Source organism: Burkholderia sp. BCC0419 (genome assembly GCF_902830285.1).
GTDB lineage: Bacteria > Pseudomonadota > Gammaproteobacteria > Burkholderiales > Burkholderiaceae > Burkholderia.
Genome location: NZ_CADESR010000005.1, coordinates 168,697 through 226,367, shown reverse-complemented (window position 1 = coordinate 226,367; position 57,671 = coordinate 168,697). Strand labels below are relative to the sequence as shown.

The following is a 57,671-nucleotide window of genomic DNA, read 5'->3' as shown; positions in this document are numbered from 1 at the left end:
CGCGCGCTGGCCCGACGTGTTCGAGCTGACCGGCGAGCGGGTCGTGCTGTCGGCGCGCTACGATTCGGTCGACGCGCGCAGCATGGCGCTGGCCAGCGCGATCGGCGCGCTCGCGGCCGAAGGCGCGATTCCCGGCTGGCGCGACGAGATCTACGCGATCCGCAACCGCTTCGACGATCCGCCGCTCGCCTACATCGAGCGCGCCGCGTCGCGCTTCTTCGGCACGCAGACCTATGCGGTGCACGTGAACGGCATCGTAGAATACGCGGTTACGCCGGGCGAGCCGCCCGCCGCGGCCGCGCCGAAGATGTGGCTCGGCCGCCGCAGCGCGACCAAGGCCACCGACCCCGGCATGCTCGACAACGTCGTCGCCGGCGGGATCGGCTGGGGGCTGGGCGTTCACGAGACGCTCGCGAAGGAATGCTGGGAAGAAGCCGGCATTCCGGCCGATCTGGCGGCGCGCGCGATCGCGGGCCGCACGGTACAGGTGCTGAACGCGTTGCCGGAAGGCACGCAGTCGGAACTGATCTTCGTGTACGACCTGCCGCTGCCGCACGACTTCGCGCCGCGCAACCAGGACGGCGAAGTGGCCGAGCACCTGCTGGCCAGCGTGCCCGAGGTGATCGGCTGGCTGCGCGAAGGCCGCGCGACGATGGATGCGAGCCTCGCGACGCTCGACACGCTGCTGCGCCACCGCTGGATTCCGGCGGCCGACGCGGCCGGTATCGACGCGCTGTTCGTGCCGGCCGCGTGACGCGCGCCGCGCGGCGCGAACGGGCAATTTGACGAATACGGAAACAATGGGAGTCGCGGTCATGCCGACCGATCACAGCTTTATCTTGAAACTGTCGTGCCCCGACCGGCACGGCATCGTCCATGCGGTCTCGGGCTTCCTGTTCGAGCGCAGCAACAACATCCTCGATTCCGCGCAGTTCGGCGACAGCCGCACCAGCGAGTTCTTCATGCGCGTGCACTTCGAGCAGGACGGCGGCGGCGTGGATGCCGCGTCGGCGCTCGACACGCTTCGCAACGAATTCGCGCCGCTCGCCGAGCAGTTCTCGATGCGCTGGGAGCTGCACGATGCGGCTGTGAAGCCGCGCGTCGTGATCATGGTGTCGAAGATCGGCCACTGCCTGAACGACCTGCTGTTCCGCTATCGCACCGGCCAGTTGCCGATCGAGATTCCGGCGATCGTGTCGAACCACAAGGAGTTCTACCAGCTTGCCGCGAGCTACAACATTCCGTTCCATCACTTCCCGCTGATCGGCGGTTCGTCCGATGCCGCGAAGGCCGCGCAGGAAGCGCGCGTGCTGGAAGTGATCGACGAGCACCAGGCCGATCTCGTCGTGCTCGCGCGCTACATGCAGATCCTGTCGCCGAACATGTGCGAGCAGCTCGCCGGGCGCGCGATCAACATCCACCATTCGTTCCTGCCGAGCTTCAAGGGTGCGAAGCCTTACTACCAGGCGTTCGACCGCGGCGTGAAGCTGATCGGCGCGACCGCGCACTACGTGACGACCGATCTCGACGAAGGCCCGATCATCGAGCAGGAAGTCGAGCGCGTCGATCACAGCATGACGCCCGACCAGCTGACCGCGATCGGCCGCGACGTCGAGTGCGTGACGCTCGCGCGCGCGGTGAAGTGGCACGTCGAGCACCGGATCGTGCTGAACGGGACGAAGACGGTCGTGTTCCGCTGATCCGTCGGCCGCGGAAGGCCGGCTCCACGAGCAAAAACGCCGCGCCCTTCACGGGGCGCGGCGTTTTTTATCGCCGTTGACGAGCGGGCGGCTTCAGATCAGCCGCAGCAGGTACAGCTCGCGTTTCAGGTACGCATAGAAGATCGGCGCGGCGATCACGCCCGGCAGCCCGAACGCGGCTTCCATGATCAGCATCGCGAGCAGCAGCTCCCACGCGCGCGACTCGATCTGGCCGCCGATGATCTTCGCGTTCAGGAAGTATTCGAGCTTGTGGATGACCACGAGGAACGCGAGCGACGCGATCGCGGTGCCCATGCTGACCGACAGCGACACCGCGACGATCAGCGTGTTCGAGATCAGGTTGCCGATCACGGGCAGCAGGCCGACGATGAACGTGACGAGCACGAGCGTTTTCGACAGCGGCAGCCGCTGGTGGAAGATCGGCAGCGCGACGAGCAGGTAGATGCCGGTGAAGGCCGCGTTGATCGCCGAGATCTTGATCTGCGCGAACACGATGCGGCGGAACGCGTCGGCGAAGCGCGACACGCGCGTGACGAGCGCGGTCGACAGCGGCCGGCGCACCTTGCCCTGCTCGACGCCGATCGCGATCATCGCGCCGATGATCATCCCGAACAGCACGTGGCCGAAGCCGCGCGCGACGCTCTTGCCGCTTTGCTGGAGCTGGTCCATGTGCGAGTGCATCAGCACGGCCGCCTTCGTCTTCATCTGTTCGACGTCGACGGGCAGCAGGTTCGCGATCCAGGCCGGCGTGCGTGCGCGGGTCTGCTCGACGATCTGCATCAACTGGTCGAGCAGGCTCTGCAGGTTCGGCACCGTGTGCTCGAAATGCTCGATGATGCCGAGCGTCAGGCCGGTGAGCCCGCCGACGATCGCGATCGACAGCAGCACGACGGCGACCCAGCGCGCGCGCATGCTGGTGGTATGGCGTTCGATCACGGGCGCGATCGTGTGGATCAGCTGATAGACGAGCAGGCCGGCCAGCATCCCGCCGAGCAGCCGGAGCTCGAGGACGAGCCACATCATGACGAGCGCGAAGAGATAGCTGCCGACCTCGAGTGCCGACAGCTTCGGCAGGCTCAAGTCGCTCGTCAGCCGCACGCTGCGCAGGTGCGGCTCGCGGTTCTGCGTGTCGCGCGACTCTTGTTGCTTCTCCATCGTGGATTCCTGTCGTCCGTGTGTCGTGCCGCGCAGCGCGCGGCAGAGCGCCGGTCGCCCGGCGCCGCACCGGATTGGTGCGGATGGCGAACCTTACGACCGTAAAGTATAGCTGCCATTATGGTCCGCAAACGGGCCGTTTGGCGCGTGGTGTAAACGCAGAAGGGAAAACGAGGGGACGCGGCCCGCCCTCGACGCGCGCACGGCCGGGCGGCCGCGCGCGGGGAAGGGCGGAACCGGCGGACGGGCGTCAACCGGCCGCGACTTTGCGGGTCGGACGCTTGAGCAGCGGCGCGAGGTACTTGCCGGTGAAGCTCGCCTTCGTCTTCGCGACCTGCTCGGGCGTGCCCTGCGCGATGATCTGGCCGCCGCCGGCGCCGCCTTCGGGGCCGAGGTCGATCACCCAGTCGGCCGTCTTGATCACGTCGAGGTTGTGCTCGATGATCACGACCGTGTTGCCCTGGTCGCGCAGCCGGTGGATCACTTCCAGCAGCAGCGCGATGTCGTGGAAGTGCAGGCCGGTGGTCGGCTCGTCGAGGATGTACAGCGTGCGGCCGGTGTCGCGCTTCGACAGCTCCAGCGACAGCTTCACGCGCTGCGCCTCGCCGCCCGACAGCGTCGTGGCCGACTGGCCGAGGCGGATGTAGCCGAGGCCGACGTCGAGCAGCGTCTTCAGCTTGCGCGCGATGACCGGCACCGCGCTGAAGAACTCGTACGCGTGCTCGACCGTCATGTCGAGCACTTCGCTGATGTTCTTGCCCTTGTACTGCACTTCGAGCGTTTCGCGGTTGTAGCGCTTGCCGTGGCACACGTCGCACGGCACGTAGACGTCCGGCAGGAAGTGCATCTCGACCTTCAGCACGCCGTCGCCCTGGCACGATTCGCAGCGGCCGCCCTTCACGTTGAACGAGAAGCGGCCCGGATCGTAGCCGCGCTCCTTCGACGCCGGGACGCCCGAGAACAGCTCGCGGATCGGCGTGAACAGGCCCGTGTACGTGGCCGGGTTCGAGCGCGGCGTGCGGCCGATCGGCGACTGGTCGACGTTGATCACCTTGTCGAAATGCTCGAGGCCCTCGATCGCCTCGTGCGGCGCCGGCTCGGCCGATGAGCCGTACAGGTGCCGCGCGACCGCGTGATACAGCGTGTCGTTGATCAGCGTCGACTTGCCGGAGCCCGACACGCCGGTGATGCAGGTCAGGAGGCCGACCGGCAGCTCCAGATCGACGTGCTTCAGGTTGTTGCCGTGCGCGTCGACGATGCGCAGCATCCGCTCGGGATCGGGCGCGAGCCGCTCGTCCGGATACTCGATGACGCGCTTGCCGAGCAGGTACTGGCCGGTCAGCGACTGCGGGTTCGACTGCACCTGCTTCGGCGTGCCTTCGGCGACCACGACGCCGCCGTGCTCGCCCGCGCCCGGCCCCATGTCGACGACGTAGTCGGCCGTGCGGATCATGTCCTCGTCGTGCTCGACGACGATCACCGAATTGCCGAGGTCGCGCAGGTGCTTGAGCGTGCCGATCAGGCGGTCGTTGTCGCGCTGGTGCAGGCCGATCGACGGCTCGTCGAGCACGTACATCACGCCCGTGAGGCCCGAGCCGATCTGCGACGCGAGCCGGATGCGCTGCGCCTCGCCGCCCGACAAGGTCTCGGCGCTGCGCTCGAGCGACAGGTAGTCGAGGCCGACGTTGTTCAGGAACGTGAGGCGCGCGACGATTTCCTTGATCACCTTGTCGGCGATCTCGCGCTTCGCGCCTTCGAGCGTCAGCCCGTCGAAATAGCCGAGCGCGTCGCGCAGCGGCCAGCCGCTGATTTCATAGATGCCGCGCGCATGGTCGCCGGTGCCGATCCGCACGTGGCGCGCCTCGCGGCGCAAGCGCGTGCCGTCGCACGACGGGCACGGCTGGTTGTTCTGGTACTTCGACAGCTCTTCGCGCACCGCGACCGAATCGGTCTCGCGGTAGCGGCGTTCGAGGTTCGGGATGATCCCTTCGAACACGTGCTCGCGGATCGTCGTGCGGCCGCGCTCGTTGATGTACGAGAACGGGATCGTCTGCTTGCCCGAGCCGAACAGCAGCACCTTGCGGATCTTTTCGGGCAGATCCTCGAAGGCGGCGTCGATGTCGAATTCGTAGAATGCCGCGAGGCTCTGCAGCATCTGGAAATAGAACTGGTTGCGCCGGTCCCAGCCCTTCACCGCGCCGGCGGCAAGCGACAGCGACGGGTGCGCGACGACCCGCTTCGGGTCGAAGAACGTGATCTGGCCGAGGCCGTCGCATTCCGGGCACGCGCCCATCGGGTTGTTGAACGAGAACAGGCGCGGCTCGAGCTCCTGCAGCGAGTACGAGCAGATCGGGCACGCGAACTTCGAGCTGAACAGGTGCTCGCGGTCGGTATCCATCTCGAGCGCGATCGCGCGGCCGTCGGCGAGGCGCAGCGCGGTTTCGAACGATTCGGCGAGCCGCTGCTTCATGTCCGGGCGCACCTTCAGGCGATCGACGACGACGTCGATCGTGTGCTTGTCGTTCTTCTTCAGCTTCGGCAGCGACTCGACCTCGTAGATCTTCGCGACGCCTTCGTTCGCGGTGCCGCCGCCCGAGCGCACGCGAAAGCGCACGAAGCCCTGCGCCTGCATCTCCTCGAACAGCTCGGCGTGCTCGCCCTTGCGGTTCGCGACGACGGGCGCGAGGATCATCAGCTTGGTTTCCTCGGGCAGCGCGAGCGCCGCGTCGACCATCTGCGACACGCTCTGCGCCTCGAGCGGGATGTCGTGGTCGGGGCAGTACGGCGTGCCGACACGTGCGTACAAAAGTCGCAGGTAGTCGTGGATTTCCGTGACCGTGCCGACGGTCGAACGCGGGTTGTGGGACGTTGCCTTCTGCTCGATCGAGATCGCTGGCGACAGCCCCTCGATCAGGTCGACGTCGGGCTTCTCCATCAGCTGCAGGAACTGGCGGGCGTACGCGGACAGGCTTTCCACGTAGCGGCGCTGGCCTTCGGCATAAAGGGTGTCGAACGCGAGCGACGACTTGCCCGACCCGGACAACCCGGTAATCACGACCAGTTTGTGGCGCGGCAGGTCGAGATTGACGTTTTTCAGGTTGTGGGTGCGTGCCCCACGGATACGGATCTGTTCCATGAACCTGGCGAAAATGGAGGGAACCAAACCTGCTACTATAACGGCTTTTCGAGACCGTCGTTTACGGCCCCCAGCCTTTACAGCAGGTGGCAGCAAGGCGACACCTGCGCCGGGGAAAGCGGTCGCGCCGCGCGTTCCGGGCGGCCCGCAGGCCGCCTGCATCCGGCCCCGACGTGTCGCCCGAAAGGCCGCCAGGCCGCCGGTCCTGATCTTCCGCCGCCCGCTGCCGGGCGGACATTCCGATCATTCGAAATTCATTCCCGATGTCCAATCCGTCTGCCACGTCTTCCCGCATGACTGCGCCCGAACTGCGCGCGACCACGTCGCTCGCGGCGATCTTCGCGCTGCGCATGCTCGGCCTGTTCATGATCATGCCGGTGTTCTCGGTCTACGCGAAAACCATTCCGGGCGGCGACAACGTGCTGCTCGTCGGGGTCGCGCTCGGGGCCTACGGCGTCACGCAGTCGCTGTTCTATATCTTCTACGGCTGGGCGTCCGACAAGTTCGGCCGCAAGCCGGTGATCGCCACGGGCCTCGTGATCTTCGCGCTCGGCAGCTTCGTCGCCGCGTTCGCGCACGACATCACGTGGATCATCGTCGGCCGCGTGATCCAGGGGATGGGCGCCGTGTCGTCGGCGGTGCTCGCGTTCATCGCCGACCTGACCTCCGAGCAGAACCGCACGAAGGCGATGGCGATGGTCGGCGGCTCGATCGGCGTGTCGTTCGCGGTCGCGATCGTCGGCGCGCCGATCGTGTTCCACTGGGTCGGGATGAACGGGCTGTTCGCGATCGTCGGGGTGCTGTCGATCCTCGCGATCGGCGTCGTCCTGTGGATCGTGCCCGACGCGGCGAAGCCCGTGCACGTGCCCGCGCCGTTCGCCGAGGTGCTGCACAACGTCGAGCTGCTGCGCCTGAACTTCGGCGTGCTGGTGCTGCATGCGACGCAGACGGCGCTGTTCCTCGTCGTGCCGCGCCTCTTGGTCGACGGCGGGCTGCCGGTCGCCGCGCACTGGAAGGTCTACTTGCCGGTGATGGGGCTCGCGTTCGTGATGATGGTGCCGGCGATCATCGTCGCGGAAAAACGGGGCAAGATGAAGCCGGTGCTGCTCGGCGGCATTCTGGCTATCCTGATCGGCCAATTGTTGCTCGGCAGCGCACCGCATACCATTCTGATTGTGGCGGCGATCCTGTTCGTGTACTTCCTCGGGTTCAACATCCTGGAAGCGTCGCAGCCGTCGCTCGTGTCGAAGCTCGCGCCGGGTTCGCGCAAGGGCGCGGCCACGGGCGTCTACAACACCACGCAGTCGATCGGGCTTGCGCTCGGCGGCATCGTGGGCGGCTGGCTGCTGAAGCACGGCGGCGCGAACACGGTGTTCTACACGTGTTCTGGGCTCGTTGCCGCGTGGCTTATAATCGCGGCCAGCATGAAAGCGCCGCCGCGCAAGGCCTGAACCTGATTGCCGGGCAGGCACCGGCGGCGTTCGCCGGCTCGCCCGGCGGGCCGCGCCGACGCTTTCGCGGGCGGCCCCGCATCGAATTTACTGGAGAAACACATGGCATCCGTCAACAAGGTCATCCTCGTCGGCAACCTCGGCGCCGATCCTGAAGTCCGTTACCTGCCGAGCGGCGACGCGGTTGCGAACATCCGTCTCGCGACGACCGACCGCTACAAGGACAAGGCAAGCGGCGATTTCAAGGAAATGACCGAGTGGCATCGCGTCGCGTTCTTCGGCCGTCTGGCGGAAATCGTCAGCGAATACCTGAAGAAGGGTTCGTCGGTCTATATCGAAGGCCGCATCCGCACGCGCAAGTGGCAGGGCCAGGACGGCCAGGACCGTTACTCGACCGAAATCGTCGCCGAACAGATGCAGATGCTCGGCGGCCGCGGCGGTGCGGGCGGCGGCGGTGGCGGCGGTGACGAAGGCGGTTATGGCGGCGGCTACGGTGGTGGCGGCGGCGGTCGCGGCGAGCAGGCGGAGCGCGGCGGTGGCGGCGGCGGTCGTGCCAGCGGCGCAGCGCGTGGCGGTGCGGGTGGCGGCGCGCAGAGCCGTCCGAGCGCGCCGGCAGGCGGTGGCTTCGACGAGATGGACGACGATATCCCGTTCTAGCCGGAACGTTGTCGCCTAGTGTAAGGATAGACCCGAATTTTCGAGCTAAATCAGTGATTTAGCTTGGATCTTCGGGTCTTTTTTTGTTTACACATTTTTCAGTCTAGGCGGAACGTGCCCGGACGGTAAAAAATGGGTTCCGTTCGTTGGATGGGGCCCATCGTGATCAGATATGCAGTTCGTGAAGTTCGCCTTGAGAACGGCGAGCGCTTCCCTCTCTTGGTGTCTGGAGACCCGGTTGGGCTGCCGGTGCCGGAGATTCTGGAATACACCCTCGCTAAACTACGGGCGCGTGGGCTTCGACGTGCGAGCATTCGTCACCGGACCGAAGCGCTCGGCCTAGCGCTGCAATTTCTCTCGGATCATCGTATCGACCTTGTCCTTCGAGCGAGTGATCAAATTTTCTTGTCCTTGAATGAGTTGGTCGCGCTGGCCGATCGGTGCCGAACACCCATGGGAAAGCTTGCTGCCAGCCTAGTGGTCGGTTCCGCATATGCCGCAGTTCGTTACGCAACAGCAATTGATTACATGCTTTGGGTGTTCGAACCGGTCATAGCTCGTATTTCTGATGCGCCAGCCAGACACGCAGCGAACGTAGCGTTGCAGAGATTCCTTGCTCGTTCTCGCTCAGTCTCCCCGCGTTCGCGCGGCCGTGGTTCTCATCTTGACGGAGAACGCCATGGTCTTCGAGAAGACCAGCGGAAGCTATTCCTCAAAGTCATTCGCCCAGAAGATCCGGGAAATCCATTTGGCTTAAAGGTTAGAACGAGAAATTATGCTCTATTGCTGACTGCGTTTAAGTTGGGCACTCGCTCTGGAGAGGTTCGCGGCCTGAAGAAAAGCGATCTCAATCTTGACTGTGTGCCGACCGAACTAACGATTCTGCCCCGCTATCACGACGTCGACGATAAGAGGAGCGATCCCGCTTCAGCGAAAACTCTGGGACGTTTGTTGTACGTCGACGCGGAATTGGCCGATGCCCTAGAGCGTTGGTTGGGTGATAGGAGCAACAGAGCACGTTGGCCGCGAGCTCATCGTAATCCCTACGTCTTCGTAAACAGATATGGCGATGCAATGGAGGGGCGAGGCTATCGAAAAATCATCGAAACGCTGAGGCGCCGATATCCCGAGTTAAGGGCGTTGTGCCATCACGTTCTGCGGCACGATTGGAACGACCGCTGGGTGGCGGCGACGGAGCAAGATGGCGTTGACTTCGAGAAAGCACAACAAGAGCAGAAATATGCGATGGGTTGGTCGCATCAGTCGGATATGCCTTTGCGATATGGTCGACAAGCAATTGCTTCTGCTGCAAACAGGAGAATTCTCAATCTTCAGCAACGCTCGGAGAACAGCAATGAGTAGGCGCGCAGTGGTCAAGCAAGAGCGTGGCGAACAAGCGAGCCCAACTGATGGCATTTTTGTGGTTGTCAGCTACAACAAAGTCCGTGTCGACGTTAGCAAAGACATTTGGCCACTCGCACTGGATATATCCCTGGACTGGCGCTCCTTTCCCGAAGTGGGAACGAGTCTATATTCATCGTTGCATTCATTCTTGGTGCAGTCGGTAAGGACTCTCGCGCCCAAGACTGTTATGAGCTATTTCGCGGGACTCCGCCATTGCATACTAGCGGCAATGGCGCTGGGAATCGATGTTTCGTCTCCCCAAAATTTTGATGTCGCCTTTGTTGATAGGCTCCGCTTTTATATCAATGACAACGTCGGTGAGGCAAGCGTGTTCTGGGTACTCCACGCGTATCGGAGATGGTATCAATGGTGCTCGGACGCAGGTCTCGAAGGGTTCAATGCAACGGTTTCCGATGGGTTGGATGCAATAGTTGTTGGTGGAAATCGAAAGGGTGAGGCGGTGCTGTCTCACGATCCCGCTCAGGGCCCACTGCATCCGACTGAATTTGATCGACTTTTCCTTGCTGTTCGCGACGCGACGATCAATCGGCTGTTGCCAGACGCGGATCTTGCCGTCGCGTGGCTCTTTATGTCGTTCGGATGTAATCCGAGAAATCTACAGCTCCTCAACGATGAGGACTTGCTACGAACACTGATGTCCGATGGAACAGTGAGGTACGAACTGAGGATTCCACGGATAAAGAAGCAAGGTGTTGGAGTGCGGGAGCAATTCAGGACTCGTCCTCTACGACAAGAGATCGGTGAACTACTCGAGCGTATTGTAAAGAAGAATGCAGGCGCTAAGTCTGTTGTCATGTTGGGTGGTGTATCGTTCGCACCCGCATTATTCCGCCTAGACGAACCACAGCGAATCAGTGCGAATGTTCCGGACCTCGTGGCTGATTCGATACGCTGGAGCGTCCAAGCATTTCGCGAGGCGCTACGTCGAGTCGCGAGTCAATTGGACCTGTGTTCCCGCGATGGCTCTCGTTTGAATCTGACGCCTCGCAGGCTCCGCTACACATTTGCGACACGCTTGGTTCAGGACGGTGCATCGCAAGTTCTCCTCGCCGACGCGCTCGACCATACGGATCTTCAGCAGGTCATGGTCTATTACAACGCCCGTGCTGACGTTGTCGTCAAGTTGGATCGTGCAATGGCGATCAAACTCGCTCCGTGGGCTCAAGCCTTTATGGGAACCCTCGTGAGAACGGAATCACGCGCAACCCGTGGCCACGATCCGGCGAGCCGAATTCGACATTTCGACTCGAGAACTGGCCGTCTCGATGGTGTCGGGACATGTGGAAGTTTTGGATTCTGCGGGCTCGCCGCACCCATCGCCTGCTATACCTGCACCAAATTTCAACCGTGGCTGGACGGGCCACACGAGCTTGTACTGGAGGCATTGCTCGCTGACCGTGATGCGCATTTGCGGCAAGGTGCCGATCCCAAGATGACGCAGGCGCGAGATTTGACGATAACGGCAGTCGCAGACGTGATCAGGCGATGCGAGGAGATGAAGCGTGGTGAGTAAGCGGAAAAACGAGAGGATCGCGCATGCTGCGGAGCGATCGGCGCTAGAAAACTTTGATACCTTCGTCACGAGGATGATGCAGTTAAATCCATTCGGCATTCCTAACTGGGGCGATATTTGTTGGAGGTCGAGGGCAGGTCTGCGTTCGTCGGCGGGTAAAGAAGAGCGAATTTGGTTTTCGAGCGACTTCGTAGCGAAGTCGATGCAAGCCAATGCAAGGCCATTTCGAAATGCATACGGCGATCTACTGCGCGCAATCGTCTGCATTCGAGAATTTGGACGGAAGAACCCGCGTGCCGTCTCGGATCACATGGTCACTGTTCGTGCGTTTCGATATCTGTACAACGTGGCCGAAAGTCGTGCGGAGCATCCCGTCGATTTGAAGCGCCTGGACTTCGATGCTGCGGCGGACGCTTGTCGTCGTGAAGCGGCAAGTTCGTCGTACCGAGTGGGTTGCCGGCTCCAAGAGATCGCACGCATCATGGATCGGGAATATCTCGCGACTACGCGCTTGAACTGGGTGAACCCTATTCCGCGAGACGCGCTATCTGGGGGGAGCAAGTCCAGTCGTATCAGTAGTGATTTTTTTGAGCGTCGTGCAAGTAAGTTGCCGAGCGAGGGGGCGTTGGACGCATTGGCGGAGATATCAAATCGCACGGACCTTTGTCCTCAAGATCTGTTGCGACAACGAGCCGTGGAACTCCTCATATGTGGCGGGTTTCGATGCAACGAACTGCTCATGTTGCCGCGAGACGTTTGGATTGAGGAGCCGGCGGTAGATCCGTTGGGGACACCACTGACGAACGATCAGGGAATGCCAATTCTTAGATGCGGCTTGCGGTATATGCCGGAAAAGGGGGGGCACACGGTAGCGCAAGTTAAGTGGTTGCCGTCCGCGCTCGTGGACGTCGCTCGTCGCGCTGTTGAAGACATTTTGCAAGTTACCGCTCCGTTTTCAATGGTCGCGGCCTACCTGAAGCAGAATCCAGAGGGGACTCTGCTACCAGATGCATGGCACGACGTGGAGGGTGACTCGCTATTGAGTATGAGTGATGTTTCCAAACTTGTCGGGCTATCTAGAGGTGACAGAACGTCTGGGCTTTCATTTGTCAGGGTTGCACGTATTCCTACAGTCACGGTTGAGCATCGGAAGCAGCAGGTTCTAAAAGTTCGTAAGCGAGACGTAGAGGCCCAACTGCGAAGACGTTCGCTACCCTCAACGATTTCGTATGGTGCCGGACGAACGTGCTATCTGCACGATCGACTTTTCCTGATCGGAGTCAATTTTGTTGGCACACAACGCTCGTTACTAAATGGAACAGTTGGGCTTCTAACACAAGGGCAACTAGCAGATTATTTGTGTGACCGCGGCGGTGAGCGATCCATCTTTTCTCGGCTCGGTTACAGAGATCAAGCGGGTGGCAAGCTACGCGTTGCGACTCATCAATTTCGCCATTGGTTGAACACGTTGGCTCAGGAAGGCGGTCTGTCGCAAATCGAGATTAGTCGATGGATGGGGCGCCGCCGCGTTGCGGAGAATGCGGCATACGATCACCAAACGGGATTTGAGTTGGCGGATCGCATCCGCGGTCGCTTGAGTAGCGGGGAGGTGCAGGGGCCCGTTGGAACGACGGTCCGTCGCATACGCGAACCCGTGAGGCGCGAGGAATTCGTTCGATCGATGATCGCTTCTGCTCATGTAACCGACGTCGGGATGTGTATCCGCGATTTGTCAGCGCTTCCGTGCGATCACCATCGGTCATGCATGACTTGTACAGACCATCTCATTGAAAAAGGAAACACGGCGCAGCGGACGCGAGCTGAGTCGTTGCTGAGAGAGTCGCAGCAGATTCTGGCGCTCGCCGAGGATGAGTGTGCAGATGAAAGCTATGGTGCGAGCAACTGGGTTGAATACCACAAACTGGTTGTCCGCCGCGCTGCTGCGGTCCTGGATTTGCATAGCGATGATGGAATTCCTGACGGGACGTTGATGCAACTTCCCGGCGCGGGCGCTCAATCAAAATGAGAAATCGAGACCTGAACGACGTGCGAAAGTACCGCCGGCTCACTGACGAACAAGCGAAGCTGGTGGCGCTACTGATCGACGAATGGCCTAAGGACCGACCATTCACGTGGAGCGAGATCGTCAAAGTTGCTTCGGCGCGTCTTGGCGTCCGCTGGACACGTCAGACTCTCGAGAAACGCGAATGCATAAAGCTTTCGTATCTACGTTTGTCTTCGGAGCGGAGGGGCGCTGGCCGACAGGATGGCGCTACGCCGAAGCGCAACAGGACGACGGAAGTGGAGCGTCGAATCGCGAACCTCAAGGATGAGAACGCGCGCTTACGTGAACGCCTAAATGAGTACGATCGTCGATTGATCCGGTACGTCGCCAATGCTCTTGCGCTCGGTATTAGTGAGACCCAGTTGAACGAGCCGTTGCGCCCGATTCTCGAGCCGCACGCGAGACGACGGAAGCTGAAGATCGTTCCGTGAGTTAGAGGGCTGGCTTGTCTCCGGCAGCACTCACAGCCCGGCCGCGACCAGCAAATCCGATGGGCGGCATGAAAGAGCGCGCGCGATCTTCACCAAGTTCAGAAGAGTTACGTTTCGCTCGCCACGTTCAATTTTTCCCATGTGGCTTCGGTCGATGTTGGCGATGTTCGCGAGCGCTTCCTGTGAGATGTCGAGTTCGATCCGACGAGCGCGGATAGACCTCCCCACTGCTCCGAGGTGTGCCTCCGTGTCGGTTCGACCAGATACCCTTTCCATCAAACTATGGTCGAGGTATCATGCCCGATTGGCCACGGCATTTACGACCCAATTTGGCGTAACTGGCTAGCTAGGCAAGGAGTTGGGCATTTGATGGCACAGGCAGCAGGTGATGAATTTTCGAGAGTACGGTCTGCTGTAGCGGATGTGCGAATCGAGCTGGTCCGCTTCGAGCAAATGCTCGATTCGTTCGAGTCAGGGGAGGGGGCGGTTTCGCCCGGCTACCTCGATCTGATTAGTACCCTCATGCTGAGGGGTACAGTTGATGTTTGGTACCACGGCGAATACATTGCTGTTCCGTTTCATCGGCTTCCTGAATGGTTTAGAGACCCAACGGCCATCGCGGCCGAGCATTACCGGATCAGCGAAGCTACGTTTCGGCGGTGGGCCGATCAGGAATCCGATGGCGGTGTCGGTGTAATATCGCTACCGTGCAATCATCGCAACTGTCGGCAGACACGGACATTGACCTTCTACGATCCGTGCGAGATGCAAGTTGCGGAATCCAAAGCAACCTCTGGAATTTGGTATTGTCATCACCATCGGGTGTCAGCGTGGCAGACAGAGGAAGCTCTTGGCGATGAGCACATGGGGATCCTTCGGCGCGTACACAACACACCTGGTTGTACCCGACAACGGCTCGGAGCAAAGAAGGGCGATACGGACTTCCTCATTTCGGTTGGGTTGCTGTCAGAAAAACTGCCTGGAACAGACGGGAATGGTCGCGCGCTCGCTTTTCACTTAACAGACGAGGGGCAAAGGGTCGCCGTCGAACGGTCTGTGCAATGAGGGATCGCCTGCGCCGTACTCTGCCCGATCCCCCGTGATATTTGGTGATGCTGGGTCGACCGGCCATACTCCGTGCGAGGATTCAGGCGCATACGTCGGAGGAACGACTTTTTGGAAGGGATTGACGCTGCGCAGTGTTCAGCTTTGGATCGGGCATAGGCGCACGACCTGAGTCAAAAACTAATGCGAGGTGTATATGTTCATCACTAGGAGCGGCGACAGCAGGGACTCGCAACCATTGGGTTCATATCCGTCAGGCATTTCCCATGCAGTCATAGAAATGCTTGCCACTCAGGTACAGAACATGGTCGAAGTATCCGGGAATCCGGACGGTTTCGACGTGCAGTCGTGGCTATTCGACTGGCTTCATTCACCAGTTCCAGCTCTCGGCGGCCAGCGCCCAGTAGACTGCCTTCACACTCCCGAGGGCATAGATCTGATCTCGAGACTGCTGGCGAGTGCCCAAACCGGGACTTACTGGTAGGCCTTTCAACGGCCTGTAGCGTTACGATTCCATCTCGGACTGGAAATTTGGACCCTTCCGCAGACGGCGTAATGCCCTATATCGAGTGAATGCAAGCGTGACGCCTATGAACCAAGGGGACCCATCCATCTGGACCGGATTCTCCCTCCTCTCTGATAGGCAGAGCCAGGGTAAGCGACCAGCCAACCCATCTTGACGAGCGAGTTTAGGCGGCGGTCGAGAGAGGCTGCCAGCGATGCGGCAGCAGCGCGTCGATGTCGTTGGCCTTGTGGGTCGGCAAGCGTGCGAGGACGTCCTTCAGATAGGCGAGTGGATCGAGCCCGTTCAGTTGCGCCGATCGAATCAAGCTCATGATGGCGGCCGCGCGCTGACCCGCACGCAGTGATCCGGCGAACAACCAATTGGACCGACCGACTGCCCACGGTCGGATCTGGTTTTCGACCCAGTTGTTGTCGATCGGCACATTCCCGTCATCGAGATAGCGCGTGAGTGCGTCCCATCGTTTCAGGCTGTAGTTCCAGCGCCTTCGCAATCGCCGAGCCCTTCGCAACGAGTTTGCGCTGCGCCATCAACCATTTATAGAGGGCGTCGCACACCGGCTTGGCCCGACGCTGTCGAAGCCGCTGCCGTTCGTCGACATCCAGTGCTGCGGCCTCGCGTTCGATGTCGTAGAGCGCGGTAAAGAACGACAGGGCCTGCCCCGCAACATGGCTGCTGTGGTTGGCATGCAATTCAAAGAACTTGCGTCGAGCATGGGCCGCGCATCCGATCTCGGTGATGCCGTGCTGGAACGAGGCCTTGTACCCGCTGTAGTCGTCGCATACCAGTTTGCCGTGCCAGCCCGTCAGGAACGTGCGAGCGTGCGCACCGGCGCGGCTCTCGGCGAAGTCGTAGACCACCGCGCGCAGTTCGCTGAACTGAGTCGACGTATACGCCCACAGGTATGCCCGGTGCGTTTTGCCCTTGCCGGGACTGAGCATTTGCACCGGCGTCTCGTCGTCGTGCAACACCGCCTGTTGCCGGATGGCCTGGCCGAGTGCGTCGACCAACAGCTGCAACTGCACGCCACACCGGCCCGCCCAGGCACCCAGCGTGGATCTCGGGATGGCCAGTCCCGCACGACCAAAGATCTGTTCCTGGCGATACAGGGGCAGGTGGTCGCCGTACTTGTCCACCTATTGGGACTCCCGCAACGAGCGGGTGTCCAACCTCCCGGTGCAGTGAGGAGATCGCAACCGACCTTGTCGATGGAGCGAAGGAAGAGACGACTTATAATTTCGTCCTCTGCGAGGCATCGAGCTTTGCCCACCTGTTCATGCAACACACCACATGCATCTCAAGTCATCCGGCCAGATTGTCCGTGTCAGCACACGAGAGTCTCTGTTAAAGCGCAGGCTACGCCGGCATCTTGCTAACCTTGGGTTCAGCCGAGCGCAGAATGGCGATTTGACCGCTCCGGGAGTGACCAAGGAGGTAATCCGCCGACTGCATGCGCCGCAGAGACGAGAAATTCTAAAAGGGCAGAAGGAGTTCATCGCGAGAAAGCTGCCTAAGTTGCAAGACTACTTTGCATCAGGTGGCGACGTTTCGGTAGGCCGCGTCGAGCCGAGGATCGAGCGTGTGGCCAGCGGTACTTGGCAGGCGGATCTCTTCCGATTGGCTTCCCTCACTTGGTCGGTGCCCGTATCGAGTGGTTTTGGGCGAAGATTGCGGTACCTTGTATGGGATGACAGCAACGGAAAGCTGATCGGTATCTTCGCAATCGGTGACCCGGTTTTCAACCTTTCTGCCAGGGACAATCATATCGGGTGGGGCGGAGCAGACCGAGTGAATCGCCTTGTTAACATCATGGACGCCTACGTGCTAGGTGCAGTGCCACCCTACAACATGGTTCTCGGGGGAAAGCTCGTAGCGTGCCTCGTGCGTAGTAGGGACGTCTATGAGGAGTTCGCTGCTGTCTACGGGAACTCACGCGGTATTATCTCGAATGAGTTGAAAAAACCGAAACTTCTTGCAGTGACAACGTCATCCTCTATGGGACGATCCTCCGTATACAATCGTCTCAAACTGGCCGGAGTTCCCTATTTTCAAAGCCTCGGATACAGCGGAGGATGGGGCCATTTCCATGTCCCGGATAACCTGTTTGTTGATTTGCGAGAGTACTTGAGGGATATGGGGCATCCGTACGCGGATACGCATGAGTACGGGGACGGGCCGAACTGGCGAATTCGGATGATTCGCGCAGCCCTTTCTGAGCTCGGATTCAAGAGGGATGTCTTGAGGCACGGTATTCAGAGAGAGGTCTTCATTTCATATCTTGCTGACAATGCGGTTACACTCTTACAAACTGGCAAGGGTAGACCACAATTGGAAACGCTGCGGTCGGTCGCTGAGATCGGGGATCTCGCACTGGACCGCTGGATGATACGTCGCGCAGAAACTCGGCAAGAATTTAGCGAGTGGTCTGTCGAAATGCTTCCGCAGTTGATAAAAGCATCGTATTCGCAAGGTAGGTGATTGCTGTATCGATGGCGCTCAAAGTAGACGTCAGGTGTGCCCTGTGGAAACTTGACGGATGTTTTCCAGGAGGGGATTTTGCGAGAGGCCCTGAACCGTGCAACGGGACGGTATGTCGATGCGGAGGACGCGTCTGATGCGCCGTGGCTCTTTGTTTGTCCAGAGTGCCGGGCGCCAGTATCCCTGCGGGCTGGTGGCTCAAAGCGTCCGTACTTCGCACACATGCCTGGTAGAAGCGGCAGAGATTGCGATCTATATGTTGAAGGCGTGGCGTATGGAGCAGGCGTTACTGCTGTCGACTTCCGCGACGGCAATAGGGTTTGGGAAATATCGCTCTGTTTGCGCCTTGCGGACACGCGTGTGTCACAAGGTTGGGGCCTAGAGTTGATGGTTCCGACTGCCGGCTTACCAGGATTGGAAATCGGTGTAGACGTGGGCGGAAGAACAGAACTCGTTCGTTGCATTAGCGACAGTGAGTTCTTTAAAAGTGTCATTGCCGAACCACAGTCCAAGAGCTACGAGATTGTATCGGTCTCCTCAAACCATACAACCATCGCAACACATCTGCGGCGCACGTGCTTGGGCCTAGCTGCTGACAGGGCTACTGTGTTCGGTGAAATGGACCGTCCGGGAAGTCAGCTTGCAGTGCGGGCTAACGAGCTTAGAATTGGTCGCACCTACGCTTTCGTTTGGCCCTCCACTATTACGCCCACGTTTCCCGAGGAATTGGAGCGAGTACCATTGAGGTCCCGTTCCGGCTGGGATGCGACGTTAGTTACCCTATCTCATCCACTTCAGTCTGAAGTCCAGGCGTGGATACAGCGGTTCACGGGATTAACGTTGTCTGTGTCCTTGCCCGAGATCGTGCCTGTTTGGCCGCCTCTGCTACGGAAAGTCACCGGAAATTTCTTAGAGGCGACACAAAACTCGGCAATTAGTTTTTTTGTGGGGCGCTTATTACCATCTGGAACGATAGGCGCGGGCGCATTGTTTGCGCGCTCATCGAAGGCTGAGGACGTCGGCGCTGGTGCGGTGAATATCAGTGAGCCATTTTTTTGTCTAAGTTCCAGCGATGATCAATTTGTAGAACTAACCTGCCAGAATCCTGAGCGAGCTCAGTTGGTAGTTGATTTCACATTGCGGAATGAATATTCGGTAACAGCCGCGGTCGAAATCGTCGGCACGGATGCGCACGGCGCGGTTAAGGTTATCGGGCTGCATAATCAAATCGCAACCGATTGGATTTGTGACATCCGTCAAGGAGATGCTGAGCTATCCTACCTTTCACTTCCTCCTCATGTAAGCGGAGTGCTATATACAGGTCAAGATGGACTGTGGGAAGAGCAATTGAAACTCCGAGGAACCGGGCCGACAGCACCACATGATAATAGAGCGAGATTGCTGGGCACAGGGTCAAGCGAGAAGCTGAGGAAAATCATTTCCAATAAGCATATCAGTGTGCTGTTGGATTTTGGGGCATTTGGCCGGGTTCATTCTGAGGGGGTGCTTTCGAAAGCGGAGCCACGATCTGTCAAACTTTCCGGGGATCTTAGGGCACGCTTGCTAGCATATCTGTTCCAAACGCAACAGCGGCTTATACCGCGGCTGAATGCCCGGAATAGCCGAGACTCGGAGATAATCTCCGCCTTCCTGAAAGGGACATCTGGCTCTGCAAACATGGGGACTTGGCGAACCCTGAAAGCAATGCTGGAGACAGAGGTAGGTCGCGCTGACAAGACACAGGGGTTGAGAACGCAATGAAGTTCACATACAGCGAGAGCGCACAACAACGAGTGGCTCTGCAAGGCGTGACCTCCATCAACACATTTGTCGGGGAGGTAGCTAGCGCGACGAGACAGAAGATTTTCGGCGCTTTGCCCGTGATACCCGGCTTTCGAAAGGGCCCAGCTCTTCTGAAGAAGCAGAGCGAGCGGCTGATTCACACGCTGGGTCATGTACATGAAGGAAGCTCTCGCGCCACGCGAAATTACTGGTCGGCATTTGGTGCCATATGGGCCTCATGGGGAAATGAAAGATTCCCACAAGGATTTCCAGAAGGGCCGTTTGATTTTGCGGATGCGTCGGAAGACGACGCCATCGAATTCGTACGGAAGCTCGTTGATAACGAACCCGCGGGCTGCGCGCGTGAAGACGTAGAGCGGCTCGTCTTGTTTAGCGGTTTGCCGACAAGCGATGCTTTATCCGTCTTCATTAGTCGCTTGCCATTGAAGGAGACCATCAAGAGAGACCGTGCTCTCGCAAGATTGCCGGATGACGTGGAGGAAATTCGAAGCCGCTTGGCAGATGTTGGGCAGAGTGTTGCGACGCTGGGCAGCGAGATTCGCGCCAACCGTGCTGACTCTGTAAGTACTGTACGCCTTGCTCAGCGTGCCTTTGACTCCTCGGAAGAGGCGCAACACAAGCTTGTGGAAGTTGAAAAACGCGCAGCGTCTTTTCAGAAAGAAATATCAACTCTTTCGGAGAAGATTGCTGCACAGTCTCAACAGATCAACACTGCTCTAAAGGCGCGCTTTGATTCCTGGAGCACCTCTGAGAGCGATCTGCGCGCTGGGTATCAATCACTGCGCAGAAGCGTTAGTGAACTTGCTGACGAACTTGCTGCAGTGAAGGAGAGTGTCGCTAGAGCAAGTGAAGAACACGAGGCAGTTGTCGGGTCTCTACGATCCAAAATCGACAGCGTCGCGAAGTTGCCGGTCGAATCGGGGCCGTTTTCTCTAACCGGGAATGGTCATGCATTTCCTAGGCTCGTGCGATGGCTAGGCACGCGTAGCGATATAGAGCCTACGCGAGTCGAGGAGATCGATGCATTCTTCGAACTTGCAATCGAGAATCTCACTGCTTCAGGAGTTCGTCAGACGGATGCCGACGGCGCCGCTCGGGCGATAGTTGGAGCGACATTAGCTGGTCAGCTACTTCAGTGCAGTGGCTCGCTTGCGGACGTACTCGGTACGGCAGTTGCCGTAAGTGTTGGCGGCGACAAAACGCTGTCCTGGGACGTGCCGCTTGGGTTGTGCAACGGGTGTGATATCGACTCGGTATTGCAGATGGCAACGGAAGGGGCGGCGCAAGCGATAGTCTTGAAAGGCGTAAACAGATCCGCGTTCGAGATATACGGCGCCGCTATTCGCGATGTCATTGTGCGTCGCCAGCTAGCGCCAATTACCGAGGGTGCGAATCTAGTCGCAACTTGGGCAGAGGGGCCAGCTACCTTACCGGGAGGTTGTGCGTTGATTGAACTTGGTCCGCTCGTTGATACCGATAACTTGGCATGGGGCAGCGTTGCTTCCCAAAGCCGATTGAAACCTGGGCAACTCATGTTAGGCGAGCGCGATACTAAGGAGGTCCGCGCTACGTTTGGAGATGAGCTAGCGGAGATACACCACCTGGTGGACTCGTTAGGCCTTCCCTCTAATCGTCTATGGCGGATGGCCTTTTCGCGTTTTTGCGGATTCCTGTTCACGCTTCCCGATGCCACTTTCGATAACAGCGTGTCCGTTGCCCTGAATACATGGGCCATTCCCTGGGCCAAAGCAAAGGGGGCTGGAAGGGACAAGCTTGAGGAGGCAATTAAGAGCTATGCACCTGAACAACTGAAAGTGCCATCTGTTCGGAATGCCCTGAGTGAATTGACCTCCGAGGTATTGGCATGATGCTGGAGTCGCTTTCTCGCTACCACACCATAGGTCTGATAGAGAGGGAGCTTGGGTCGGCTAGCGGTGAGGACGCTACTAGGCTCGGTGCGATAAGTGAGCACGTTCGAGCGGCAATTTATCTGGAGAGTCATCCTGCGGATCAAAAGCAGACAGTTCCCGTTTTGACCTCGACGATTACGCGAACCGTTAAGCAGCGTCTCTCTCCTCTCTGGCCGGACCTTGCGTACGGCGAGCTCGCGAGCGAACTAGTTCTGCAAGAAGTCCGCCATTTGGCAAAGCTAGGAGAGGTCATGAAGGTAGCTTCCTCGCATTGGATCCCCGCACCGGCTCGCACCATCAAGGTCGACGACGATACGCGGATTCTTATCGATTCGTCTCCGCTCTCGATACTGCCGTTTCGCTTGCGGAAGGCCTCTCAAGTTGTTGGTCGAGCAAGGCTGATTGATACACGGAGGATCGATCCGACCGCACTGCCGCCGCTGCAAGGCGCGACTGAATGGCTGCGATGTCCGCATGCACACGTACGGGTTTGGTCAAAAGCGTTCGTGGAAAGAGCTGCGACGAAGTTGTTGCCGGTGGAAGATTTTGAAGACGTCGACGTCTTCGTTGACGGGAGATGGCGACACCTGCAAGCGCTGAATGACAAGCGGATGGACATCCAACTGTATCGACGCAAGCTCTCGATTTACGGCAATCACGCGAGCGAATATGGGCTATGTCGTTTGCGGACGAAGAGCGACGGACATTTAAGGGTCGTTGCGAGTCTAGCGATAGACAAGAATGACGCCAGGCGACTGTGTGGCAGCATGACGTTGACGGAAGGTCGCCCACAGATAGTGAAGTTTCATCGCATCGCCGATTTGGCGGTACTTCACTTGCCGAGGTCGCTGCCCGCTCCGGAGAGCACTTTTCTGAGCTTAGGATGGACGTCCGCGGAGCAAACGTCTGCTGATTGGCCGAAGCGCATTGTCTTTTCAGGACGCTTGGTGCCATTGTTGAGCAATGCACTCGAACTATTGGGCTACACGTTGGTTGAACAGGTCAGAGGGGGGGCAGCGACAGATGAAAAATGACGAGAATGGCAAACGTTATGGTGTCCACGATACAGTTTCGGGCCTGCATGAAGGTCTACAACTGTATATCGAAGCCCAGTATCACATACGAGATGAAGGATTGGTGGCCGAACGCAAGGCGTTGCTCCAATTACCTCAAGTGATCGCCCAGAAGGCTTTTGTCGAGGCAACGCCGGTATACGCGTTTTGGCATCCTTATGAAAAGCTCGCTATCCCACACCGGGCAAAGAAGGCACTGACCGATATAGCATCCGTTCCCGATAATAGTGGGCTATATCCAAAACCGTACAAGCATCAAGCTGACGCACTCGAGTCGTTCTTTGGGGACGAGCGCAAGGACTTGGTGGTCGCCACAGGCACGGGGTCCGGCAAGACTGAAAGCTTCCTCATGCCTATTGTTGCGACGCTGGCCATAGAAAGTGAGGAACGGATAGCAACTCGCTCGCTACCTGGATGCAGAGCGATTTTGCTTTACCCGATGAACGCGCTGGTAAACGATCAAGTCGCGCGGATACGCCGTCTGCTAGGTAACACTCGGGTCAGTAAAATAGTCAGCGAGGGTAGAGATCGCCCAGTTCGCTTTGGTAGCTATACCGGCCGGACCCCCTATCCCGGACCGCGCAGTAGTGGCCGCGACAGTTCCCACATTGCTCCACTGTTCGAAGACTTTTATAACCGGGTCGAACAGAAGCAGGATCTGAAGGCGCAATTGCAACGCCTTGGACGATGGCCCAGCAAAGATCTTGCACGCTTCTATAACGCCGAGGCCGCAGAGAAGAAGGTCTATAAGAGCGGTGCCAAGAGGGCAGGTAAGGAATATATCGAACGGAATTGGAAGTACCGTTTGATTACGCAGCAGGATGACCGAGAGCTAATGACTCGGCATGAAATGCAGAAAGAGTGTCCGGATATCCTCGTCACGAACTATTCGATGCTTGAGTACATGCCAGAGCAAAGCGCGTGTCTTCGACTTCTACACGCACCGAGATTGTGGCGCTGCATTCATTACTGGCTGGGTCGATGAAGACGTGGACTTCGTCTGGCACGAGCCAGAGACGGTGGATTCGAAAAACCGAAACAGAAAGCTTTTCCCCATCGAAATGTCGGTGGATGCGAAGGCACATTCGTCCAGTCGTTACTCCGATGCGTGGTTGCATTTCGAAACCGGTCGACTCGTGAGGACGCCCCCGTCAAACATGCACGGATTTCGATACGTTCGCATCCCGGCTAAGGACGTACACGTCAAGGGCGAACTTACGTTTGACGAATGCCCCGTATGCTGTCGTAAGACGAGGAGGACTTCGACAGACTCATCGAAGGTAATGGACCACGTGACGAAGGGCGAGGCCCCGTTCGCAACGCTGGTTCGGGCCCAGATGTTCCATCAGCCGCCAAGTCGCGAGAAATCGAGAACATTCCCTAATGAAGGAAGAAAGGTACTCGTTTTTTCGGATGGGCGGCAGAAGGCGGCACGCCTTGCGAGAGATATGCCGCGCGACATGGAGCTGGATCTGTTCCGCCAAGCAGTAGCTGTAGCGGCGAAATTGTTGTCCGACGCAGGGCTTGAGACGAAGCCTACAACGACGGCGCTCTATATCGCGTTTTTGGCTGCACTGGCACAAAACAATGTCTCGATGTTTGACGGCGTGGATGCTGATACGCTCGACCAGCACATCACGGCACTGCGTCGTGACTATGGAGGCAGTCTCCAAGAAGCGTTGAGCGACCACTGGCCAGCGGGCGAACCACCTTGGCGTTACCGGCTCGCGTTACTTAAGTTGCTGTGTAGTAGCTACTATTCGTTGAGTGGCACAACGATTGGCTTCATTGAGCCAGCCAAGCTTGCTTGGAATCGCCTAAGAGAGCATATCGGGAGCCAGGGTGTGAGGCTGAGCGATGCTCAACTTCGAGCGCTCGCAGTTGCCTGGATAGATGAGATGTTGGACGACTTCGCGTTCGAGCCACAATTCAATGATGCTCTAAGGGAGAAGGCGAGCGGTTTTTCGAGGCTACATTGGGGCAGCAGAGGCCAATTTAGTGTTCAATTCAGGCGCGCTCTCGTTGGAAGTTTGGGTTTGGGCGAGCCAGCCGTCAGCACTGTTGAAGAAGCGTTCCGATCGATTTTTTCAGTTAACAAGGAAGGCTTCTTTCTGAGCCCAAACGTCCTCAAGCTAACGATCGACCTTGCGCACAGATGGGTGCAATGCGACGAATGCACCGGCCTGATGCCGCTGGAGTTCGATGGTGCCTGCCTGCAGTGCGGTTCACACGAAATTCGGTCTCTCGACCCGGAAACCGACCCGTACCTTAAGGCACGAAAGTCCTTTTGGCGCTTGCCGGTGGCTGCAGCTCTGGGACCAGATGCTCCCCTCAGCAATATGTCTGTTGAGGAGCACACCGCGCAGTTGTCGAACAGAGACTATCGCAACGTCCACTCCACGACTGAGCTCCACGAACTACGCTTCCAGGACATTCTTCTCAAGGATAAGGATCGACCAGTAGACGTGCTGAGTTGCACGACGACTATGGAAGTGGGTATCGACATCGGGTCACTTGTTGCAGTGGCTCTGAGAAACGTGCCACCACAACGTGAGAACTATCAACAACGGGCGGGTCGCGCGGGGCGTCGTGGAGCTTCCGTGTCGTCGGTTGTAGCTTTCTCCCAAAATGGTCCGCATGACAGTTACTACTTTCTGAACCCTGCACACATGGTTGCCGGGCCGCCACGCAATCCAGAATTGAAGGTCGAGAATCCGAAGATAGCTATACGACACGTACACGCATATCTTCTCCAAACTTTCTTCCAGGGTCCTACCGTTGAGCACGCGAACGCTGGTGCTGGCAGTGCAATCTTGCAGAAGGCGCTGGGGAGGACACGTGACTTCTTCGACGGGCGTGGAGAAGGCGCCAATCTCGAGACGTTCTCGACATGGATGAACGACAATGTTTTTTCACCCCCCCATCATCACGCACGAGTAGTTGCTAGTTGGCTCCCAACCGGCCTGGGCAACGAGCATAGCGTGCTTATGGACTGGGTCATCGACATTGCCCAGAAGCTCCTGGAAAAATTGACGGATCTCGCCGGTAAGCTTGAGTCCGTTTCATCTGCAACTGTTGAAACAGAACAGTTGAACGATGGTGGCGACCTCGACGAGGATGACGCCATAGGTGAAATGGGAAGTGGCGAGATTGAGAAGGAAGACCTTCTTGAATTTCTTTTCTTCCACCAACTGCTACCGACATATGCTTTCCCAACCAGCTTGTCCAGTTTTCTGGTCGAAGAGTGGAAGAGAAATGAGAGGGGTTATCTAGAAATCAAACTGGAACAGCAGCCGCAACAATCTACCGCCCAGGCTCTGAGCGAGTATGCGCCTGGGCGTCTCGTTGTCATCAACAAGAAGACATACCGGTCTGGTGGAGTTTTCGCTAGCGCACCCGCACCTGACGGGAATAGAGCAACAAAGCTGTTTGCGCCGGAGAATGCCAAACGACTTGTGATTTGTGAAGCTTGTTCGTTTGTCCAGGATCCGTATTCGAATGCGGGAGCGAAGTCGCTGACGACCTGCCCGGTATGTGAGGGGCCACTCAAGAGCAGGTTGATGATAGAGCCGGAAGTGTTTGGTCCAGAGAATGCGCGCGCGCTTTCGGAGGAGGATCGCGACCAAGAGTTCACCTACGCGACGATGGCCCAATATCCGCAGCCGACAGACGTCGAGACGTTCGATTTTGAGCAGGAGGGCCCCTATCTACGATATGCCCATGCAACGGACAAGCGGTTGCTGACATTGAATAAAGGCAAGGCAGTGCAAAGGGAGGGGCACGGGTTCTCGGTATGCATGAAGTGCGGGTGTGCCGAAGTTTACGACGCCGAAAAGCCGAAGTCTGGAAACCACACTCGCCCGTATCTAGTGAGTGGTAAGACCATCGCGCGGCAGTGCGACGGCCAGTTCACCCGCACATTCCTCGGATATAGTTTTTCGACGGACCTGCTTCTGGTCCGCCTGAAAATCGCACCGCCGCTCATTACAGACGTTGGTGTGTCGGCAGGGGTGCAAATTCTTGAAAGCGCTGCACATAGCTTGGCGGAGGCCCTGCGGCTTGCGGCGAGCAGACATCGACAATTGGACCTTGACCCGACCGAATTCGGATCTGGGCATCGGATCCTTCCAATGGATGCAGATGGGAATGTTTCCATGGACGTCTATCTCTATGACACGTTGTCGGGCGGTGCCGGGTACGCCGAGCTTGCGGCAAAGTATTTCGACGAGATTGTCAGAGAGACGCTTTCGCTATTGGAAGGCTGCGATTGTGACACTTCATGCACAGATTGCTTGGACCACTTCCATAATCAGCATCTGAAAGTACAGCTCAACCGTAACTTGGCTGCAGCTCTTCTTCGTTATGGCCTGTTCGGAACGCTGCCCAAGAGCGCCGCTCCCCTCGAACAAGCACAGCAGTTAAGTCCTCTGGCAAGCTATTTGATGCTAGACGGTATCGAGAGCGAATTCGGCTTAGTGGTCGCGGGGCAAACGGTGCCGCTTGTCGCAAAGTTGAACGCGAAGACGGTGGCAATCAACTTGTATCCCAGTTTACTTGCCGGACCGGACATCGAGTTCAATAACAGCGCTTTCGGGGCGGTGTATCAACTAACAGAACTGGAGCTGAGGCGCGATTTGCCCGCGGTTCATGCAGAGATTCGTAAGCGGCTTGCATAAGCAATATCTCAAACAATTGCTGCTTCCTTTTAATGAACAAGAGAACAGCGGTTTGCTTTCGGGGGATAAAAGCAAATGATTCGGAAGTTCGATCCAGACACCAACCCATACGCGGACGATTTGCTACGGCTAAGCCTTGTGCCACCAGGACGCTACTCGGATGTCGAGCGCCTTACTCTCGCTAGAATTATCGCAAGTAAATTATATAAGGTTTCGTTAGTGGAACCTTATTACACCGATTGGGGGTTCAGTACCTGGGTGAGCGAAATCCATGATCGCAACTTTGTAGAGATCGATGTCCTCTTCGATTTCGACGTGATGGCGTTCGGAACGTCATTCTCGTCTGAACGCTACAACGGCATCAAGAGCGCGCTCATTGTCTTGAGTGCAGGCACCCACGGCGTGGTGGAGTTATTCAACGGTGTGCCAAATCATTCGACTATTGAGCATGTGTGGCATGCCATCGAGCAAATGCATGCTGGCGAAAACGGTGGCACATCAAACGAGTTTGGTGCAATTTCGCATCGCAGTGACGATGAAGTCGCAGGTGACTACGTCGGCGATACAGGCGCCGGCCGCCGTGGAAACGGGGCCGGGGGCGGCGATGGCGGCCAGGGCGGAGGTGATGTTCCGAACGGCATACCGGGCAGCGGTGGTGTCGGCGAGTTGATCAATCATCCGGTGCTTTTCACCATCGAACGACGCATCTTCGATGCCATCCTGGAGCAGGTCTGATGTCCAAACTCAATACACCAGAAGATGCTTTGCCGCTGCTCGCTTACAAGATTGCGCCACGGCAGTTCGACATCAGCTACCGATTTTCCAATATCAGTCTGCGAGATCAGATCGTACGGGCGCAAATGCTGGTACGGACACTTCTCGAGACAGGGCTCGTTCGAGCGAAAGCCGACGGGGAGCGAGGAGATTTTCAGCTTTTGATATGTGGGGCCGGTGCGGCCGGACTTGCGGCCGCTAAGGAAGCCGACGCGCACAACATCAGCTTCGTTCTTGTCGAAAAAGGCAGATCGGTTCCCGGTGGCGTGTTACGTAGCAAGGCAACACGATATGTTAGTACTGCGATGTATGAATGGCCGCATCCGAACCACAACCAGCACGTCTATCCTTTGTCGGATCCCAAATTACTCGGAGTCGACGGTCCTCCGTGCCCCACGCTGACCTTGCCATTCGATGAGCCCGTGCTGATCCAAGATTTCGGCGACGAGATGAAGTCCGTTCTCAGGTCGGATATACGCAAGTGGAAAAAGAACTCCACCGAGTTTCGGAATGGGAATTTCCCTGTTAAGCATAGCCTTCTTGTCGCCAGAGCTGAAATATCTGGTCAAAGTAAACAAGATCTCAAGAAGATGCTCGATGGAAAGGTGAGTGTCCATGGTGTCCCATTACGCGATCAGTCGCTGCCCGATATTTTTTTGGAATCCTTGTCGGGGGCAACGATTCCGAATCCAATCCGATTTAAGTACGTGATCTATGCTGTTGGATTTGCACAGGAGGCTAAGACATATGCTGGAGACAAGAAGCCCTACAAGGGGTTCAAATACACGCCATTCTGGCGACCAGATCGTGTCTTTGAATCGAAGCTAGGCTTCACTGCTACACCTAAGGTGGGCATTCTGGGATCTGGCGATGGAGCCCTCCAGGATGCGTTGCGGTGTCTGGTAAAAAAGGACTGGCAACATCCACTCGACATCTGGAACGGATTGATGCTGTGCGACCAGAATGGACAGAGTTGTCTCCAGGATTCGCCCCATGTTCATGAGGCAATGGCAAAGGTAGCGGCGGTCGATGGTTACACCACGAATGGCGCCATCTGGAGCCACCAGACACATGTCTTCGAATCGCTGGACAAAGCATTTGAAGACATCATCGACGATCTGATCAAACTAGAAGGATTGAAGCTCCAGCATGCAGTCGATTCGATGGCACGAGACGACGTGAAAAATGTCACCATCGTGACTCAGTTCGGATACTTTTCAAAGGCATACGCTCTCAATCGATTTCTTGTTATATTGTTTCTAAAGTTGCTAAGAAATTCAAATAAGAAAGGTATTGTGAAATTAGAAGTAATTTCCGGAAAAGTGATCGAATTTGAGAAGGTTGGCGGTAATTTACAAGGCGCACACATCCGAATCGAGCAAGCGCCAGGCGATGTCACTACGAGAGCGTGTGATTTGGTCCTCATTCGTGGAGGACTCGACAAAAGCTATCCCCCTTTGCAACATGTCGGTCTAAGCGGCATGGACACCGGGCGCGCCGGATTGGGGCGCATCCCACCGCCGATTAGGCCAATCGCGATCTTTAAGGGAGAAGAGATCTCGTCGGATCCGAAGTCGTCTTGAACTCGTGATTTCGAAGGAACGGTAGGCGCTGGTCACCACGATCGTGCCGATCCGTATCGGTAGCGAAGAGCGAAGCTGCTGCACTCGGCGTCTTTTTCGACAGTGCTCCGAGGTAATGAGCCCCGATCTTCGATGCCGCGATGCGAAATCTTACTTCGCGACAAGTTTTGTGACGGAAAACTGGACAAGTGACGGAAGCCAAAAAACATAGCGGTGTTGAGGTGTCGCCAGAAGTCATTGGAACCATTTTTGAATCAATTCGATGAATTGTTGCGGAACATATGGTTGGCCGAACTTGAAGTGAGGCTGAAACCGAGCAAATGGATAAATTGATCTGTTCCTACGCTCTGTGCGGCGGCAAGTTTCTTCATTCGACAGACGCGGCGAACTGGAAGTACGCTCCCTGACGGGCGTAAGCTGACGCACGCCGACAAACAAGTTCCATCTCATGACGGCGAAAAACGATATGGCACCGTTTATCTCGAAAAGTTTGCATTTCCTGACAGTCAGCATTCGGTATCATCGTATGATGATATGAATGCTCGCCATTTGGAGGGGGCATTTCGTTTGTAGGGGGGCGGGCCGCCTCCAAGTCCAGCTAGACCAACAAGACAGGACGATAACGTATGCCGCCGCTCTCCTTTGCTGAGATCGCGAAGCAATTCTTTGCGCTTCAAAATAACCGACTCTTCACGATCAAGACACCGCTGTCTGGACGGTCCGACCTCGTATTGACTGAATTTCAATGCGAGGAAGGGCTGGGCCAGTTGTTCGAAATTCAGCTCAAGCTGGCTTCGCAGGATCCGAACATCGAGCTCAAGAAGCTGATCGGCAAACCCGTCACAGTAACCCTGCAATTGACCGATGCGATCGCCAGTTCCGAGGAGCGTTACTTCCACGGCTATGTGACGGATTTTGAGCACACAGGCATGGACGGTGGCCTCGCGATCTACGAAGCGACTGCTCGGCCATGGATCGCGTTCATGGATCGGCGGCAGGACATCAGAATCTTCCAAGAACAAACGGTTGAAGAAATTCTGATTGCAGTATTTCAACGCTATCGAAAGTTCGGCGATGTGGAGATACGGCTACTGAAGCCGACCGCGAACCGCAGCTACTGTACGCAGTACAAAGAAACGGATCTGGCATTCGCTTTGCGTCTCATACAGGAAGAAGGACTGTTCTTCTATTTCGAACACAAGAAAGATGCCCACACACTGGTCATTACCGATACATCAACGAACGCCAAGCCGATTTCTGGGCGTAGTCCGATGCTGCGGTACTCGACCGACGAAATACTGGACGATGAACAGGTGGTTACGTCGTTCGTTGCGCGCCGGCAATTGACGTCCGGCAGCACGACGCTAAAAACCGGTGACTACAAGGCACCGGCTGCGAGACGCTTGGTCGAGCGCGACACTGGCATTAACCAGGGCGAAGTCGACAACTACGAAGTCTATGATTATCTGGGCGCCCACGGCTTCCCTGACAGCGACCGCGGCGAACAGTTGGCGAGGTTCCGCACTGAAGCACTCGCCGCACACAGCAAGGTTTTCGTCGGCGCCACTCATTGCCGGCGGATTGAGCCCGATCGCTACGTACAGATCGAGGCTCACTACGACCATGAGCGCGCCCAGCCCGAGGATCGCCAGTTTCTAGTGACCTGGGTCCGACATCACGGTACGAACAACTATCAGGCGCAGCCCGGCGTCGCAACGTACACCAATGAGTTCCGCTGCATTCGCAAGAAGATCCCTTATCGTCCGCTTCTGACGATTCCTCGGCCGGCTATTGTCGGTGTCCAGACCGCTACCGTGGTTGGTCCTCAAGGTCAGGAAATCTACACCGACGAACTCGGTCGCGTAAAAGTGCAGTTCCCATGGGACCGACTGGGCAAAAGCGATCAGGGTAGTTCATGTTGGGTGCGCGTCTCACAGCCGTGGGCGAGCGCAGGCTTCGGGATGATTCAGTTGCCCCGCATCGGTGACGAAGTCGTCATCGTTTTCGGCGATGGAAATCCCGATCGCCCTCTGATTATCTCGTCCGTCTACAACGCCCGGAATACGCCGCCGTGGAGTTTGCCAGCAAACGCAACGCAGAGCGGGATATTGACGCGCTCGAGCACGGGCGGTGACGTCAATACAGCCAACGCGCTTCGCTTCGAAGATAGGAAGGGACAGGAAGAAGTCTGGCTGCATGCGGAGAAAGATCAACGCATCGAGGTCGAAAACGACGAGTCGCATTCGGTTGGTGTCGATCGACATAAATCCGTGGGACAGGACGAGAAGGCACAGATCGGTCGGAACTGGACGCTCTCGACCGGAGGCGTCAAGGCTGAGACGGTTGGGCTGGCATCGGTACAAAGCGTTGGTCTCGGCAAGATGCTCAACGTTGGACTTGCCTACAACGTCAACGTCGGCGGTCTGTTCTTGCGTAATGTCGTGCTGCAGATGGCGAGCACGGTCGGGATGAGCCGAACGGATCGTGTCGTAGAGGATTGGACCGCGCATGTGGGTCACACCTACACGGTAACGGTGCGCGGCAAGGCGGTCGGGGACGCCGTCAAGAAGGATCAGGAGGCGCCGCTCGAGATCTCGCCGGATTTCAGTCCGCAACTTCCGGATCACGTCACAAGCGCGGATAGCAACCAGATCAGGATTACAGATCAGGGCCAGGCGAGTCTGTCGGGTTCATCGACTGCGCAACTGATTGGCCCCGGGGGGACGATTACGATTGATGCAGCAGGCATTCATCTCAAGGGCAAGGGTATTTATCTCGAAGGGCCAGTAACGCAAAGCGGCGGCAGCGCCAAGGGTCTTGCGCCCGTGACCGAGGCTGATTGCGCAGAGTGTGCCAAAAAGACGCAGTCGGCGCACCCTGTCGATGTAGCGACCGGCCAGAAACTGCTCACTCACGATGATTTCACGCTACCCGGCCGGGTGCCAATCCGCTGGAATCGGCGTTACCGTAGCGCAGATCAGCGGACGGGCAGTTTCGGTGTTGCTTGGAAGCTCCAGTATTCGACCGAAGTTCAACGGCAGACGACCGCTGGAATATCGAGGTTGGTCTATTTTGACCTCGATGGCCGTCAGTTGCATTTCCCGCTACTTGAGCTCGGCCAGGAATATTTCCATCCAGTCGAGAAATTCACGCTCGCGCGCCTTGACGATAACGAAAGCGGGCAGCGTTACGCGATTCGCTTCGCAAGCGGAATCATCGAAACATATGAACAGCATCCGGCTGACGCGATGCGTTGGCAACTTGCCCGGTATGAAACTCGGGATGGCCAAGCTCTGACGTTCGGTTATACGCCGATGGGTAGCCTGCGGGAGGTGCGAAATAACGTCCATACGGTGACGTGCCAACACGATGAAGCCGGCCGCATCACTGAAGTCCATTGGGTAGATGGGCATGGCGATTCGAAACGGAAACTCGCTGCCTATCGCTACGACGAAGATGGTGACCTGGTCCAGGCGATCGATCAGGGTAATCGAACTTGGCGGTACGCTTATCAGCATCACCTGCTGACCTGTTACGAGATGCCGGCGGGCGCGACCTTCGTGTCCGAATGGGACGGCGATACACCGCAATCGCGCTGCGTACGTACCTACGCATATACCCGAAACGAAGACGGCAAGCCAATAGTCACGCGCGACACACGCTTCGACTACCAGACGTCGGTTCGGATGACGCGTGTCACCGACATGGTTGGGAACGCAACGACGTATCGGTACAACGGGCTGTGGGCGGTCGACCAGATCACCTACCCAAACGGCAGCACCGAGACAACCGAATTCGACGAAACCGGCAACATTGTCGGGCGGACGGACGCGCTGGGCCGAACAACGCAAGCGGTATGCGATGCACAGGGTAGCCCGGTCGCAATTCGGGATGCCGCGGGTCACTTGACGCGAATCGAGTACAACGATCTGAATCTGCCAGTGCGCATCACGGATCCTGCCGGCCAGATCTGGCAGCGCGAGTACGACGCAGACGGACATCTTGTGAAGGAAATCGATCCGCTGGGGAATTCTGCAAGCACCGTATTCGAGAATGCCCTCCCTGTCACGCACACGGATGCGCTTGGTAACGTGACTCGTACTCAGTGGAACGAGGCTGGCCAATTGATCGCCCGTACAGACTGTTCGGGATTCACGACGCAGTACTCGTACGATGAGTTTGGTCGCCTAACCAGCCAGACGAACGCGTTGGGTCAAACGAGCAAATTCCACGGCAATGTCTCGGGAAAGCCGGCTGCCGTCGAACCCGCAGGGCTCGGCGTATGGAAGACCGAGTACGATCAAGCGGGACGAGCAATTGCACATGTCGATCCACTGGGACGAACGACGCGTGTGACCTGGGATGAGTATGGCCAATCTGTTGGCGTCTCGGATCCAATGGGTGGTCGGACCTCGTTCCAATACGATGAGCTCGGACGGCTTGTTCGTTTGACGAACGCGAAAGGCGAGCACTGTACGTTCCGTTACGACACTCAGGGACGTATCGTGGAGCAGACTGGATTCGACGGCCGTCGACAGCAGGTTGCATATAACGCTGCAGGCGAACAGATCGAGCAAATCGATTACGGCCAAGACGGGCAAATGCGCACAGTGCTGCTGTACGACAATCTCGGCCGTCCGATCGAGCGGCGACTTGGCGATGGCACAAGCACGGCGTTCATCTATGACGAACGAGGTTTGCTCAAGCAATTGCACCATCGACCGGCAAGCGGCGTCGAGTCACAAATCACTTACGAGTACGATGCCGCAGGGCGACGAGTCGCTGAACTGCAGGCACATCACGGCCGCGTCTGGAGACTCCAGCAACAACTTGACGCGATTGGCAACCGCAGCCAGACCATGTTGCCGGACGGGAGCGTGCTGACTTGGCAACGCTACGGCCGCGGACATATCCACGGATTGCTGTTGGATGGCGGGGTGCTAGCGAGCTTTGAGCGAGATGAATTGCATCGAACGATTCAGAGTACACAGGGACCGATCGCACAACTTTTCCAATACACCGATGCCGGTCAGTTGGCATCGCAACGATTGCAGGACCTCGACGAGCGCGGCGAGCCACGCGCAGAACCGCGACCTTGGCGCACATGGGAGTACGACCCGAGCGGGCAATTGACCCGATTGGCGGACGCTTGGCGTGGTGACAAGCGGTACCACTATGATCCGCTTGCCCGCTTGATTGGTATCGCCCGAACAGGAGGGGAAGCAAGTGCTGAGGTGACAAACGAAGCATTCCAGTACGATCAGGCAGGGAACCTATTGGCGCAAAGTGCAAATGGCGCGGTGTTGGAGTCCGCGGCTTTGATCGGGCCGAACGTGATCGGCGATCGGCTGTCGCGTTTTGTCGATGTGAACGGAGAGACGCGCACGCTATTCGAGTTTACTTACGACGGACATGGCAACCGGATCGGACAGACGGTACAAGCTGGGCGAGAAGCGTCCCCTCCTCAACCCGCATCGAGCCTGATTGGTAGGCTATTGTCGAGACAGGACTCCCCCGGGGGGCAGGAAATCACGACCGCGCCACGCTCAACGCGATACTGGTACGACGGCGCGCATCAACTCTCAGGAGTTGAGCATGCTGACGGTACTCGAACCGAATACAGATACGACGCAATCGGCCGACGAATTGCGAAGATCCACACTCCAGCAAACGAAGCACCTCGAACGACGTTGTTCACTTGGGATGGTGAATGGATGTTGCAGGAAGTACGGGTGGGTGCGTCGCCTCGCGACGATTCGGTGATCACATATATTCCTCATCCAGACCATAAGGGGCCGCTGGCAAAGCTCGAGGGTGGTAAGCGCTATCACTATCTAAGCGATCATTTGGGCACGCCGCAAGAACTGGTCGACGACGAGCGTAAGGTGGTGTGGGCCGTCGATCTCAAAGGCTATGGTCAGGCGCGGATGCACATTGCAGAGGAAATTGATAATCCGATTCGATTCCCGGGGCAGTATCGTGATCTAGAATCCGGGTTGTATTACAACCGATATCGATATTACGATCCTCAAGTAGGGCGGTACATTAATCAAGATCCGATCGGGATTGTTGGCGGTTTAAACAAGTTTGCATATGCGGAATCAAATCCGGCCTCTGGGTATGATCCGCTTGGATTGTATACGACAGGTAAAGACGGTGTTACCGGTGTTGACGCAGATGGAGTTCCGTCGTTTGATGAATCAAATCCTAGATTCCATTCATACAATGTAGTTAATTCTTGTAAAAAGACGAGTCCGAAATGTAACTACAAGAGTGCCGTTGAAGGATTGCTTCGATATCCTGCTCCCGGTGCGTCGGGGGAACCCATCAAGAATGGACAAGAAAGCTTTGCGTTACCTGTAGGGTACGTGCATCATGTTGTCAAGGACGGTGGCTCGACAGTGATTAACGTTACCGAGCCGGGGCGCCACTTGCTTTCGCCAGGGATTGTCAGGCGCTGGGTATCGGACGACGGTGATTCGATCAGCATCCATACTTACGGAGAGGGAACCGGATATCTCCCGAAGATTAATGAATGGGCCGCTGATTCGTTGTGGGGCAAAGTTGACGCAAACATATTTAAATATATGGGGTGTCAAGGAGATAAAAAGTGAGATTCTCTGAGTTGCTTGGGGCAAGCTTGACTGCCGCAATTGTGGGTGGGGTGTTGATTGGGCTTCTTTCCATTCGGGACTTCGGGGTTGTCTCGCTTTTGTTCGCCATCGTTGCATTTGTGGTCGCATTTTTTTCGGCAATGATTTTGTCTTACCCGATGGCTTGGGTGAAAGCGATGATTCCATCTGGCGCAATTTTTCCGGTGGTTATCATTGCTGGCGGAATTGCGGCTGCACTTATTCTTGCAGTGCTTACGAAGGCATCGTGGGCGGATATGGTGTCGATCAACAAAATGGTGTTGCTGTACTCGGCAATTGGCGTTGTGTGCGCGATTTCTGCTTTTGGGTACATTGAGAGGTCCGTGATTTTTGAAGGACTACGTAAATTATTCGGATAGGTAGCACGACGCGGAGGCTGCATTGACAAAGCCGATCATTCGCAAGGGTGATTCAACTGATCACGGCGGCTTGGTGCTCGAAGGCTTCGAGTGTGCCGACCTAAACGGTCGCCCGCCAGCAGGTATTGGACATATGGTTTCGTGCCCGAAATGCAGTGGTGTCTTTCCCATTGTTCAGGGTTCGAACCAGTATGCGATAGATGGTCGGCCGGTAGCATTGGATGGGATGAAGACCGCATGTGGCGCCACGCTAATAGCGACTCAACAGACGTTTGTCGTGAGTAGTTGAGTCTGACAGACTCTCGCTTTCGGAGGAACCGAGCTACCGTCACCAATACATGCCTGCGGTATCGACACGTCGATTGGGACCAGAGTTTGCAAGCAGTGCTTAATGACGAGGCGACTAGCGTAGCCTGCGACAAGGGGATATCCTTGCGAGTCCCTGCAGGAGTGCTTGATCTTCGACCGAACTCTGCCATGAAGCAGTTGCTACGCCGAGAGTATGATGCGCTTGTTATCGTATACGGCTGCCTATAGGATATGAACCTTGAGCGACGTAGTCGATTCGGTGGTGAACAGCCCACCGTTCGAGGTGCGAGGGTTCACGATTCCGATCGCATCGGTCAGCATACAAAGGGCGTGAGTGGTCTTTGCTGGAGGGCTCGTTACAAGTGCCCAACATCGTTCATTGGAATTTGTGGTGTTTCAAGAGGTTGGCGCATTTTTTTACAGCGTCATGTTCCGCTAACCGTTCTGATCGCAAGTCGCACCCCCGCATCACGATGGGCCCGAATGTCCGAGTCAAGCGAGTCGCTTGGCCCGGGTTTTCGGGCCTTGCTTCGTTTACGACGCGCCCGCCCGTCGCACTCCGGATGAAACGTGGCTGACGCACTCCCCGACCTCATCGCGCCCCATCTCGACGTCCTGTTCTGCGGGATCAATCCCGGCCTGGTCGCGGCCGAGACCGGCCATCACTTCGCGGGGAGAAACAACCGCTTCTGGCGCGTGATCCATCTCGCGGGCTTCACGCCGACGGAAATTTCGCCGCAGGACGATCGCGCGATTCTCCGTTACGGCTGCGGGTTGACGGCCGTGGTGCCGCGGCCGACCGCGCGTGCCGATCAGCTTTCGCGCGCGGAATTCGCGGCCGCGTCCGCCGGGTTCGAGCAGAAGGTCGCGCAGCATGCGCCGCGCTTCGTCGCGTTTCTCGGCAAGGCGGCGTATGCGGCGCTGTCGGGGCAGCGCGAAGTCACGTGGGGGTTGCAGCCATCACGCATCCAGCATGCGCGGGTGTGGGTGCTGCCCAACCCCAGCGGGAGGAACCTCGCGTTCGGGCTCGGCGATCTGGTCGATGCGTATCGCGAGCTTCATCTCGCGGCGATGACGGAGGGGCACGATGCGACGCAGTAAGACGGCGGCTCCGTGGCCCGGCGTCATCGTGCCGCGCGGATTCTTCAACCGCGTGGCCACCGAGGTGGCGCCGCAACTGCTCAACAAGATCCTCGCGGCAGCGGACGGTCGGGCCGGCCGCATCGTCGAAGTGGAAGCGTATGCGGGCGCGCTCGATCCGGCGGCGCACACCTATCGCGGCAAGACGCCGCGCAATGCGACGATGTTCGGGCCGCCCGGGCACTTCTACGTTTATTTCACGTACGGCATGCACTGGTGCTGCAACTGCGTGTGCGGCCCGGGCGGCGCAGGAACGGGCGTGCTGATCCGCGCGCTGGAGCCGCTGCACGGGCTCGAACGGATGCGTGCGGCGCGGCCGCCGCGCACGCGCGATCGCGACCTGTGCCGCGGGCCGGCGCGGCTGACGCAGGCGATGGGAATCGGCGGCGCGCAGGATGGCGTCGACCTGATCGGCGCGCATGAAGGGTTCGCGATCGTCGACGACGGCATGGCGCCGCCCGCCGATCTGGCGGGCGGGCCGCGCATCGGCATTCGCGTCGGCCAGGATCTCCCGTGGCGGTGGAGCGTGCCCGGCAACCGGTACGTATCGGGCGCGGTGCCGCGCACGTAACGCATGCCGCACCCAATTCGATCTGCGTCACGCGGTCGCCATTATTGATCGGCTAAGCTGGCTGTTTCGACGTTTCGATCGAGGAGACACCATGCGGCGGGTCGTATTCAACCAGAAGGGCGGCGTGGGCAAGTCGACGATCGTCTGCAACCTGGCGGCGATCAGCGCGAGCGAAGGATTGCACACGCTCGTCATCGATCTCGATGCGCAGGCGAACTCGACGCGCTACCTGCTCGGCGACGCCGCGGCCGACGCGCAACCGGGCGTCGCCGGCTTTTTCGAAACCGCGCTGACCTTCAATTTCCGTCCGGTCGACGTCACGTCGTTCATCCACGCGACCCCGTTCGACGGGCTCGACGTGATGCCCGCGCATCCGGATCTCGACACGCTGCACGGCAAGCTCGAATCGCGCTACAAGATCTACAAGCTGCGCGATGCGCTGAACGAGCTCGACATGTACGACGCCGTGTACATCGACACGCCGCCCGCGCTGAATTTCTATACGCGCTCGGCGCTGATCGCGGTCGAGCGCTGCCTGATCCCGTTCGACTGCGACGATTTCTCGCGCCGCGCGCTGTACACGCTGCTCGAGAACGTGAAGGAAATCCAGCAGGACCACAACGCCGCGCTCGAGGTGGAAGGGATCGTCATCAACCAGTTCCAGCCGCGCGCGAGCCTGCCGCAACGGCTGGTCGACGAGCTCGTCGACGAGGGGTTGCCGGTGCTCGCGTCGCGGTTGTCCGCGTCGGTGAAGATCCGCGAATCACATCAGCAGTCGACGCCGGTGATCCATTTCGAACCGACGCACAAGCTCGCGCAGGAGTTCCGCGCGCTGCATCGCGAACTGGCCGGCTGAGCCCGCACCTGCCCGCGTCGACCGAGGCCGCTTCGAGCGGCCTCGTTTTTATCGCGACCCTAAATTCGTCCGATTATTGATTTCGTCATTAATAATGCAGAAAACGATTTCATAATAAATCCAGAAAAAACGATTACATAAACGATTGCTCCATTCTCAATGGCGGCCATTTTTCTAATAATCGGAATAGTGAATTTGGCAAATATTGCGCGACGTCATGTTGCGTTATGCTGTAAAAAGGTAAAAAAGGCATTGCAGGCCGGAGCGGGCGATATCCCGTCTGATATTTCGATGCGCCTTGGGACTTCAGCGGTCGCGCCAAAGGGTGATAAGGGTTTATACCTATCATTAATGCCATTTGATTGACAATTAATCGATCTAAAATGACTTCCTTCAACTGCCCGTGCTCAAACAGGTGACGGGTTGTCAATAAGGAAGCAGCCGTCGCTCAAGCTTCCATTTTTTCTTCAAGTCGTCTCTCGCATTGCCAACAGGAGCGTGCCCGATGTCCGTATTTGCCCCCGAAAAACTCACCGCCGATTATCAGTCCGGTATCGCCGCGTGGTTCGCGATCGCCCGTCCGGCGATCCATGGTTTCGAGGCTGTCGTCGAACTCAACCTGCAAGCGGCCCGGACGGCGCTCGAGGAATACGAGGACAAGCTGAAGAACGCGTTCAACAGCAGCAACCCGGCAGCAGGCTTCGCGCAGCAGGTCGCCGTGCCGCAGGAAGCGGCCGGCAAGGTCGTGTCGTACGGTCGCCATCTGTTCGACATCGCGGTGTCGACGCAGTCCGAATGGGCGAAGGTCGCGCAGGCGCAGTACGAGCAGAACGACAAGCGCCTGAAGGACGTGCTCGGCGAACTGTCGAAGCATGCGCCGGCCGGCTCGGCGCCGGTGGTGGCCGCGCTGAACTCGGCGTGGTCCGCGGCGAGCGCCGCGGCCGATTCCGTGCGTGCAGTGACGGGGCAGGCGATCGAAGCGGCGCAGAGCGGTTTCGATGCGGTCAGCGAAACGGCCACGCGCGGCGCGAAGCAGACGGCGGCCGCCGCCCGCAAGGACGCAGCGGCTGCGCGCGAATCGGCTGCGTAACCGTGTGAGTGCGTGTCGCGCGCAGGCGCGACACGATTGTTGATCGGCACCGGACGGCGCCGGCGCCGCGTGTGCCACGCGGGTCCGGCCAACGTCCGGTGCGCCGCAAGACGACCGTGCACGGTTGCCCGTGCCGCGGCGTGCCGTGCCGCCGGTGCGAACAGGTGCTGCCCGCCATACGGCGGCATGCGACCGCGATCGCGCCGGTTGGCCCGATGCGCGCATCGCACGTGCAGCCGCCTCGCGCCGGCGTCAGAACGACGAACTGATTTCAATGCAGGGATTGAACATGACGGATGTAGTGATCGTATCGGCCGCGCGGACCGCGGTCGGCAAATTCGGCGGCTCGCTGGCGAAGATTGCGGCGCCCGAACTGGGCGCGACGGTGATCCGCGCAGTGCTGGAGCGTGCGGGCGTGAAGCCCGACCAGGTCAGCGAAGTGATCATGGGCCAGGTGCTGACGGCCGGCTCCGGGCAGAACCCGGCGCGGCAGTCGCTGATCAAGGCAGGGCTGCCGAGCGCCGTGCCGGGGATGACGATCAACAAGGTGTGCGGCTCGGGCCTGAAGGCCGTGATGCTGGCGGCGAACGCGATCGTCGCGGGCGATGCGGAGATCGTGATCGCGGGCGGGCAGGAGAACATGAGCGCGTCGCCGCACGTGCTGCCGGGCTCGCGCGACGGGTTCCGGATGGGTGACGCGAAGCTGGTCGACACGATGATCGTCGACGGCCTGTGGGACGTGTACAACCAGTACCACATGGGCATCACGGCGGAGAACGTCGCGAAGGAATACGGGATCACGCGCGAAGAGCAGGACGCGTTCGCGGCGCTGTCGCAGAACAAGGCGGAAGCCGCGCAGAAGGCCGGGCGCTTCAACGACGAGATCGTGCCGGTGTCGATTCCGCAACGCAAGGGCGAGCCGCTGCAGTTCGCGACCGACGAGTTCGTGCGTCACGGCGTGACGGCGGAGTCGCTGGCCGGGCTGAAGCCGGCGTTCTCGAAGGACGGCTCGGTGACGGCGGCGAACGCGTCGGGTCTGAACGACGGTGCGGCGGCGGTGCTGGTGATGTCGGCGCAGAAGGCGGCGGCGCTGGGCCTGACGTCGCTCGCGCGGATCAAGGCATACGCGAACGCGGGCGTGGATCCGAGCGTGATGGGCATGGGCCCGGTGCCGGCCTCGCGCCGGGCGCTGGAGCGCGCGGGCTGGACGCCGGGCGACCTGGACCTGATGGAAATCAACGAAGCGTTCGCGGCGCAGGCGCTGGCGGTGCACAAGCAGATGGGCTGGGACACGTCGAAGGTGAACGTGAACGGCGGGGCGATCGCGATCGGCCACCCGATCGGCGCGTCGGGCTGCCGGATCCTGGTGACGCTGCTGCACGAGATGGCCAAGCGCGATGCGAAGCGCGGGCTGGCGTCGCTGTGCATCGGCGGCGGGATGGGTGTCGCGCTCGCGGTCGAGCGCGCCTGAGCTGGGGCTGACAGCACGGTTCGCTTGCGGCGCGGGTCGGCGCCGCGGGTGAGCCAGGCGGTTTTCGCGCAAGACAGGCAGTCAACAATAACGCGCGAGGTGCCGGTGCGTGCCGCCTGCGACGCGGGCGGATGCGCATCGAAGCGGTGGGGCGGCAGCATGTGCGATGCCGTCGCCCCGCCTTTCATCGATTACTTTTTTGTCGGTAATTAATAGGATGACTAAGCGAATTGCAGTTGTGACAGGTGGGATGGGCGGCCTCGGCGAAGCGGTCAGCATCCGGTTGAACGACGCGGGTCACCGGGTAGTCGTCACGTATTCGCCGAACAACGCCGGCGCGGACCGCTGGCTGACCGAGATGCATGCGGCCGGCCGCGCATTCCATGCGTACCCGGTGGACGTGGCCGATTACGACTCGTGCCAGCAATGTATCGAGAAGATCGTGCGGGACATCGGCCCGGTCGACATTCTCGTGAACAATGCGGGCATCACGCGCGACATGACGCTGCGCAAGCTCGACAAGGTCAACTGGGACGCGGTGATCCGCACGAACCTCGACTCCGTGTTCAACATGACGAAGCCGGTCTGCGACGGCATGGTCGAGCGCGGATGGGGCCGTATCGTCAACATTTCGTCGGTGAACGGCTCGAAGGGTTCGGTCGGCCAGACCAACTACGCGGCCGCGAAAGCCGGCATGCACGGCTTCACGAAATCGCTCGCGCTCGAGGTCGCGCGCAAGGGCGTGACGGTGAACACGGTGTCGCCGGGCTATCTCGCAACGAAGATGGTCACCGCGATCCCGCAGGACATCCTCGACACGAAGATCCTCCCGCAGATTCCGGCGGGCCGGCTCGGCAAGCCCGAGGAAGTCGCAGCGCTGGTGGCCTACCTGTGCTCGGAGGAGGCCGGCTTCGTGACGGGCTCCAACATCGCGATCAACGGCGGCCAGCACATGCACTGACGCGCGGCGGCCCGCACGGCGTTCGCGCCCGTGCGGGCCGCGTTCCCCACTATCCCGTGCCGGAGCGGCGGCAGGCGCGCCGCTTCGGCCTCGCATTCCGGAGAACGCATGGGCGACACCTGGATGGGACTCGTGATCGGCGGCTCGGCGCTGGCCGTCGCGCTGACGATGGCGATCTCGCTCTACTGGCTCGAGCGGCGCCGCGCGCGGCTGCTGCGGAATTTCGATCATCGCGATTGCTGGCTGGTCGCGTACGGCAGGTGCTTCGCGCGCCGGCCGGCGAGGTCGCTGCGCCGCATGCGCGACGCACGCTGACGGCGGCGCCGGCGCGTCGCAATCGGTGAACGATCGATGAGCGGTCACGCCCCGCGCGCATGCCGTCGGCAACGCGCGCGGGACGCGTGATCAGTCGCTCTTTTCGCTTTTTCCGGCCGACTCGCCCGAGTCGTTCTTGTGGAAGATCCGCTTCGTCGTGCGCTTGGTGGCGTCCCAGCCCTCGCGCGACGCATGGGCGACGCCGTGCCCGACCGCCTTCGCGGCGCTCGCGGTCGCATGGCCGAAGCTGCGCGCCGCGTCGCCGGTCTTGTGCGCGGCTTCCTTCGAATCGCGCTTGATGTCCTGCTTCACTTCCGACATGTCCGCGTGTGCGAGCGGGCTGAGCAGCGCCAGGACGAGCGCGGCGCCAATGAACTGACGAACTTTCACGACGGGTTTCCTTGAGGTAAGCCTCTTCATCGAGGATTCGGGTTGCCGACAGGCGCCGGTCGAAACGCGCCGGCGGCCGACGCGTCGAGCATCACCGCCGCGCGGCCGGACAGCAGCACGCGCTCGCCGCAGCGCAGCGCGAAGCCGTACAGCACCGAGCGGGCATCGCCGCTCACGCGTTGCGCGTCGACGGTGAGCGGCTGCTCGAACGTGTCGAGCCGGTCGACGAACGCGTCGACGTTGCGCACGCTCGCGAGATAGCCGACGCGCGGATGCGCTTCGTGCGCGCCGAGCAGCGCGCCGTGCACGGCCATCGCCTGCGCCGCGTATTCGATGCCGCAGACCGACGCGAGCCGGCCGTGCGCGCGCAGCGGGTTGTGCGGATCGCGGTGGCTCGTCGCGGTGCAGCGGATTCGTTCGGCATCCCACGCATCGACCGAATCGAGCACGCACATCGCGCCGGCGTGCGGAATGTGCGCGGCAATCCACGCGTGGTCGAGCGGCGGGGTCAATACGACCGTTGCGGTCATCGCGCGCGCTCCGCGAAAGATTCGGGCATCGCGACGTCGACCTGCACGCGCGTATCGTCCAGGTAGTCGAGCACGACGCGCGTCGACCGCCGCGCGGCGAGCGCATCGAGCAGCGGCAGCACGCGGGCAGCCGGATTGCCGGCGCGCAGTGCGTCGAGTCCGGCATGCGCGAGCGTTGTCGCGGGTGCATCGGTGAGCTGCACGTCGATGCGGGCGAGCGTGCGCTCGCTTGCTTGCGGCGCGAACACGAGCGCGACGCCGAACGCATCGCCGATCGGCCGCACCGCGCGCAGCGGTTCCGGATAGTCGGTGTCGTACGCGATCAGCAGGCTCGGCACGCGATCGACGACGACCTGGCACAGGCATTCGAGCAGGCCGGCGGCAAAGCTGCCGTCATGCGCACACAGCACGTTCGACGTCGCCGTCGCGCGGGTCGCGATGCTCCAGTAGCCGGCCGGGGCGTTGTGCACCGAGTTGTGGAAGCGGGTCGGCGACAGCTGGCGATCGTCGCCGGCCAGCGTTTCGCAGATCGCGTGGCAGTTCTGGCCGTCGCCGCCGGATGCACTGAACACGGTCGCGAGCGTCGCGGCGTCGCGGCCGCTCGCGGCCACCGCTTCGTGGCCGACCGCGAGCGCGGCGCGCACGACGGGGCCCGTGCGACGCCGTTCGGCGGACGGCAGGCCGGCCGGCGGCGGCAGCTCGGTGCGGGCGGGCGCATAGGGCGCGCGGCCCGCGAGCACGTCGGCCGCGTGCGGCCAGTCGTTCAATCCCGGCCCGACGAGGCCGATGCTTTCGATGAAGGCGATGAGTGTCATGGCGGGCCTCAACGGCGGGCGCGACCGGCCACACGCTGGGCGCGACCGAGGATCAGGCTGCAATTCGTGCCGCCGAAGCCGAACGAATTGGAGAGGACGGCGCGCACGTGCGTGTCGCGGCTCGCGAGCACGTAATCGGCTGCGAGCGCCGGATCGGGCTGCGTCGTGTTGACGCCGGCCGGCACGAACTGCTCGCGCAGCGCGAGCGCGGCGACGATCGCCTCCAGCGCGCCGGCCGCGCCGAGCGTGTGGCCGGTCGCGCCCTTCGTCGAGCTGCATGGCGTGCGGGGGAACAACGCGCCGAGCGCGCGGCTTTCCGCGGCATCGTTGCTCGGCGTCGCGGTGCCGTGCAGGTTCACGTAGTCGATATCGGGCGCGCCGAGGCCGGCGGACGCGAGCGCCTGCTCGATCGCGGCGCGCGCGCCGAGCCCTTCCGGATGCGGCGACGACATGTGGTGCGCGTCGCTCGATTCGCCGATGCCGAGCAGCAGGATCGCGTCGCCGTCGAACGCGGCGGGCGCGGCAGGGACGCGTTCGACGAGCGCGAACGCGGCGGCCTCGCCGATCGAGATGCCGTCGCGCGCGACGTCGAACGGCCGGCACGGCTGGCGCGACAGCAGCTCGAGCGAATTGAAGCCGTACAGCGTGGTCAGGCACAGCGAATCGACGCCGCCGACGACGGCCGCGTCGATCAACCCGGCCTCGATCATGCGGCGCGCGGAGCCGAACACCTTCGCGCCCGACGAGCACGCGGACGAGATCGCCATCGCCGGCCCGCGCAGCGCGAAATACGCGCGCACGAACGCGGCCGGCGAATACGGGTTGTGCGTGTGCGCATAGCGGAAGTCGGCCGGCAGCGCGCCGCTCGCCGGGTCGCGGCGCTGGTACGCGCGTTCGGTTTCGAGGATGCCGGCCGTGCTCGTGCCGACGAACACGCCGACGCGTGCGGCACCGTAGCGCGCGACCGCCGCCGCGACGCGTGCGTCGAAGCCGTCCTGCGTCAGGCCGAGTTGCGCGAGGCGGTTGTTGCGGCATTCGAAGTCGGCGAGATCGGCGCGCACGGGTTGCGCATCGACGCCGTCCACCGCGCCGATCCACGTGTCGAGGTCCGCACGCTCGAAGTTGCACGGCACGAGCCCGCCGCGGGCGTGGCGCAGCGCATCGAGGGTCGCGTCGAGGCCGCGGCCGATGCAGCTGGTGGCGGTGAAGTGCGAGAGCAGGAGAGGGTTCACGAGGGTCGCATCCGGTGGCCGGAACGGGCGCTGCAGCAAGGCTGGCAGGCGCGCCGTTCGAGGTCAGATTTTATCAAACGGGGGTGCCGGAACGCCCGGCTGGCCGGACGGTTCGAGCGCGAGCGCCGCGCGCAAGGTGGTCCAGTGCAACTGCGCGTCGGCGGCCGCGCGCAGCACCGCGGGCAGCACGTCGAGCACGACCGGTTCGCCGCGCGCATCGCGCGCCGCATGACCGTCGTGGACCAGCAGGATGTCGCGCGCATCGAGGCCGCACAGCAGGCGGCGCGTGACGGTCGCGGCGTCGCGCGCACGCGTGTCGAAGCCGCGCCGCGTCCAGCTCGCGAGTTGCAGGCCGAGTTCGCACAGCACCGGTTCGAGAAACGGATTGCGCAGGCCGGCCGGCGCACGGAAAAACAGCGGGCGCGTGCCGGCGATGTCGGTCAGCGTCTGCTGCGCGGCCGCGATCTCGCGCCGAAGCGCGGCCGGCCCCGACAGCGAGAACGTATGGCGGTGCCGCTGGCTGTGGTTCTCCACCGCATGGCCGCGCGCGACGATCGCCTCGATCCACCGCGGATGGCGGCGCGCGAGATCGCCGATGCAGAAGAACGTCGCGCGTGCGTCGTAACGGTCGAGCAGGTCGAGCACGCGCGGCGTGACGTCCGGGTCCGGGCCGTCGTCGATCGTCAGCGCGATGCGGCGGCCCGCGCCGGGCGGCAGGCGCGTCCAGTTCGGACCGAGCAGCGTGCTGCGCGGCCACAGGCCGGCCGCGGTCAACGCGAGATGCGACGCGACCACGCCGCCGACGGCCCACGGCCACGTGGCTGGTTGCGCGATCACGGCGGCGGCCGCGCCCGCGTGCAGCGCGGTGGCGCCCGCGATCAGCGGCGTCGGTTTCCAGCGCCGTGCGTCGCCGGTATCGCGCGGCGGAATGAAAGGCGGCACGTTCATGCGCGGCCTCCTTGTTCATGATTGCCGACTGCCGCCGCCGCCGCGCGCGGCGCGAGAATCGCCGCGAACGCGAGCGCGAGCATCGCGCCGGGGCCGACGGTCAGCCCGAAGGTTTCGAGCAGCGGCACGCGCGACAGCGCGAGCAGCCCGAAGCCGGCGACCGTCGCGAGGTTCGCGATCAGCAGCGACACCAGCGTGTACGGCGTGACGGGCTGCGCGTCGTCGCGCTTGCAGAAGAACAGCGCGTAGTTCGAGCCGACCGCGACGATCAGCAGCATCCCGACGAGGTGCAGGATCGTCAGTTGCACGCCGGCGAGCGCGAAGCCGGCGGTCACGATCAGCACGGCCGCGACGAGCGGGGCGAGGGCGCGCACGGCGCGGCGCGGTGAGCGCAGCGCGATCAGCAGCAGCATGGCGATTGCGGCAAACCCTGCGAGCGACAGCCGGATGTCCTCGTGGACATAGCTCACATACAGCCGATCGGCTTCGGCCTTCATGTCGACGAACAACGCATCGGGCACGCCCGCGCGTGCGACGGCGGCGCGAATCGGCGTGGCGTCGAGGCTCGACGCAGGCTGCGCGGTGCCCGCGGCGTCCGGCGCACGCAGCGGCAGCATCGCGCTCCAGCGGCCGTCGCGTTCGGTCAGCAGCGCATCGACGGCGAGCGCCATCGACGTGCCGCGCAGGTCCGCGCGCGTCAGCAGCGGCGCGTGACGCGCCGTGTCGACGTCGGCGAGGAATGGCGCGAACAGGTCGGGCTTCACCGCGATCGGCTGGTGCGCGATGGCATCGCGCATCCGTTCGGCGAGTACGTTCGCGTCCGGCAGGCTCGCTTGGCGCGCGCGCTGCGCGGCGTCGCTCGGCAGGTAGCGGGCCGGATTCTCGAAACCGCCGAGCGTGCCCCGGTCGACCAGCGGCTGCAATTGCGCGGCGACTTTTTCCGCGCCTTCGAGGGCGGCCTGTTCGGTCGGCGCGGCAATCACGACGAGGTAGCGCACGTCGGGCGCGCCGACATCGGCCCGCAGCCGTGCGTCGAGCGCCTGCGCCTGTGCCGGCACGGGGCTGAGCGCGGCGAGCTCGCGGCTCCACAGGGCGTCGCGATGCAGCGCGAGCGTCGCGCACGCGGTGACCACGAGCACCGCGAGTGGCCAGCGCAGCCGCGGCGCGGCGTCGGCCGCGCGCGCGAGCACGGCGCCGATGCGCGATACGTCGCGGATCGCGACATGCTCGCCGCGCAGGTGCGGCAGCACGAAGCGCGTGACGAGCGCGGCGGCCGTCAGCCCGACGATCGAATACAGCCCGAGCTGCACGAGGCCGGGGAATCCGGAGAACAGCATCGACGCGAACCCGCACACCGACGTCAGCACGCCGAGCCGGATCGTCGGCCAGTATGCGGCGACCCACGCGCGCGTCGCGTCGGCCGGGCGCTCCGCGCCGCGCGTGCCGGCCTGCGCCGATTGCACGAACAGGTAGATCGAATAGTCGACGGCTTCGCCGATCAGCGTCGTACCGAACCCGAGCGTCAGCCCGTGGACCGTGCCGAACGCGACGCTGACCGCCGCGATCCCGGCCGCGACGCCGGTCAGCACCGGCAGCAGGCCGAGCGCGAGCGTGCGCGGCGAACGGTATAGCGTGAGCAGCAGCGCGACGATCAGCACGACGCTTGCCGTCGACAATCGTTCGACGTCGTGCCGGATCGTGTCGCGCGTGTCGACCGAGAACACGCCGGGGCCCGTCATTGCGAGCGTGTTTGCCGCTGCATTCGGGATGGCCCGTTTCGCAGCGGCGAACGCGCGACGCACCGTGTCGATCGCGCGGGCCTGCGCATCGGTATCGGAGCCGGCGGCGGCCGTCTGCACGACCAGCACCGCGCGCGTGCCGTCGCGCGACGCCCACACGCCGTCGCGGCTCGCCGGTTCTGCCGCGCTGTCGAGCCCGTCGATGAGGGCGGCGACTTCGCCGGTCGGGTCGCGCGGCAGCATCGCCTTCGCGACGAGGCCGGCCGACGAGCTCAGCAGGTCGAGGCTGTCGCCGAGCGCCTGGTGCAGGCCGTCGGCGCTGAAGCGTTGCGGCGTGACGGCCGGGCTCAGCAGATAGCGGTGATCGAAGATGAATTGCCGGTCGCGCGCGTCGTTCGCGGCCTCGCCGTTGTGAACGGCCGCGAACTGCGGGTCGGTGCGCAGCGTGCCGGCGACGCGCCGCGACAGCGCGGCGCGCGTGCCCGCATCGCCGCCGTCGATCGCGACGAGGATCAGGCGCGATACGATGCCGTCGCGCAACTGGTCGACGAGCACGCGCTGCCCGGCGCTCGGCGCATTCGGCAGGAACGCGGACAGGTCGGCCGTGAAGTGCGCGCGCCCGATCGCGACGCCGCACGCGACGAGCGCCAGCAGCCACACGAGCACCGCGCGCTGCCGCCATGCGGGCAGGCAGCGCGCGACGGGGGAGGGGCGCGTACGATCGTCCATCAGTTCGCGTTCGCCGCGACGGGTTGCAGGCGCATCACCGAACGATCGCCGTCGGCCTGCCGGATCGCGACGCTGCGCAACACGTCGCGCGTGCCGTCGAGCGTGATCGTGCTGACGACCTTCAGCATCCGCGAGTCGAGCGGCGTGAGCGTCAGCGTCCAGTCGTCGCCGCGTCCGGAAAGGGCGACCTTGTACACCTGTTCGAGCGCGAAGCGGTTGCCGGCGAGCGTCGCGCGGATGCTGTCGATGAACGCGCCGAGTTCCGGATAGCGCGCGAGCGCGAGCGTGTACTTGCGGTTGTTGCGCTCGACGGTGAGCATGTCGCCGTCGACGACGAGGTGTTCGGGCTTCGGGCTCAGCGTGTGCTTTTCCAGATGGTCGGGCGCGACGAAAATCAGTTCACCAGACGATTCGACCGGCTGCGTGGCGATCGACAGGGTCTTCGTCTCGGTGAAGGTCGCGCGGCCCGACTTGTGCTGCGCGAGCGTCGACATCAGCCGGTCGAGGGTCCAGGCCGAGCCGGCGTCCGCCGCGTGCGCGGGCACGGCCAGCGCGATCGCGGCGGCCGTGGCGGCGAGCACGCGGGCGACGCGGGCGATGCAAGGCGACGAGAACGGGAACAGGCGGCGAACGGCGGTCATGCGTCGGAATCCCTCGTGGCGGGCAGGTCGGCGCCGGCCTGCACCGCCTCGCGGCGCGCGGCCGCGGCATTGCCGCCTTGCCAGAAATCGAAATAGTTGAACCAGTTGTACGGCGCCATGCGGCAGTACTTGTCGAGCAGCGCGACGTAGCGCGCGAGTGCCGCATCGACCGCCGCCGCGCGCGCGTCGCGCCGCACGTCGGAGAAATCGGCGAGCGTCTCGAAGTGCACATCGTAGCGGTTGCCGTCGCGATAGAGGCCCGTCATGAAGATCACCGGGCGCTTCAGCATCGCGGCCATGTAAAGCGGCCCGAGCGGGAACGCGGCCGGCGCGCCGAGCAGCGGCAAGCGTCGCAGCGACCCGGCCGCGTCGTCGAGCAGCGTGCGGTCGGCGAGCATGCCGACCATGCAGTTCGCGTCGAGGCGCTCGCGCACCTTCAGCATCGAGTCGACCTGCCCGAGCGGAATCACTTCCGGCTGCGCAGCCGGGTTCACCGCGGCGAGCGTCGCATTGATCTTGCGCGCGTTCTTCTCGTACATCGTGACGACCACGCGCAGGTCCGGATGCGTGCGGCCGATCGCGCGCACGACCTCGAAGCTGCCGAGGTGCGCGCCCATCAGGAACGCGCCGCGTCCGCCCGCGAGCGCGTCGTCGACGAGCGTCTCGCCGTGCAGCCGGATGTCGAACAGGTCGAAGCGCCCGTTCATCAGGTAGACGCGATCGTGGATCGTCGCCGCGAACGTGAACACGTGCCGGTACACGTCGCGCCAGCGCGCGGGGCGGCCGAGCACGCGGCGCAGGTAGTCGCGCGACGCCGCGCACGCGACCGGCGAGAACAGCACGAAATACGTCGCGATCAGGTGCAGCACGACGCGCGCGCGCTGTCGGCCGAAGCGCAGCGAGATCCACGTCATCGTGCGCAGCAAGCCCGCGTTGCTGCGCTCCTGGCGCTCGGCCCATGCGGTGCGCTTCATGGCTGCGCACCCTCCTGCGCGGGCGGCGGCGCGGACAGCACGCCGGTCGCGACCTCGCGCGACCCGGCGCGCACCGTGAAGCGGATCGCGCCGCTGGCCGCGGCGTCGTACGCGAGCGCGAGCGGTTCGCCGGGCGCGACCGGGCTCAGGAATTTCGCCGACCCGAGCCGCCACGCGTGCAGCGGACGGTTCAGCGCCGCGCCGATCGTGTGGATCGCGTGATCGAGCAGCACGACGCCCGGCACGACCGGATGGCCGGGGAAGTGGCCGGGCAGCACGGGATGGTCGGCGGCAATCGTGAACGCGAGCGCGGGCGGGCCGGCCGGGTCGCGCTCGGCCGTTGCGGCCGTCGTGGCCGACGCGCGCGCATGTTGCGCAACGAGCGCGATCAGCACGTCGCGCGGCAGTTTGCCCGTTTCGTTGCGCGGCAGCGCATCGACGAACACGAGCGGGCGCGGCATGAACGCGGGATCGATCCGCTCGCGCAGCGCGCGTTGCAGATCGGCGGCCGCGAGCGTCGGCGCGACGACCAGCGCGACGAGGCGCGTGACCGGCTCGAGCGCCGTGTCGCCGTGTGCCGGCGCGGCTTCGTCGGGCATGAAGAACACGCCGTCGATCACTTGGGGAATCGCGTTGAGCTGATGGTTCAGGTACGCGAGCGACGTGCGCTTGCCGGCGATGTTGACGAGATCGGCCTTGCGGCCGTGCAGCAGGAACCGGCCGTCGCCGAGCAGCTCGAGCGCATCGCCCATCGGCACCGGCGCCTCGACGTGCCCGCCCGATACCCATACGGTCGGCCCGCTGTCGTCGTCGTCCGGTTCGTCGCGTGCGTCGAGCCGGATGTCGGGGAACAGTTCCCAGGCCGCGCCTTGCGACGTGCGACGGGTCGCGATCTGGCCGGTCTCGGTGCTGCCGTAGATCTCGACGAGCGGCGCGTCGAGCGCGGCCTCGGCTTCGCACGCGAGCTTTTCCGACAGCGGCGCGGTGGCCGACAGCACCAGCGCCGCGCGCGGCAGCGCATGGCCGGCCGACAGCAGCGCACGCAAGTGGATCGGCGACGTGACGAGTACGCGCGGCTGCGGGATCGCGTCGAGTTCGTCGCGAATGTCGCTCGGGTAGAACGGCTGGCGGTTGCTGAACGCGAGGCCGCCGAGCAGCGCGAGCAGCACCGTCGACTCGAAGCCGTACATGTGCTGCGCGGGCACCGTGCCGATCAGCGTGGCCGCGCGGCCGTCGAGCAGCCCGAGGCGATCGGCCGCCGCGCGCACGCAGCCGACCAGGAAACCCCAGGTCTTGCGGTGCGGCACCGGCGCGCCGGTCGAGCCGGACGTGAACACGTAGGCCATGATGCGCGCCGCGTCGATCCGCGGGACGGCGAACGGCGCATCGCTCGCCAGTTCGCCCGGCGCGGCATCGGGATACGCGAAGCGCGGCAGGTCGATCGCGCAGTCGGGCGCATCGTGCAGGCAGAACGCGTCGGGCGCGAATGACGCGAGCTGGCGAACCATTTCCGGTGTGTGCGTCGACGGCAGCAGGCTGATCCTGCCGGCGACGAGCGCCGCGCACAGGCTGACCGCGAACCGATAGCGGTCGCGGCACACGTTGAACACGTGGCCGCCGGCGGGCAGCGCGGCGGCCACGCGCGCGACGTCGGCGACGAACGCGCGCACGGTGACGGGCGAGCCGTCGCGCCAGGCGATCGTCTGGTCGGGCGAGGCATGGAATACCAGCGGGTGAGTCGGCATAAATCGGTCAAGACGGAAACGGAGGCCGGCGCGGCCGTGGAGCCGCGCCGGTCATGAATTCATCGCGAGGCCTGCGAGGCGTGGGTCGACGCGCGATACGCGCGCACCGCGTCGACCATCCGCGGCCGCGGCTCGTGCGGCAGCGCGACACGCCGGCACGCATGCTCGGCGGCGAACATCACGGCGACGAGCGGCAGCGACAGGTAGTTCGCGAAGGTCGACCACGTGACGATCGGCGCGGTCGCGAACAGCAGCGTCGATACGGCGGCGATCGCGACGAAGAATAGCGTCCACGCGAGCGTGATCTGCCGCGTGTAGCGCGCGACGGCCGGCGTGACGGTGCCGTGGATCATCGCCGCGAAGCGCGTGCACAGCGGCACGTCGCCGGCCACGAGCGTGCGGCCGAACAGCAGCGCCATCGCGACGTTGAAGCTCGCGTGTTCCAGATACAGGCCCCATTCGAAGTGCTGCGCGAGCGGCGCGCGCGCGGCCCACAGCGCGCCGGCAACCAGCAGCCATGCCGGCACGAGCCAGGCGCGCCGCGGCGAGCGCAGCGCCACGCCCAGCGCGAGCAGCAGCGGCGGCACGAGCGCCATCGCGAGGCCGAAGCCGTGCGCGCCGGGTGTCGCGGTCGCGTAGTGGGCGCCGATCTGATAGGCGCCCACGGCGCCGACCGCTGCGACGCCGCGCACGACGGGCAGCAGCCGGCTCATCGACGGCCTCCGAACGCGCGGCGCGCACCTCGGCCGGCGGCCGGGGCGCAGCGGCTGACGGGCGGGCGAACCAGAACGGAGCGCAAAGGCGGACGGGGCATGACTGGAGACATCGGGCGGATCGCGGACGGACACGATGGTCGGGCCGTCAAACATCATATGAATGGCGGCCGGGACGCGGGTCCGGGCCGGTGGTCGGGCACGCTCATTTTAGGGCCGCGGCAGCGCCGGTTCGGGGCGGCCGCGACCGGGTTTTGTAACCGATTGTATGGCACCGGACGAACGGGTTCGCGGGGTCGGTCCATTTCCATCCAAAGCGGCTCAAGCGTCTCGTGCATTCGTGTCCGAAACGGGCCGCTGCGGTGGCTCGCCAGTCTTGTAACCATTCGCGGTATACGGCCCGATACCCTTCGTCTAGAATCCGCGTAACTTTTACAAACGATCCCCAAATGACGCAGGCGGGGACACCGGCAGACGCCGGAGGGACGGAGATTGGCACGCGCCGGGCGTGCACGACGGTTGCCGTTTCCGGGCGCCTCCCGCTGCCATGGGCCGCCTGCCCGCACGCATGATGAACGCACTGGAACAAGAGCTCGCCACGCTGATCATCGGCGAACTGAATCTCGAAGACGTCCCGCTCGACACAGTGACGGCCGACACCCCGCTGTATGGCGAAGGGTTTGGGCTCGACTCCATCGACATCCTGGAAATCGCGCTGCTGATTTCGAAGAAATACGGCTTCGAACTGCGCTCGGACAATCCGGACAACCAAAAGATCTTTGCGACGCTCGGTGCGCTGGCTGCCTACGTCGCCGCGCATCGCACGAAGTGACGGCGTCGCGCACGGGCGTAGCGCACGGGCATCGCGCATGGGTGCGGCGCAACGGTGAAGACGGTACGCGGCGGCGTTCGACAAACGATGCGCCGGCCGCGTCGATCGAGGTGAAAACGCGATGAACGGAGTCATTCGATGCGGGCGCTCGTGACGGGCGGCAGCGGCGCACTCGGGCAGGCGATCTGCACGGCGCTCGCGCAGGCCGGCCATGAAGTGTGGGTGCATGCGAACCGCCATCTCGCGCAGGCGGAGGCGGTCGCGCAGCAGATCGTCGCGGCCGGCGGCGCCGCGCACGCAATCGCGTTCGACGTGACCGATGCCGATGCGACGCTCGCCGCGCTGCAGCCGTTCATCGACGATGCGCCGGTGCAGATCCTCGTCAACAACGCGGGCATTCACGACGATGCGCCGATGGCCGGCATGTCGCGCCGGCAATGGCACAGCGTGATCGACGTGACGCTCAACGGTTTTTTCAACGTCACGCAGCCGCTGCTGCTGCCGATGATCCGCACGCGGCGCGGACGGATCGTCAACATCGCATCGGTGGCCGGCGTGACCGGCAATCGCGGGCAGGCCAACTACGCGGCCGCGAAGGCGGGGCTGATCGGCGCGACGAAGTCGCTGTCGCTGGAGCTCGCGTCGCGCGGCATCACCGTGAACGCGGTGGCGCCCGGCATCATCGCATCGCCGATGGCCGAACAGGCGTTTCCTGCCGAGCGCATCAAGCAGCTCGTGCCCGCGCAGCGCGCGGGCCGGCCCGACGAAGTCGCGGCGATGGTCGCGTACCTGGTATCCGACGCCGCGGCCTATGTGACGGGGCAGGTGTTGTCCGTCAACGGCGGGCTCGCATGACGAAGCGCGCCGCGTTGGCCTGACGTCACGCAACGCGGTGCAGGGCCGCAGGGCCGCGCGGCCTGCGCCATATAGTGAGGAAATCGAAGTGTCTGTGCATCCAGTCGACGCCGAACGGCGCCCGTGTTCGCTGTTGCCCGCCGCCGCGCCTGCGGCCGCGCCGTTCGCGCACGGCGGCGGCCGCGCGCTGCGGCTCGTCCAGATGAGCGATGCGCGGCTCGTCGCGCTGCTGCACGATGCGCGCAGCCGGGGCGACGGACTCGACCGCGTGTTTCCCGGCGCGCTGGGCGCGGTGTGTATCGGCGCAGCGGGAACACCGGACGAGTCGCGCGCGGACGCGATGGCGCGGATGCTGACCGATGCCGTACCCGGCCTGCCGGTCGCGCCGGTGCAGATGGCGCTGCTCGGCGCCGAGGTCGCACCGGGCGATGCCGTCTGCGAACTGTGGCAATGCGACGCGCACGATCTGCGCAGCGCGCGGCGCGGTGCGCTGCACTATCGCTACAGCGAAGCGGCTGGGCTCGTGTTCGGCAGCATCGTCCTACACGAGACGGACGCGGCGTACGATGCCCCGCGCGACGGCGGCACGCCGCTCGAACGCGCGACGTTCGACGCGTACCGCACGCTGTTCGATCTGCTCGATGCGCTCGGCATGCCGCATCCGCTGCGGATCTGGAACACCGTGCCGGCGATCAATGCGATGCAGGGCGGGATCGAGCGTTATCGTCAGTTCAATATCGGCCGTCAGCATGCGTTCGACGCGTGCCGTCGTGCATTGACGGGCGGCGTGCCGGCCGCGTGTGCGCTCGGCTCGGTCGTGCCGGTCGCGGACGATGCGCCGCCGGCCGCGCCGCTCGCGATCTACTTCCTCGCGAGCCGCACGCCGGCCGATTCCGTCGAGAATCCGCGCCAGGTCAGCGCGTATCACTATCCGGCGCAGTACGGCCCGCGCGCGCCGACGTTCGCGCGCGCCGCCGCGTGGGCGGACGGCGCGGCGACGCCGGTGCTGTTCGTATCGGGCACCGCGAGCATCGTCGGGCACCGCACCGTGCATCGCGGCGACGTCGTCGCGCAGACGCGCGAGACGGTCGCGAACCTCGCGGCGGTGCTCGAGCAGGCCGCGCGGCAGGGGCACGGCCCGTTCTCGCTCGCCGACCTGAGCTATCGCGTCTACGTGCGCGACGCCGGCGATACCGCGGCGCTGGCCGCGATCGGGCGCGTGCTGCGCGACGCGGCCGGTCTTCACGTCCGGCCGCTGTTCGTTCATGCGGACGTGTGTCGCGACGACCTGCTGGTCGAGATCGAGGCCAGCGCCGGTCATGCCATGGAGTGGCTGTCATGAAGCGCGAGAGTCTCACGATCCGGCAACCGGTCCGGCCTGCGGCCGGTGTCGACGAAGCGTGCCGGCGTTCGTCGGCAAGTCATACACTTTTGTCAGGATCCCCGTCTTCGCCATCGGCTGTTCCCATGTCCAAGCTGCACGCGTCGTCCACCCATCTCGTCCTGATTCCGAGCTACAACCCGGGCGCCAAGGTCGACACCACCGTGCGCCATGCCCGCGCGCAGTGGAACCCGGTGTGGGTCGTCGTCGACGGCAGCACCGACGGCAGCGCCGAACGGCTGCAGGCGATGGCCGAGCGCGATCCCGGCTTGCGCGTGATCGTGCTGCCGGAGAATCGCGGCAAGGGCGCCGCGGTGCTCGCGGGGCTCGACGCGGCAGCCGCGAGCGGCTTCACGCACGTGCTGACGATGGATTCCGACGGCCAGCATCCGGCCGACCTGATCCCCGCTTTCATGGCGGCCTCGCAGGCCGAGCCCGACGCGATGGTGCTCGGCGTGCCGAAGTTCGACGCGAGCGCGCCGCAGTTGCGCGTGCAGGGGCGCCGGCTGTCGAACGCGTGGGCCGACCTCGAGACGCTGTGGGCCGGGATCGGCGATTCGCTGTACGGCTTTCGCGTGTATCCGGTCGCGCCGCTGGCGGCGATCATGCGGCGCCAGCCGTGGATGCGCGGCTTCGACTTCGATCCCGAAGCCGCCGTGCGGCTGTGCTGGGCCGGCGTGCGCCCGATCCGCATCGACGCGCCGGTGCGCTATTTCGGCCGGCATGAAGGCGGCGTGTCGCACTTTCACTACGGTCGCGACAACGCGCTGCTTGCCTGGATGCACCTGCGCCTGTTCACCGGCTTCGCGATACGGCTGCCGATGCTGGTCGCACGCCGCCTGACGCGGCGCCGCGACCAGACGGCCTGAGCGCAGGCCCCGTCCGTTTTCCTTCCCGCTCGCCGCCCTCGCGTGCGGCGATTGCCACGATTTTTGTCACGAATACGGTGCCGGATCGCCGCGTCATTTCAATCCGCTGAGTAA

At 61.9% G+C, this 57,671-nt stretch carries 45 protein-coding genes and 1 pseudogene (1 of these 46 running past the window's edge); 32 read left to right on the top strand and 14 right to left on the bottom strand.

Going from position 1 to position 57,671, the window contains the following annotated elements; all coding sequences use genetic code 11:
* Positions 1-754, top strand: the 3' portion of a protein-coding gene (locus tag HWW87_RS24795) for an NUDIX hydrolase family protein (protein ID WP_175822530.1). Its footprint begins 113 nt before the window's first position; only the last 754 of its 867 coding nucleotides appear in the window; its start codon lies off the left edge, out of view; it ends in the stop codon at positions 752-754.
* Positions 755-815: 61 nt separating this feature from the next.
* Positions 816-1,700 (top strand): formyltetrahydrofolate deformylase, encoded by an 885-nt coding sequence (gene purU / locus HWW87_RS24790; RefSeq protein WP_174389022.1) that lies wholly within the window; start codon positions 816-818, stop codon positions 1,698-1,700.
* A gap of 93 nt (positions 1,701-1,793) precedes the next feature.
* Here purU and HWW87_RS24785 read toward each other — a convergent pair whose 3' ends face one another.
* Together HWW87_RS24785 and uvrA are read right to left on the bottom strand one after the other, a co-directional pair.
* On the bottom strand, positions 1,794-2,876 hold the full coding sequence (locus HWW87_RS24785; RefSeq protein ID WP_175822529.1) for a hypothetical protein: 1,083 nt from the start codon (positions 2,874-2,876) through the stop codon (positions 1,794-1,796).
* 250 nt (positions 2,877-3,126) lie between these two features.
* Entirely contained in the window at positions 3,127-6,012 is a 2,886-nt protein-coding gene (gene uvrA / locus HWW87_RS24780) for an excinuclease ABC subunit UvrA (protein ID WP_175822528.1), read from the bottom strand.
* Positions 6,013-6,275: 263 nt separating this feature from the next.
* Here uvrA and HWW87_RS24775 point away from each other — a divergent pair, with 263 nt between their 5' ends.
* From HWW87_RS24775 to HWW87_RS24750, 6 genes are all read left to right on the top strand, one after another.
* Positions 6,276-7,463, top strand: a complete 1,188-nt coding sequence (locus HWW87_RS24775) for an MFS transporter (RefSeq protein WP_174432220.1) — start codon at positions 6,276-6,278, stop codon at positions 7,461-7,463.
* 102 nt (positions 7,464-7,565) lie between these two features.
* Positions 7,566-8,120, top strand: coding sequence for a single-stranded DNA-binding protein (locus HWW87_RS24770; RefSeq protein WP_174391234.1), 555 nt, complete (start codon positions 7,566-7,568; stop codon positions 8,118-8,120).
* 132 nt (positions 8,121-8,252) lie between these two features.
* Entirely contained in the window at positions 8,253-9,482 is a 1,230-nt protein-coding gene (locus tag HWW87_RS24765; RefSeq protein ID WP_175822527.1) for a site-specific integrase, read from the top strand.
* On the top strand, positions 9,403-11,058 hold the full coding sequence (locus HWW87_RS24760; protein WP_175822526.1) for a site-specific integrase: 1,656 nt from the start codon (positions 9,403-9,405) through the stop codon (positions 11,056-11,058). Before HWW87_RS24765 ends, HWW87_RS24760 begins: the two co-directional genes overlap by 80 nt.
* Positions 11,048-13,084, top strand: a complete 2,037-nt coding sequence (locus tag HWW87_RS24755; RefSeq protein ID WP_175822525.1) for a hypothetical protein — start codon at positions 11,048-11,050, stop codon at positions 13,082-13,084. The genes HWW87_RS24760 and HWW87_RS24755 overlap by 11 nt, the downstream gene beginning before the upstream one ends.
* A 20-nt stretch (positions 13,085-13,104) precedes the next feature.
* Positions 13,105-13,554 (top strand): hypothetical protein, encoded by a 450-nt coding sequence (locus tag HWW87_RS24750; protein ID WP_175822524.1) that lies wholly within the window; start codon positions 13,105-13,107, stop codon positions 13,552-13,554.
* 30 nt (positions 13,555-13,584) lie between these two features.
* Here HWW87_RS24750 and HWW87_RS24745 read toward each other — a convergent pair whose 3' ends face one another.
* Positions 13,585-13,830, bottom strand: a complete 246-nt coding sequence (locus HWW87_RS24745) for a helix-turn-helix transcriptional regulator (protein WP_175822523.1) — start codon at positions 13,828-13,830, stop codon at positions 13,585-13,587.
* Between the two features lie 93 nt (positions 13,831-13,923).
* On the opposite strand from HWW87_RS24745, the gene HWW87_RS24740 reads away from it, so the two are divergent.
* Together HWW87_RS24740 and HWW87_RS37580 are read left to right on the top strand one after the other, a co-directional pair.
* On the top strand, positions 13,924-14,619 hold the full coding sequence (locus tag HWW87_RS24740) for a hypothetical protein (RefSeq protein WP_175822522.1): 696 nt from the start codon (positions 13,924-13,926) through the stop codon (positions 14,617-14,619).
* Positions 14,620-14,815: 196 nt separating this feature from the next.
* Positions 14,816-15,103, top strand: a complete 288-nt coding sequence (locus tag HWW87_RS37580; protein ID WP_175822521.1) for an MbcA/ParS/Xre antitoxin family protein — start codon at positions 14,816-14,818, stop codon at positions 15,101-15,103.
* 205 nt (positions 15,104-15,308) lie between these two features.
* Here HWW87_RS37580 and HWW87_RS24730 read toward each other — a convergent pair.
* Positions 15,309-16,278: pseudogene (locus HWW87_RS24730) on the bottom strand (IS66 family transposase); the annotation flags it as partial.
* A 286-nt stretch (positions 16,279-16,564) separates the two neighbouring features.
* Here HWW87_RS24730 and HWW87_RS24725 point away from each other — a divergent pair.
* The 18 genes from HWW87_RS24725 (at position 16,565) to HWW87_RS24620 (ending at position 43,164) form a co-directional block, all read left to right on the top strand.
* Positions 16,565-17,620 (top strand): Druantia anti-phage system protein DruA, encoded by a 1,056-nt coding sequence (locus HWW87_RS24725; protein ID WP_244107329.1) that lies wholly within the window; start codon positions 16,565-16,567, stop codon positions 17,618-17,620.
* Between the two features lie 360 nt (positions 17,621-17,980).
* Positions 17,981-19,381 (top strand): hypothetical protein, encoded by a 1,401-nt coding sequence (locus HWW87_RS24720; RefSeq protein ID WP_175822519.1) that lies wholly within the window; start codon positions 17,981-17,983, stop codon positions 19,379-19,381.
* The gene (locus HWW87_RS24715) at positions 19,378-21,291 is read left to right on the top strand and encodes a hypothetical protein (protein ID WP_175822518.1); all 1,914 of its coding nucleotides are present in this window, start codon (positions 19,378-19,380) and stop codon (positions 21,289-21,291) included. The genes HWW87_RS24720 and HWW87_RS24715 overlap by 4 nt, the downstream gene beginning before the upstream one ends.
* 293 nt (positions 21,292-21,584) lie before the next feature.
* Positions 21,585-22,367: a hypothetical protein gene (locus tag HWW87_RS24710; RefSeq protein WP_175822517.1), complete on the top strand. Its 783-nt coding sequence runs from the start codon at positions 21,585-21,587 to the stop codon at positions 22,365-22,367.
* Entirely contained in the window at positions 22,357-23,391 is a 1,035-nt protein-coding gene (locus HWW87_RS37010) for a DEAD/DEAH box helicase (RefSeq protein WP_208449964.1), read from the top strand. Before HWW87_RS24710 ends, HWW87_RS37010 begins: the two co-directional genes overlap by 11 nt.
* Before the next feature lie 352 nt (positions 23,392-23,743).
* Complete coding sequence (locus tag HWW87_RS24705) at positions 23,744-27,082, top strand: DUF1998 domain-containing protein (protein ID WP_208449963.1); 3,339 nt, start codon at positions 23,744-23,746, stop codon at positions 27,080-27,082.
* Between the two features lie 75 nt (positions 27,083-27,157).
* Positions 27,158-27,817, top strand: coding sequence for a hypothetical protein (locus tag HWW87_RS24700; protein ID WP_175822516.1), 660 nt, complete (start codon positions 27,158-27,160; stop codon positions 27,815-27,817).
* A complete protein-coding gene (locus HWW87_RS24695; RefSeq protein WP_175822515.1) occupies positions 27,817-29,439 on the top strand; it encodes an NAD(P)-binding protein in 1,623 nt (540 codons plus the stop codon). Before HWW87_RS24700 ends, HWW87_RS24695 begins: the two co-directional genes overlap by 1 nt.
* Before the next feature lie 626 nt (positions 29,440-30,065).
* Complete coding sequence (tssI, locus tag HWW87_RS37245; RefSeq protein WP_244107328.1) at positions 30,066-36,053, top strand: type VI secretion system tip protein TssI/VgrG; 5,988 nt, start codon at positions 30,066-30,068, stop codon at positions 36,051-36,053.
* On the top strand, positions 36,050-36,451 hold the full coding sequence (locus HWW87_RS24660) for a hypothetical protein (protein WP_175822514.1): 402 nt from the start codon (positions 36,050-36,052) through the stop codon (positions 36,449-36,451). Before tssI ends, HWW87_RS24660 begins: the two co-directional genes overlap by 4 nt.
* Positions 36,452-36,473: 22 nt before the next feature.
* Positions 36,474-36,740, top strand: a complete 267-nt coding sequence (locus HWW87_RS24655; RefSeq protein ID WP_175822513.1) for a PAAR domain-containing protein — start codon at positions 36,474-36,476, stop codon at positions 36,738-36,740.
* A gap of 590 nt (positions 36,741-37,330) precedes the next feature.
* On the top strand, positions 37,331-37,861 hold the full coding sequence (mug, locus tag HWW87_RS24650) for a G/U mismatch-specific DNA glycosylase (protein ID WP_175822512.1): 531 nt from the start codon (positions 37,331-37,333) through the stop codon (positions 37,859-37,861).
* Positions 37,848-38,471 (top strand): DNA-3-methyladenine glycosylase, encoded by a 624-nt coding sequence (locus HWW87_RS24645; protein WP_175822511.1) that lies wholly within the window; start codon positions 37,848-37,850, stop codon positions 38,469-38,471. The genes mug and HWW87_RS24645 overlap by 14 nt, the downstream gene beginning before the upstream one ends.
* 91 nt (positions 38,472-38,562) lie before the next feature.
* On the top strand, positions 38,563-39,327 hold the full coding sequence (locus tag HWW87_RS24640) for a ParA family protein (protein ID WP_175822510.1): 765 nt from the start codon (positions 38,563-38,565) through the stop codon (positions 39,325-39,327).
* Between the two features lie 505 nt (positions 39,328-39,832).
* Entirely contained in the window at positions 39,833-40,417 is a 585-nt protein-coding gene (gene phaP / locus HWW87_RS24635; RefSeq protein WP_175822509.1) for a TIGR01841 family phasin, read from the top strand.
* Positions 40,418-40,706: 289 nt separating this feature from the next.
* The gene (locus HWW87_RS24630) at positions 40,707-41,888 is read left to right on the top strand and encodes an acetyl-CoA C-acetyltransferase (RefSeq protein WP_175822508.1); all 1,182 of its coding nucleotides are present in this window, start codon (positions 40,707-40,709) and stop codon (positions 41,886-41,888) included.
* A gap of 217 nt (positions 41,889-42,105) precedes the next feature.
* Positions 42,106-42,849: an acetoacetyl-CoA reductase gene (phbB, locus tag HWW87_RS24625; protein WP_174390515.1), complete on the top strand. Its 744-nt coding sequence runs from the start codon at positions 42,106-42,108 to the stop codon at positions 42,847-42,849.
* 108 nt (positions 42,850-42,957) lie between these two features.
* Positions 42,958-43,164 carry a hypothetical protein gene (locus HWW87_RS24620; RefSeq protein ID WP_175822507.1) on the top strand — a complete coding sequence of 69 codons (207 nt, stop codon included), beginning with the start codon at positions 42,958-42,960 and terminating at the stop codon, positions 43,162-43,164.
* Positions 43,165-43,254: 90 nt separating this feature from the next.
* Here HWW87_RS24620 and HWW87_RS24615 read toward each other — a convergent pair whose 3' ends face one another.
* The 10 genes from HWW87_RS24615 to HWW87_RS24570 all read right to left on the bottom strand — a co-directional run bounded on the left by HWW87_RS24615 (position 43,255) and on the right by HWW87_RS24570 (position 53,620).
* Entirely contained in the window at positions 43,255-43,584 is a 330-nt protein-coding gene (locus tag HWW87_RS24615) for a hypothetical protein (RefSeq protein ID WP_175822506.1), read from the bottom strand.
* The gene (locus tag HWW87_RS24610) at positions 43,581-44,084 is read right to left on the bottom strand and encodes a hotdog family protein (protein ID WP_175822505.1); all 504 of its coding nucleotides are present in this window, start codon (positions 44,082-44,084) and stop codon (positions 43,581-43,583) included. Before HWW87_RS24610 ends, HWW87_RS24615 begins: the two co-directional genes overlap by 4 nt.
* A complete protein-coding gene (locus tag HWW87_RS24605) occupies positions 44,081-44,899 on the bottom strand; it encodes a beta-ketoacyl synthase chain length factor (RefSeq protein ID WP_175822504.1) in 819 nt (272 codons plus the stop codon). The genes HWW87_RS24610 and HWW87_RS24605 overlap by 4 nt, the downstream gene beginning before the upstream one ends.
* 8 nt (positions 44,900-44,907) lie before the next feature.
* The gene (locus tag HWW87_RS24600; RefSeq protein WP_175822503.1) at positions 44,908-46,131 is read right to left on the bottom strand and encodes a beta-ketoacyl-[acyl-carrier-protein] synthase family protein; all 1,224 of its coding nucleotides are present in this window, start codon (positions 46,129-46,131) and stop codon (positions 44,908-44,910) included.
* 63 nt (positions 46,132-46,194) lie between these two features.
* The gene (locus tag HWW87_RS24595; protein WP_175822502.1) at positions 46,195-47,079 is read right to left on the bottom strand and encodes a polysaccharide deacetylase family protein; all 885 of its coding nucleotides are present in this window, start codon (positions 47,077-47,079) and stop codon (positions 46,195-46,197) included.
* Complete coding sequence (locus tag HWW87_RS24590) at positions 47,076-49,547, bottom strand: MMPL family transporter (RefSeq protein ID WP_175822501.1); 2,472 nt, start codon at positions 49,545-49,547, stop codon at positions 47,076-47,078. Before HWW87_RS24590 ends, HWW87_RS24595 begins: the two co-directional genes overlap by 4 nt.
* On the bottom strand, positions 49,547-50,188 hold the full coding sequence (locus tag HWW87_RS24585; protein ID WP_175822500.1) for an outer membrane lipoprotein carrier protein LolA: 642 nt from the start codon (positions 50,186-50,188) through the stop codon (positions 49,547-49,549). The genes HWW87_RS24590 and HWW87_RS24585 overlap by 1 nt, the downstream gene beginning before the upstream one ends.
* Positions 50,185-51,162, bottom strand: a complete 978-nt coding sequence (locus HWW87_RS24580; protein ID WP_175822499.1) for an acyl-CoA synthetase — start codon at positions 51,160-51,162, stop codon at positions 50,185-50,187. Before HWW87_RS24580 ends, HWW87_RS24585 begins: the two co-directional genes overlap by 4 nt.
* Positions 51,159-52,907 (bottom strand): AMP-binding protein, encoded by a 1,749-nt coding sequence (locus HWW87_RS24575; RefSeq protein ID WP_175822498.1) that lies wholly within the window; start codon positions 52,905-52,907, stop codon positions 51,159-51,161. The genes HWW87_RS24580 and HWW87_RS24575 overlap by 4 nt, the downstream gene beginning before the upstream one ends.
* Before the next feature lie 59 nt (positions 52,908-52,966).
* Positions 52,967-53,620, bottom strand: a complete 654-nt coding sequence (locus tag HWW87_RS24570) for a hypothetical protein (RefSeq protein ID WP_175822497.1) — start codon at positions 53,618-53,620, stop codon at positions 52,967-52,969.
* Between the two features lie 547 nt (positions 53,621-54,167).
* Between HWW87_RS24570 and HWW87_RS24565 the strand changes: the two genes are divergently transcribed.
* The 4 genes from HWW87_RS24565 (at position 54,168) to HWW87_RS24550 (ending at position 57,557) form a co-directional block, all read left to right on the top strand.
* Complete coding sequence (locus tag HWW87_RS24565; RefSeq protein ID WP_124453521.1) at positions 54,168-54,452, top strand: phosphopantetheine-binding protein; 285 nt, start codon at positions 54,168-54,170, stop codon at positions 54,450-54,452.
* 138 nt (positions 54,453-54,590) lie between these two features.
* The gene (gene fabG, locus HWW87_RS24560; RefSeq protein ID WP_006490635.1) at positions 54,591-55,307 is read left to right on the top strand and encodes a 3-oxoacyl-ACP reductase FabG; all 717 of its coding nucleotides are present in this window, start codon (positions 54,591-54,593) and stop codon (positions 55,305-55,307) included.
* 37 nt (positions 55,308-55,344) lie between these two features.
* Complete coding sequence (locus HWW87_RS24555) at positions 55,345-56,649, top strand: endoribonuclease L-PSP (RefSeq protein WP_175822496.1); 1,305 nt, start codon at positions 55,345-55,347, stop codon at positions 56,647-56,649.
* Between the two features lie 125 nt (positions 56,650-56,774).
* On the top strand, positions 56,775-57,557 hold the full coding sequence (locus HWW87_RS24550) for a glycosyltransferase family 2 protein (RefSeq protein WP_175822495.1): 783 nt from the start codon (positions 56,775-56,777) through the stop codon (positions 57,555-57,557).
* Positions 57,558-57,671: the final 114 nt, after the last annotated feature.

What these genes read in the sequence shown, in the direction of transcription:
- HWW87_RS24580 (WP_175822499.1), bottom strand. Translation starts at nt 51,162, where the DNA reads ATGAAGCGCACCGCATGGGCCGAGCGCCAGGAGCGCAGCAACGCGGGC.
- phbB (WP_174390515.1), top strand. Translation starts at nt 42,106, where the DNA reads ATGACTAAGCGAATTGCAGTTGTGACAGGTGGGATGGGCGGCCTCGGC.
- HWW87_RS24640 (WP_175822510.1), top strand. Translation starts at nt 38,563, where the DNA reads ATGCGGCGGGTCGTATTCAACCAGAAGGGCGGCGTGGGCAAGTCGACG.
- HWW87_RS24695 (WP_175822515.1), top strand. Translation starts at nt 27,817, where the DNA reads ATGTCCAAACTCAATACACCAGAAGATGCTTTGCCGCTGCTCGCTTAC.
- HWW87_RS24575 (WP_175822498.1), bottom strand. Translation starts at nt 52,907, where the DNA reads ATGCCGACTCACCCGCTGGTATTCCATGCCTCGCCCGACCAGACGATC.
- HWW87_RS37010 (WP_208449964.1), top strand. Translation starts at nt 22,357, where the DNA reads ATGAAAAATGACGAGAATGGCAAACGTTATGGTGTCCACGATACAGTT.
- HWW87_RS24590 (WP_175822501.1), bottom strand. Translation starts at nt 49,547, where the DNA reads ATGGACGATCGTACGCGCCCCTCCCCCGTCGCGCGCTGCCTGCCCGCA.
- HWW87_RS24700 (WP_175822516.1), top strand. Translation starts at nt 27,158, where the DNA reads ATGATTCGGAAGTTCGATCCAGACACCAACCCATACGCGGACGATTTG.
- HWW87_RS24785 (WP_175822529.1), bottom strand. Translation starts at nt 2,876, where the DNA reads ATGGAGAAGCAACAAGAGTCGCGCGACACGCAGAACCGCGAGCCGCAC.
- HWW87_RS24615 (WP_175822506.1), bottom strand. Translation starts at nt 43,584, where the DNA reads ATGAAGAGGCTTACCTCAAGGAAACCCGTCGTGAAAGTTCGTCAGTTC.
- HWW87_RS24740 (WP_175822522.1), top strand. Translation starts at nt 13,924, where the DNA reads ATGGCACAGGCAGCAGGTGATGAATTTTCGAGAGTACGGTCTGCTGTA.
- HWW87_RS24630 (WP_175822508.1), top strand. Translation starts at nt 40,707, where the DNA reads ATGACGGATGTAGTGATCGTATCGGCCGCGCGGACCGCGGTCGGCAAA.
- purU (WP_174389022.1), top strand. Translation starts at nt 816, where the DNA reads ATGCCGACCGATCACAGCTTTATCTTGAAACTGTCGTGCCCCGACCGG.
- HWW87_RS24710 (WP_175822517.1), top strand. Translation starts at nt 21,585, where the DNA reads ATGAAGGTAGCTTCCTCGCATTGGATCCCCGCACCGGCTCGCACCATC.
- HWW87_RS24715 (WP_175822518.1), top strand. Translation starts at nt 19,378, where the DNA reads ATGAAGTTCACATACAGCGAGAGCGCACAACAACGAGTGGCTCTGCAA.
- fabG (WP_006490635.1), top strand. Translation starts at nt 54,591, where the DNA reads ATGCGGGCGCTCGTGACGGGCGGCAGCGGCGCACTCGGGCAGGCGATC.
- HWW87_RS24770 (WP_174391234.1), top strand. Translation starts at nt 7,566, where the DNA reads ATGGCATCCGTCAACAAGGTCATCCTCGTCGGCAACCTCGGCGCCGAT.
- HWW87_RS24765 (WP_175822527.1), top strand. Translation starts at nt 8,253, where the DNA reads ATGGGTTCCGTTCGTTGGATGGGGCCCATCGTGATCAGATATGCAGTT.
- uvrA (WP_175822528.1), bottom strand. Translation starts at nt 6,012, where the DNA reads ATGGAACAGATCCGTATCCGTGGGGCACGCACCCACAACCTGAAAAAC.
- tssI (WP_244107328.1), top strand. Translation starts at nt 30,066, where the DNA reads ATGCCGCCGCTCTCCTTTGCTGAGATCGCGAAGCAATTCTTTGCGCTT.
- HWW87_RS24745 (WP_175822523.1), bottom strand. Translation starts at nt 13,830, where the DNA reads ATGGAAAGGGTATCTGGTCGAACCGACACGGAGGCACACCTCGGAGCA.
- HWW87_RS24605 (WP_175822504.1), bottom strand. Translation starts at nt 44,899, where the DNA reads ATGACACTCATCGCCTTCATCGAAAGCATCGGCCTCGTCGGGCCGGGA.
- HWW87_RS24775 (WP_174432220.1), top strand. Translation starts at nt 6,276, where the DNA reads ATGTCCAATCCGTCTGCCACGTCTTCCCGCATGACTGCGCCCGAACTG.
- HWW87_RS24645 (WP_175822511.1), top strand. Translation starts at nt 37,848, where the DNA reads ATGCGACGCAGTAAGACGGCGGCTCCGTGGCCCGGCGTCATCGTGCCG.
- HWW87_RS24595 (WP_175822502.1), bottom strand. Translation starts at nt 47,079, where the DNA reads ATGAACGTGCCGCCTTTCATTCCGCCGCGCGATACCGGCGACGCACGG.
- HWW87_RS24550 (WP_175822495.1), top strand. Translation starts at nt 56,775, where the DNA reads ATGTCCAAGCTGCACGCGTCGTCCACCCATCTCGTCCTGATTCCGAGC.
- HWW87_RS24585 (WP_175822500.1), bottom strand. Translation starts at nt 50,188, where the DNA reads ATGACCGCCGTTCGCCGCCTGTTCCCGTTCTCGTCGCCTTGCATCGCC.
- HWW87_RS24705 (WP_208449963.1), top strand. Translation starts at nt 23,744, where the DNA reads ATGTTCCATCAGCCGCCAAGTCGCGAGAAATCGAGAACATTCCCTAAT.
- HWW87_RS24565 (WP_124453521.1), top strand. Translation starts at nt 54,168, where the DNA reads ATGGGCCGCCTGCCCGCACGCATGATGAACGCACTGGAACAAGAGCTC.
- HWW87_RS24570 (WP_175822497.1), bottom strand. Translation starts at nt 53,620, where the DNA reads ATGAGCCGGCTGCTGCCCGTCGTGCGCGGCGTCGCAGCGGTCGGCGCC.
- HWW87_RS24760 (WP_175822526.1), top strand. Translation starts at nt 9,403, where the DNA reads ATGGTCGACAAGCAATTGCTTCTGCTGCAAACAGGAGAATTCTCAATC.
- HWW87_RS24620 (WP_175822507.1), top strand. Translation starts at nt 42,958, where the DNA reads ATGGGCGACACCTGGATGGGACTCGTGATCGGCGGCTCGGCGCTGGCC.
- HWW87_RS24610 (WP_175822505.1), bottom strand. Translation starts at nt 44,084, where the DNA reads ATGACCGCAACGGTCGTATTGACCCCGCCGCTCGACCACGCGTGGATT.
- HWW87_RS37580 (WP_175822521.1), top strand. Translation starts at nt 14,816, where the DNA reads ATGTTCATCACTAGGAGCGGCGACAGCAGGGACTCGCAACCATTGGGT.
- phaP (WP_175822509.1), top strand. Translation starts at nt 39,833, where the DNA reads ATGTCCGTATTTGCCCCCGAAAAACTCACCGCCGATTATCAGTCCGGT.